The organism is Frondihabitans sp. PhB161 (assembly GCF_003814635.1).
Taxonomy (GTDB): Bacteria; Actinomycetota; Actinomycetes; order Actinomycetales; family Microbacteriaceae; genus Frondihabitans.
On record NZ_RKQW01000003.1, the window covers coordinates 516,520 to 574,190 of the forward strand.

Sequence of the window (57,671 nt, forward strand, 5' to 3'; positions counted from 1 at the left end):
CGTGTCGAGCGTGCGGTTGATGTCGTGCGGCTCGATCATGGCGAGGCTCGCGCGGCGCATGGCGATGTAGTCGTCGTCGCTCTTCGTGAGCACGTCGGTAAGCTTCGCGGCGAGGTCGTCGGCGTCGCCAGGGGTGAACAGATAGCCGTTCGAGCCGTGGTCGACGAGGTGCGGAAGCGCCATGGCGTCGGCGACGACGATGGGGAGGCCCGACGCCATCGCCTCGAGGCTCGCGATGCTCTGCAGCTCGGCGGTCGAAGGCATCGCGAAGACGGTCGCGTCGGTGAGGGTGCGCCGCAGCTCGTCGTCGGAAAGGTAGCCGGCGAACGTGACCCGTTCGGCGAGGCCGAGGTCGGCCGCCATCTGGGTCAGCTTCGCGAGGAGGTCGCCGCCTCCGACGATGGTGAGGGTCGCGCCGAGAGCGGCGGGCAGCTTCGTCATCGCGGTGAGCAGCACGTCGATGTGCTTCTCGCCCGTGACGCGGCCGACGAAGACGATCCGGTTGGTCGACGGACGGTCGGGCCGTGCCGTGTAGTGCGAAGCGTCGATGCCGCACGAGATCGGAATGACGCCGGTGATGTCGGTCGCCTCCTCAAGGAATCCGGCGGCCTTGCGCGTCGGCGTCGTGATCGCCTGGCAGTGCTGGTACGTGTTCGCGGCGTCTTGCCATGCCCGTCGGGTGATCCAGTCGAGCAGCTTGCGGGGCATCGGCGGTGTGTGCTCGATGAGGTTCTCGGGCATGAAGTGGTTCGTCGCGATCACACGAATGCCGCGCTCTTTCGCGATCGTGGTCAGCCCGCGGCCAATGATGATGTGCGACTGGATGTGCACCACGTCGGGCCGGAACGAGTCGACGATCGGCCTGGTGTTGTGCTTGACCGTCCACGGCGTCGCGAAGCGGAGCCAGTCGTGCAGCGGCCAGCGGGTCGAGTTGAGTCGGTGCACGGTGAGCGTCGCACCGGCATGCTGCTCTTCGAACGTGCCGTGGCGACGGGTCGGCGCAGGCGCGACCACGTGCACATCGTGACCCCGCTCGGCGAGGCCGACGGCGAGCCTCTCGGTGAAGTTCGCCGCGCCGTTGACGTCGGGCGGAAAGGTGTCTCCGGCGATCAGGATCCGAAGCGGCCTGGTATCGGAAGACCTCGCGGTCGTCTCATCGTGATGGTCGATCGTCACTTGTCGGTTGCGTCCTTGCCGTGGGCGGTGCGGCCGCGGAGTGGGCGGCCGGTGATCCGGGCGTCTTGTGCTGCGGCCCCCGTGTCGGGGCCGACACCAGTCAGGCTAGCTCAGCCCTTGGCCTGCGGATGGTATTTCGCCAGCTGGAACACGCCGTAGACGGCGATCGCCCCCGCGACGACGTAGAAGATGCCGGCCCACCAGGGCGCTTGCGAGGCCTCGCCGAGAACGAGGATGCCGATGCCGACCGCGACCAAGGGGTCGACGACGGTGAGGCCCGCGATCACGAGGTCGGGCGGGCCCGACGCATACGCGTTCTGCACGAAGTAGCCTCCGAGACCGCCCGCGGCCAGGAGGAACAGGATGCAGACGGCGGTGAGGATGTCGAAGTTGTGCGACTCGACGCGGTTGATGACGACCTTGGCGAGGGTGGCGACGAATCCGTAGAGGAACCCGGCGGCGATGATGTAGAACAACGCCCGGATCTTGCGCCGGAAGAGGGTGAACGCGGTCAGGAGCAGCGCGAAGACGATCGCGAGGATCACCAACACGGTGATGAGCTGCCCCTGGGTGATGACGGGCTCGGTTGCTGTCAGTGCGGCCACCAGCACGAACAGCGCGACGCCGCCGACGCAGAAGAGGATCGCGCGTTTCGACTGTCGATCGAGTCGCTGCCTGGTGGTCCGCGAGTTCAATACGGCGGTCACTACGAGGGCGACGGCGCCGAGCGGCTGCACCACGATGAGCGGAGCGAAGCTGAGGCTGGTGAGCTGGAAGACGATGGCGAGCGCGAGCATGAGGGTGCCGAGCACCCACGACGGCCGGCCGAGGAGTCGCAGCACCTGCCTGACATTGAGCCCCTTCGAGGCACCGCCGGAGGCACGCTCCACCTTCGTCACACCCCGGTGTTGCAGCTGCGCGCCCACCGAGAGGAAGATCGCGCCGATCAGCGCGAGCGGGATGCCGATCGCGGTCTGAGAGTCGAGTGTCACCGGCTCGGTGAGGACGTCGAGAGGCAGAGGCACGCTCTCACGGTACCGTGAGGCCCGGCGCCGGGCCCGCCGATAGGCTGAGTGAATGGCTGTCCGACCGATCACGATCACCGGCGAACCCGTCCTCCACGAGGTCGCCTCCCCCGTCACCGTCTTCGACGACGAGCTCCGCACTCTCGTCGCCGACATGTTCGAGACGATGGACGAAGCGCCGGGCGTCGGCCTGGCCGGCCCGCAGGTCGGGGTGGCCTTGCGCGTCTTCGTCTTCTCCTGGGCCGACGACGAGGGCGGGTCGTGGCGCGGTGTCGCGATCAACCCGGAGCTTTGGCAGAGCCCACTGACCCTCGACGACCTCGACGACGACGACGAGTCGGAGGGGTGCCTGTCGATTCCGGGCGAACGCTTCCCGCTGCGACGTGCCGACAGCGTGCTGCTCCGGGCCGTCGACCTCGAGGGCGAGCCCTTCGAGATCGAGGCGCACGGCTGGCTGGCCCGCATCTTTCAGCACGAATACGACCACCTCGACGGCATCCTCTACGCCGACCGCCTCGAGCACCCGTTCTCGAAGGCGGCCGCGAAGGCCGTCCGCAAGAACGGCTGGGGCGGCCCCGGCCACACCTGGACCCCGGGGCTCGACCACCCCGAAGGCTGAGGTGTACGTCGAGGGCCAAAACCTTTGCTAGAGTTGTGGTCGCTCGTTCAGCGCCAATCGAACGGGAGTTGTAATCCTCGATAGCTCAATTGGCAGAGCAGCCGGCTGTTAACCGGCAGGTTGTTGGTTCGAGTCCAACTCGGGGAGCGAAGGCCCTCACGGCTCCACCCGTGGGGGCCTTTTTAGTGCGCGCGGCGTGTCCTAACCCCGCTCCGCCTCCGAATTTGAAGGAAAAACGCCGCGACCCCAGCGGAAACATCAGGATCCACCGGGGTCGCGAGTCGAAATCTCCTTCAAATTTGCAAGGGGGGGGCGAAGAGCTCAGTAGCCGGCGGCAGGATCCACGACGCCGATGAATTCCCCGTCGCCTTCGAGCGCCCTCACGTTGTGCCGGATCCGCTCGGCCAGCAGCGGCGCGACCATGTCGGGCGTGTCGGCCTGATGCGGGGTGACCAGCGCTCGGTCGTTGGTCCACAGCGGGTGCCCCTCGGGCAACGGCTCCGGATCGGTCACGTCCAGCCCCGCACCCCACAGCGACCCGGAGTCGAGCGCATCGACCAGGGCGTCGGTGTCGACGAGTCCGCCGCGAGCGATGTTCACCAGCACGGCGGTGTCTTTCATGGCGGCGAACTGCGACGCGCCGAACATCTTGGCGGTGTCGTCGGTCATGGCCGCCGCGACGATCACGACGTCGGCGGTCGGCAGCACCTCGTCGAGCTGCGCGGCCGGCACCGTGCGCGCCGCACCGTCGACGGGGGAAGAACTGCGGCGGACGATGGTGATGCGCGTGTCGAATGGCGCGAGGAGGCGCATGATCTCGAGGGCGATTCCACCGGCGCCGACGATGACGACGTCGAGCCCGTACAGCGAGATGCCCCTCGGCTCGGTTGCCCAGGAACTGGCACGCACGCGCTCGGGGAACACCCGGAGCAGGGCCAGCGTGAGAGCCACTGCGTGCTCGGCGACCGGCTCGGAGTAGGCGCCCTTGGCGCTGGTCCAGAGCGGACGCGGCGACGACGCGTACTTCGCCATGATCGGGGCGAACATGTCGACCCCGGCCATGGGCAGCTGCACCCACTCGATGTTGGGGTAGGTCGTGAGTGCGTCGTCGAGCTCGTCGATCTTCGTGTGCGACAGCCACATCAGCCCTCGCGTCGACTCGTCGAGGGGGCCGAGGGTACCTCCGCCCGATTCGACGGCGTCGACGACGTGCTGCAGTGGCTTCGGCCCGATGGCGATGGGCCCGGGCGTGGGCCGGTGCTCGGCGGGCACGGTCGCGGACGGGGTCAGGACGGCACGGTGACCGCGGGCGGACGAGGAGGCGGGGGTGGCGGAAGACAAAGTGCTCCTAGCGGTGCTTCTTGGGGGTGCGGTCGGACGACGGGATGATGTCGATGGGCGACGTCTGCGAAAGGACCTTCACGTACGGGTCGACGGTCGTGGCGAGCACGTCGTCGATGGTCCCCAGGCCGACCAGGTGCCCCGAGCGGAGCACGGCGATGCGGTCGGCCACCGCGCGGGCCTCGTTCACCGACGAGGTGACGACGACGGCCGAGAACTGCCGCGTCTCATGGATGCCGCGGAGCAGCTCCAAGACCGACTGGCGCACGAGCACGTCGACCCCGCGGGCCGGTTCGTCGGCGATGAGAACGCTCGGCGAGAGCACGAGACTGCGGGCGAGCGCGATGCGCTGACGCTGACCCGAGCTGAGCTCCCACGTCTGCTTGAGCATGGTCGAAAGCGGCAGATGCACAGCGTCGACGAGGGTCGACACCAGCCGACCGGCCTCTTTGCGATCGAACTTCTTGTCACGCTCGTAGAGAGGCTCGGCTACAGCCTCCCCCACTGTGAGATCGGGGTTGAGGTTGTCGCCGTCCGACTGCGACAGATAGCCGACGGCCCCCGTGAGGCGGTCACGATGCCGTTTCGAGATCGTCTTGATCCGCTCGCCGAGCACGAACAGCTCGCCGCCCGCGATCGTCGCCGACCCCGCGGGGGGCCTCGAGGCGTAGGCCAGGCCGGCGAAGGCGCGGGCGAGCGTCGACTTGCCGGATCCTGCTTCTCCGAGCACCCCGAGGATCTCCCCCGGAGCCAGTTGGAGCGAGATACCGTCGACGGCGCGTACTTCCGGGCGCCCGGCGCGAGCCGGGTAGAGCAGCGAGAGATCGTCGGCGACGAGGACGGGTGCGTCGGTGTCGGCCATACCTAAGCTTGACGGGTCAGAGCTCTCAGCGCTTCGCGGCGCGCGGCCTGCTCGGAAGGATCGGGCACCGGCAGCGAGGCGAGCAGTCGCTTCGTGTAGTCGTGCTCGGGCGCGCCGAGCACCTGGTCGTTCGGCCCCGACTCGACCAGGTCGCCGTGAAAGAGCACGCCGATACGGTCGGCGAGCAGGTTCACTACCGCGAGGTCGTGGCTGATGAACAAAGCCGCGAATCCGAGGTCGCTCTGCAGCTCGGCGAAGAGCTCGAGCACCCGCGCCTGCACCGAGACGTCGAGCGCGCTGGTGGGCTCGTCGGCGATCAGGAGCGTAGGATCCAGCGCAAGCGATCTCGCGAGACTGGCCCTCTGGCGCTGGCCACCGCTCAGCTCGTGGGGGTAGCGGTCACCGAACGCCTTGGGCAGCTGGACGGCCTCCATCAGCTCGTCGACGCGCGCGCGTGCGGCTCGGGCGTCTCCGGCGCGGCCGTGCACGATGAGCGGCTCGGCGACGGCCTCGGCGATCGTCAGCAGCGGGTTGAACGACGAGGCCGGGTCTTGGAAGACGAACCCGATCTCGGCCCGCTTCGGCTTGAAGTCGCGCTCGTGCACGCCGTTCATCTCGACGCCGAGCACCTCGAGCGAGCCACCGGTGACCCGGGTGAGTCCCGCGATCGCGCGGCCGATGGTGGTCTTGCCCGAGCCGGACTCCCCCACCAACCCGAGCACCTGGCCCTTGGCGATCGTGAAGTCGACACCCTTCACCGCACGGAATCCCGCACGACCGAGACGGCCGGGGTACTCGATCTCGAGCCCGCGGGCGTTCACGACGATCTCGGCGTCGGCCGACGGGGCAGCCTGGTGGCCGCGGGCCTCGAGTCGAGGCACGCTGCCGAGGAGGCGCTTGGTGTAGTCGTCCTGCGGGTTGGCGAACAGCGTTTTCGCGTCGGCCTCTTCGACCACCTTGCCGAGGTACATGACGGCCACGCGATCGGCGAGGTCGGCGACGACGCCCATGTTGTGGGTGATCAGCACGATCGCGGCGCCGAATTCGTCGCGGCACCGGCGCAGCAGGTCGAGGATCTCGGCCTGCACCGTCACATCGAGCGCCGTGGTCGGCTCGTCGGCGACGATCACCGAAGGGTTCAGCACGAGCGCCATCGCGATGACCACACGCTGCTTCTGGCCGCCCGAGAACTGGTGCGGGTAGTAGTCGACGCGGGTCTCAGGATCCGGGATCCCGACCCTCGACAGGATGTCGATGGCCCTCTTCCGCGCCTCCTTCTTCGACACCTTGCCGTGGGCGCGGATGCCCTCGGCGATCTGCCACCCGACCGTGAAGACCGGGTTCAGCGCCGTCGAGGGCTCCTGGAAGACCATGGCGACGTCGGTGCCGCGGAGCTCGCGGACGCGCTTCGGCCCGACGGTCAGCACGTCCTCGCCGGTGAGGAGCACGGCGCCGGAGGCGACGGCGGTCTCGGGGAGGAGGCCGAGGATCGTCTTGGCGGTGACGGTCTTGCCCGATCCTGATTCTCCGACGATCGCGAGCACCTCACCCGACCGGACCGTCAGGCTGACGCCCTGCACGGCATTGACATCGCCGCCGTCGGTGGCGAAGGCGACCTCGAGGTTCTTGATGTCGACGGCCGTGTGACGGTCATCGCGGACGATGTCGCTCATGCGCGTCCTCCTTCGGGGGCGGTGGTGCTGCCGGGGGTCTTGTCGTCGCCGACGGCGGGGTCGCTGGAGGCGCTAGTTACGGCCTTCCGGCGCTTGGCCCGCCGGCGCGTGCGCAGGCGCGGGTCGGCGAGGTCGTTGAGGCTCTCGCCGACGAGCGTGACGCCGAGCACGAGCAGGACGATCGCGGCTCCCGGGAACACACCCGTCCACCAGATGCCACTGGCGGTGTCGGAGAGTGCCCGGTTGAGGTCGTAGCCCCACTCGGCCGCCGCCGTCGGCCCGATGCCGAAGCCGAGGAAGCCGAGCGACGCGAGCGTCAGGATCGCCTCGGACGCGTTGAGGGTCAGGATCAGCGGGAGACTGCGCGTGGCGTTGCGCAGCACGTGCTTGAACATGATGCGGGCGGTCGACGAGCCGACGACCTTCGACGACTCGACGAAGGCCTCGGACTTGAGGCGGACCGCCTCGGCGCGGACGACGCGGAAATACTGCGGCACGAACACCACGGTGATCGAGATGCCCGCGGCGACGATTCCGCCGACGAGGCTGGACTGGCCTCCCGAGATCACGATCGAGACGACGATCGCGAGCAGGAGCGACGGGAACGCGTAGACCGCGTCGGCGATGACGACGAGGATCCGGTCGAGCCATCCACCGAGGTAGCCCGACACGAGGCCGAGCGTCACGCCGATCAGAACCGACAGGATGACGGCCACGATCACGACGGCGATGGCGGTCTGCGCACCCCAGACGACACGACTGAAGACGTCGTAGCCGCCGACGGTCGTGCCCCAGATGTGGTCGGACGAGGGCGGGGCCTGGCGGGGGAAGGATCCGGCGTCGTCGCTCAGCTGACCGAACCCGTAGGGCGCGATGATCGGGGCGAAGATTGCACCGAGGAGGAACACCAGGCAGATGACGATGCCGGTGATGAGCATTCCGCGCTGGAGGCCGACGCTGCGTCGGAGCTGCGCGACGATGGGAAGGCGTGAGAACCAGGGGGCGCGCTGGTCTTTAGCGGCGGCGAGAGTGGTCGTCATGATCAATACCTCACGCGTGGGTCGATGAACGCCGCGACGATGTCGACGATGAAGTTGGTGACCGCCACGATGACGGCCAGCAGGGCCACGATGCCCTGGACGGCCACGAAGTCGCGGGCCGAGAGATACTGCTGCAGCTCGAAGCCGAGGCCTCGCCAGCCGAAGGTGGTCTCGGTGAGCACAGAACCACCGAGAAGCATCGCGATCTGCAGACCCATGACGGTGATGATCGGGATCAAAGCAGGCTTGAATGCGTGGGTGCGCACCAGGCGGACCTCGGAGACACCGCGCGAGCGGGCCGCGTCGACGTACTCCGAGCCCAGCGTGCCGATCACGTTCGTGCGGACCAGACGAAGGAAGATGCCACCGGTGATGAGGCCGAGGGCGAGGGCCGGCATGACCGCGTGCAGCAGCACGTCGCTGATGATGATCGAGTTGCCGGTGCGGAGGGCATCGATCAAGTAGATGCCGGTCGGGTTCGGCACGGTGCCGAGGGCGAGCTCGATGCGGGGGCTCGCCCTGCCGCCCAGGGGCAACCAGCCGAGCCAGACGGAGAAGACGAGCTTCAGGAGAAGCCCGGCGAAGAAGACGGGGGTGGCGTAGGTGAAGATCGCGAAGACGCGGAGGATCACGTCGGGCCAGCGGTCGCGGAAGTACGCGGCGAGCATTCCGAGCGGAATGCCGATGAGCAGAGCGATGATGAGCGCGTAGAAGACGAGCTCGACAGTGGCGCCACCGTAAGTCAGCAGGATGTCGCTGATCTTGCGGTGATCGGTCAGCGTCGTGCCGAAGTCACCGCGCAGCAGCTGCCCGAGGTACTCGCCGTACTGCACGATGATCGGACGGTCGTAACCGGCAGCGTGCAAGCGCTCCTGGAGCTGAGTCGGCGTGAGACGCCCGCCGACCGAGGCGGTGATCGGGTTGCCGACCACTCGCATGAGGAAGAACACCAGCGTGACCAGGATGAAGACGGTCGGGATGATGAGCAGGAACCGGATCAAGACGTAGCGGCCGAGGCCACCGCCCTTGGTCTTCCCCTGAGAGGGCCCCGGCACCGCGGGTGCGGTGGGCGAGGTGTCGTTCAGAACGGTCACGAGGTCGCGTTCCCTTTCGTTTGCTCTTCGGCGGGCGTCATCGCCCGACACGGTGGTGGGGTGCTCCCCCGGCCTTTCGGCCCGGCGGAGCACCCCACCTTCTGTTCGTAAGCTACAGCGACAACGTCGCGTAGCGGAACTTGAACGAGGCGTCGAGGGCGTCGTCGACACCCTTGACGTCCTTGCCCGAGACCGCGACCTGAGCGCCCTGGAGCAGCGGCAGGGTCGAGATGTCGCCGGCCTCGAGCGTCTGGATCTGCTCGATATCTTTGGTGCGGGCAGCAGTGTCGGTCTCGCTGCGCTGCGCCTCAATGAGGGCGTCGACCTTCGGGTTGTTGTAGTGGTTCAGCAGGAAGCCGCCGTCGAGGGGCTTGCCGTCGGCACCGGGCGAAGGCAGGAAGAACGGCGTCAGGTAGTTGTCGGCGTCGGAGTAGTCGGGGAACCATCCGAGCTGGTACAGCGGGTAGCTGTCTTTGGTGCGCTCGGTGCTGTACTCGTCGTAGATGGTCGACTGGATGTTGACCTTGAACAGCTTGGTGTCTTCGAGCTGCTTCTTGATCAGCGCGTACTCGTCGTCGGACGACGCACCGTAGTGGTCGGGCGTGAACTGCAGGTTGAGCGTGACGGGCGTCGTGACACCGGCCGCGGTCAGGGTCGACTTGGCCTTGTCGGCGTCGGGGCCACCGTCGCCGTCGCCGTAGAGCGACTTGAACGGGGTGATCGAGCCGGTGAGGCCGTCGGGCACGGGCGAGTACAGCGGCGTGTAGCTGCCCTTGTAGACGTCTTCGGAGAGGGCCTCGCGGTCGACCGAGTCGGCGACGGCCTTGCGGACGGCGAGGGCCTTGGCCGAGTCAGCCTCCGAAGTCTTGGCACCGTAGGGCATGGTGTCGAAGTTGAAGACGATGTAGCGGATCTCGCCGCCGGGGCCGTCGTGGACGGTCAGCTTGTCGTCTTTCTTGAGCGACGCGAGGTCGGTCGGGCTGAGCGAGCGGTAGGCGACGTTGACGTCGCCCTTCTGCACGGCCAGCTTGAGCGCCGTCTCGTCGGTGAAGTACTGAGCCGTGACGCTCTTCGTCTTGGGTGCGCCGAGGAGGCCCTTGTAGCCCGAGAAGGCGGCGTACTGGATCAGCTCTTTCGCCTTGTACTGCGAGATCGAGTACTGGCCGGCGAACGGCTTTCCCTTGACGATGTCGGCGTCGGAGGTCACCTTGGTGGCGCTGAAGACCTGCTCGTCGACGATCGGCCCGGCCGGGCTCGAGAGCACCTGCGGGAACGTCTGGTCGTTCTTCGACTTGAGGGTGAAGACGACCGTGCTGTCGTCGGGAGCAGCGGTGCTCTTGAGGTTCGAGAGCAGCGACGAGGGGCCGTTGGCATCGGCGATCGCGATCTGACGGTCGAAGCTGAACTTCACGTCGGACGAGGTGAGTGCGTCGCCGTTGGCGAACTTGAGGCCGGACTTGAGCTTCACGGTGTACTGCGTGGGGCTCGTGAACTCCGCGCTGGTGGCGATGTCGGGCTTGACGTCGGGCGAGCCGTACGGCGTGTTCATGAGGAACGGATAGACCTGGTTCATCACGGCGAACGAGCCGTTGTCGTACGAGCCGGCCGGGTCGAGCGAGGTGATGACGTCGGACGTGCCGATCACGACACCGTCGAGGGCGTCGGTGCTCGTGGAGCTGCTGTTGGCGCAGCCTGCGAGAACGAGAGTGGTGGCGACGGCGCCACCCACCCCGATCAACAGGCGTCGCCTCACGGAAGACGTGGAATTCACGGTGGTACCCCTTTGTGTCGGTGCATGGACCCGGGGTCGGAGCAGAGCTGTGATCGACTGCCGGGATTTCATTCTTAACACACGCCCGGTGCTGGGCTGAAATTCAGGCGGAAGTGTTTACAGGTTCGCAACGCGCCGCGCACTTTGTGTGCGCATCTCTCCTATTCGTTGCGCAGGATGCGGCGCGCCGCCTCGACTTCGACTAGCTTCTGCCCTATCTCGCGCCGCTTCTCGGGTTCGGCCCGCACATCGGTGCGGTGCATCTGGCCGAGCAGCTCCGCCTTTTGACGGAGCAGGTCGCGTTCGACGAGGGAGCCGAGAATCCCGGCGCAGTACAGCGCCACATCGGCGCCCTCGCGCTCTGGCAGGGGCCCCATTGCCAGCTCCCGCACCAGACCGGCGAACGGCCCGGGCGTCTGCTCCAACACCAGATCGACGAAGTTCGGAGCGTCGAGGTGATCGAGGCTGGCCGCAATCGCGTCGCGGACCACCCCCAGCGAGCCATTCACGAAGACCGAGAAGGCGGCTTGGATGGTGAGGTCGCGGGGGGCCGACGCCGGGTGCTGCAGGATCGCCATCAGCGCGTCGCGCTCCATGCGCGTGGAGAGGTCGTCGGGCAGGCGGAGGATGCTCGGGCCCTCGTCGACCGGCTCCGCCTCCGGGAGGCTGGTGATCGACTGCCGTGAGGGATCGCTCGAGGGGGCGAGACGTTCGACGGCCTTCGGCTGCGCGGCGACCGTGCGACGGGCCGCGTCGACCGCTGTGGCGACCTCGTCGGGGTCGAGGCCGAGCCAGCCGGCAAGTGACCGGACGTACCCCTGGGTGAGCGAGGCATCGCGGATGCCGGCAACGACCGGTGCCGACGAGCGGAGTGCGGCGACCCGCCCCTCCACCGTCTCGAGGTCGTGACCGTCGAGGGTGCGCTTGATCATGAACTCGAACATCGGCCGCTTGCCGTCGACCAGGCGTCGAACGGCGTCGTCGCCTCGATTGAGTCGGAGATCGCACGGGTCGAGCCCGTCGGGGGCGACCGCCACGAACGTCTGCGCCGCGAATCGCTGCTCTTCGGCGAAGGCCCGGCTGGCGGCCCGCTGACCGGCCTCGTCGGGGTCGAAGGTGAAGACGACCTCGCCGAGGCTCGAAGCATCGGCGCCCCGCACGTCGCCGAGCATCGGCCTGAGTACCTTGATGTGGTCGACGCCGAACGACGTGCCGCAGGTCGCGACCGCCGTGGTGACACCGGCGAGGTGGCAGGCCATGACGTCGGTGTAGCCCTCGACGATCACGACCCTCTTCGAGCGCGAGATGTCTTTGCGCGCCAGGTCGAGCCCGTACAGCACCTGAGACTTGTGATAGATCGGCGTCTCGGGGGTGTTCAGGTATTTCGGGCCGTTGTCGTCGTCGAGAAGTTTGCGGGCGCCGAAGCCGATCGTGGCGCCCGTGACGTCGCGAATCGGCCAGATGAGTCTCCCGCGGAAGCGGTCGTAGGCGTTGCGATCACCCTGGCTGAGGAGCCCGGAGGTGACCAGCTCCTCCTCAGAGAACCCTCGACCTTTGAGGTGCGAGCGGATCGCGTCGAACGACTTGGGTGCGAAGCCGACGCCGAACCGCTGCGCGGCCGCCGGATCGAATCCGCGCTGCCCCAGAAACCGTCGTGCCGGATCGGCGTCGGCGCCGGTGAGCTGCTCGACGTAGAACTCGCGAGCCGCTTCGTTCGCCGCCAGGAGTCTCGCGCGATTGCCGTGATCGCTCGCCTGACCGCCGTCTTCGTAGTGCAGGGTGAAGTTGATCCGCGCGGCCATCCGCTCGACGGCCTCTTGGAACGTCGTGTGGTCGGTCTTCTGGATGAAGCTGAAGACGTCGCCATCTTCGCCGCAGCCGAAGCAGTGGTAGCGACCGACCTGGGGGCGCACGTGAAAACTGGGGCTGCGCTCGTCGTGGAACGGGCAAAGGCCCTTGAGCGAGCCCACACCGGCGCCCTTGAGGGTGACGTAGTCGCCGACCACGTCGGCGATGTTGACGCGGCTGCGGACCTCGTCGATGTCGGCGCGTTTGATCAGACCTGGCACGCACCGCCCCCTTCGAATCGATCCAGTCTAGGCGGGGTCACGAGCGGACCAGCCGGTCGTGCCAGGCCATGGCGCTCTGGTCGGTGAGGGAGGCGACCTGGTCGACGATCACGCGCCGTCGGCCCGCGTCGTCGGACGCGTCGCGCCAGTCGGCGGCGAATCCCGGGTCGAGCTCGGTCGCGCCGCTGGCCCAGAGGGCATCGGCGAGCGTGGTCAGCACTTCGCGCTGTTGCACGTAGATGGGCTGGCGGGTGTTGCGGGTCATCACGAAGGCCGCGACGATTCCCTTGAGCGCGGCGATCTCGCCGATGATCTCGGCGGGGATCACGACGCTGGCGGCGAAACGGATGAGGCTGTCGAGCGGATAGTGCTCGTGTGTCGCGTCGATTGCCGAACCGGCGAATCGGCCGATGAGCTGACTCGTCAGGTTTTTCAGACGAGCCTGCGCGACCCGCCCGCCGTCGTAGTCGTGCAGCCAGAAGTCGAGGCCGCGAAGGCGGTTGAAGGCCTCGGTCAGCTCGTCTCGGCTGAGTTCGCCGCCGACCCAGGCGTGCATGGCGTCGATCAGCGAGTCGTGGCCGACCGGCGACGACAGCGCCGCGACATCGATGTAGCCGTTGACGACGGCGTCTTCGAAGTCGTGCACCGAGTAGGCGATGTCGTCACTGAGATCCATCACCTGGGCCTCGATGCACCGCTGGCGTCGTGGCGCGCCGATGCGGAGCCACTCGAAGGCCGGGGTGTCGTCGTCGTAGAACCCGAACTTCACTCGACCGCCGGGATCGGGGATGCCCTGGGCGGTCGGCCATGGGTATTTGCAGCTGGCGTCGAGGCTGGCGCGCGTCAGATTGAGACCGTAGCTCTGGCCGTCGGCGCCGATGACCTTGGGCTCGATGCGCGTGAGCAGTCGCAGCGTCTGCGCGTTGCCCTCGAAGCCGCCGATGTCGGTGCACCAGTCGTTGAGGGCCTTCTCGCCGTTGTGGCCGAAGGGCGGGTGACCGAGATCGTGAGCCAGACAGGCCGTGTCGACGACGTCGGGATCGAGGCCGAGGCTGGTTGCGAGCTCTCGCCCCACCTGGGCGACTTCGAGCGAGTGCGTGAGGCGGTTGCGGGCGAAATCGAGCCCCGCTGTCGGGCTGAGCACCTGCGTCTTCGCGGCCAGACGCCGGAGGGCACTCGAATGGAGCAGTCGTGCGCGATCGCGCGCGAAGTCGCTTCGCCGGCTGGAGTGCTCTTCGGGCAGCCACCGCTCTCCGTCGTGCTCGCTGTAGCCGGCGGAGCCGACCGAGCCGGGACCAGAGCGTGGGGTGCCCAGCAGATCGGCGTTGGCGGTAGGGGTGTTCTGGGTGGTCACGCGGGCCCTTCGGGCGGGAGGTGCGGGTAGGTCGGGAGCGCTCGTGTGCGGGGCGTCTCAGCCACCGCTGTGGTGGAGTTCGGCGGCGGCGAGCTCTTCGCGGAACGCCTCGTCGAGCTCGCGGCTCTCGAGCCACCGGTCGGGAAGCGATGGACGCTTGGGGCTGCCCGCGCGCCCGCGCGGACCCTCGGCGTCGATGCCGGGGTAGGCCTGAGTCCAATCCATCGTGCCTAGGAGGTCGTCGATCTCCGCCACGCTCGACGAGGCGGCCAGGCTGGCTCGCACGTCGCCGCCCACGGGATACCCCTTGAAGTACCAGGCCACGTGCTTGCGCATGTCGCGGCAGGCGCGCGCTTCGTCGCCCTCGTAGAACTCGATCAGGAGCTCGGCATGGCGTCGGAACGCTTGGGCCACTTCGCCGAGGGTGGGCTCCGCCTTGCGCTCTTCGCCGCGGAACGCCGCCGCGAGGTCGCCGAACAGCCATGGGCGGCCGAGGCAGCCGCGACCGACGACCACGCCGTCGCACCCGGTCTCGTCGACCATGCGGAGTGCGTCGGCCGCCGACCAGATGTCGCCGTTGCCGAGCACCGGCACCCCCGTGATGGCGTTCTTCAGGGTCGCGATGGCTGACCAGTCGGCCTGGCCGGAGTAGAAGTCGGCCGCGGTCCGTGCGTGAAGCGCGATCGAGGCGACCCCTGCCCCTTCAGCCGCTTTGCCGGCCTCGAGATAGGTGAGGTGATCGTCATCGATGCCCTTGCGCATCTTGATGGTGAGCGGGATGTCGCCGGCGGCCTTGACGGCGCCCTCGACGATGTCGCGGAACAACCCGAGCTTCCAGGGCAGGGCCGATCCGCCGCCCTTGCGGGTGACCTTGGGCACCGGACAGCCGAAGTTGAGGTCGATGTGGTCGGCACGATCTTCGGCCACCAGCATCGTGACGGCCTCGGCGACCGTCTTCGGCTCGACCCCGTAGAGCTGGATGCTCCGGGTGGTCTCGCTCTCGTGATGGGTGATGAGGCGCATCGACTCGGGCGTGCGCTCGACCAGTGCCCGACTGGTGATCATCTCGCTGACGTAGAGCCCGGCACCGTATTCGCGGCAGAGCCGGCGGTACGCGGTGTTGGTGATGCCGGCCATCGGCGCGAGCACGACCGGCGAAGCGACCTGGATGGGGCCGATAGCCAGCCCCGGGTGCGGAGCGGTCTGCCCCGGGTGCGGAGAAGTCTGCCCAGGCTGCGCGGAAGAATGCACGCCGGCTTCTGGTTGCGAAAGAGTGGTTGTCATCACCACTGATTATCCCAGACGGCCGCAAGCCCGATGAGGGATCGAGACGCCCCTGTGGAGAACTCGATGCCGCCCACCCCCTTGGAGAAGAAATGCCGAACATCAGCGGAACCGACCGAATGCTCGCCGATGCCGAAAGCCGAGGGCTGGCCGTCGAGGTGGTCGAGCGGCCGGCAGCGGACAGCCTCGCCGAGGCAGCAGGGCTGCTGGGGATCGAGCCCGGGGCCGTCGTGAAGAGTCTGGTGGTGAAGAGGCATGACGGATCCTTCGTTTTTGCTCTTGTTCCGGGCGGACGGTCGATCTCGTGGTCGAAGCTGCGCACCGTGGTCGGCGTGAACAAGCTGTCGATGCCCTCCCCCGAGATCGCTCTGGAGGCGACCGGTTACGAGCGAGGCACAATCACTCCCCTGGGATCGACGACGGCGTGGCCGGTGTTCGCCGACGAGAGGATCCGAGGATCCCGCGTCGCACTCGGTGCGGGCTCGCACGGACGCAGTGCGTTCGTGGAGGCCGATGCGCTTATCGAAGCGCTGGCCGCCACCGTCGCTGACATCACCGACCCCGAGGTCCCGCGCTCGTAGAGGAGTGGATACCCAGGGCATCGGTTACCTAGAGTGATGCGCCTTCGTCGAGGGCCGCAGTGACGGCCCGCGCCGAGGCGGCGGCGGCCTCGTCGGCCGTGGGCTCGATCTCGGGCATCGTGACGGTCTCAGTCAGGGCGCCGGGGATCAGGCAGCTGTCGCCCTCGCAGGCCGCTGCGTCGGCCGAGCCGAGCATCGTGAAGCTGTCCGGAGTCGGTGCGGAGCCGGTCACTCGGCCACCGCCGCATCGCGCTTCTCGGCGGCGACCGTCTCGAGGACGTTCTGGAACGCCGAGGCCTCTTGGGCTCCCGACACTCCGTACTTGCCCTCGATCACGAAGAACGGCACGCCGTTGATGCCGAACGCCTGGGCCTGGGCCTGGTCGGCACGGACGGCGTCGAGGTACTCGTCGCTCTCGAGCGACTGCAGCACCTCGGCGCGATCGAGCCCCGCCTCGGCGGCGATGTCGGCCAGCACGTCGAGTCGGCCGAGGTGGCGGCCGTCTTCGAAGTACGCGGCGAGGAGGCGCTCCTTCATGTCGAGCTGGAGCCCGCGGGCCTTGGCGAAGTGAATGAGCTGGTGCGCCTTGACGGTGTTGGTGTGGTGCATCGCGTCGAAGTCGTACTTCAGGCCGACCGACGCGGCGATGCCGCCGACGTTGTCGAGCATCTGGCGGGCCTGCTCGGGGGCGATGCCCTTGTGCGTCGACAGGAACTCGACCTCATCACCCTCGAAGTCGACCGGCGTATCGGGCGAGAGCTCGAACGAGTGGTACTCGATCTCGACCTCTCCGGCGAAACCGGCAGCTCCGGCCTCGAACTTGCGCTTGCCGATGAAGCACCACGGGCAGGCGATGTCTGACCAGATGTCGACTTTGATGGGGGCGGTTGCGGCGGCGTTCTCGATACTCACGGCGTCTGCAACCGTCGGTGTCGCTCGGGCATTCCCGCAGGCGCTACGCGCTTCCACTTGCATGCGTCCAGCGTGGAACGCCCGCGCTTAGTGCCGCTGCCGCTCTCCACACGTTCAAAAAACTGGCAAAACCGGCCCCAACAAGCCCCTTGAGGCCGGTTTAGAGCCGGTTTTGCCAGAGTTCTGAACCGCCAAGGCCCCGGGACGGAGCTAGACGCCGAGCAACCGCGCCCCGAGGTACGCCTCGAGCTCGTCGAGCGGCACGCGCTCCTGAGCCATCGTGTCGCGCTCGCGCACGGTCACGGCGTTGTCGTCGAGCGAGTCGAAGTCGACCGTGACGCAGAACGGCGTGCCGATCTCGTCTTGGCGGCGGTAGCGGCGGCCGATCGCTCCGGCGTCGTCGAAGTCGATGTTCCAGAGCTTGCGGAGCGTGGCCGCGACCCCGCGCGCGAGCGGCGAGAGGTTCTCGTTGCGCGACAGCGGCAGCACGGCGACCTTGACCGGCGCGAGGCGGCGGTCGAGCTTCAGCACGGTGCGCTTGTCGACACCGCCCTTCGCGTTCGGTGCTTCGTCTTCGTGGTACGCGTCGACGAGGAACGCCATGAGGGCTCGGGTCAGGCCGAACGCCGGCTCGATGACGAACGGGGTCCAGCGCTCGTTTTTCGCCTGGTCGAAGTACGACAGGTCGACGCCCGATGCCTCGCTGTGCGTCTTCAGGTCGAAGTCGGTGCGGTTCGCGACGCCCATGAGCTCGCCCCACTCCGATCCGGTGAAGCGGAACTTGTACTCAAGGTCGACGGTGCGCTTCGAGTAGTGCGACAGCTTCTCGGCCGGGTGCTCGTAGCGGCGGATGTTCTCCGGGGTCACGCCGAGGTCGAGGTACCAGGCCTCGCACGCGTCGATCCAATATTGGAACCACTCGTCGTCGGTGCCGGGCTCGACGAAGAACTCCATCTCCATCTGCTCGAACTCGCGGGTGCGGAAGATGAAGTTGCCGGGCGTGATCTCGTTGCGGAACGACTTGCCGACCTGCGCGATGCCGAAGGGCGGTTTCATACGCGAGGCGCTCATGACGTTGTTGAAGTTGACGAAGATGCCCTGCGCGGTCTCTGGGCGCAGGTAGACCATGCCCTGCTCGTTGTCGACGGGGCCGAGGTAGGTCTTGAGCAGGCCGGAGAAGTTCTGCGGCTCCGTCCACGAGCCCTCCTGACCGGTGTCGGGGTCGCGGATGTCGGCGAGGCCGTTGACCGGCGGGTGGCCGTGCTTGTTCTCGTAGGCCTCGAGCAGGTGATCGGCCCGGTAGCGCTTGTGGGTGTGGAGCGATTCGACGAGCGGGTCGGAGAAGACCTCGACGTGGCCGGAGGCCTCCCAGACGGTGCGCGGCAGGATCACCGAGGAGTCGAGCCCGACGATGTCGTCGCGGCCCTGCACCATGAACTTCCACCACTGCTGCTTGATGTTCTCTTTAAGGGCGGTGCCGAGGGGCCCGTAATCCCACGCCGAGCGGCTGCCCCCGTAGATCTCGCCCGCCTGAAAGACGAAGCCGCGGCGCTTGGCCAGGGCGATGACGGAATCGAGACGGTTCGGTGCTGCCACGTGGAGTACTCCCAGAAGTTAGTGATGCGACGCTCGCGCTGGATGCGCGAGGCTCCGGGCGAGTTTACCGGTGCGCCGAGCCGAGGGCGGCGGCTACGGCTGCCACGTCGGCCGGAGTGTTCCAGAGATGGAAGGCCACTCGGGCCCGGCCGGCGCGACCGGAGGCGGTGATCCCCGCGGCGCCGAGCAGGGCCAGATCAGACCCCTCAGGATCCGCCCACGTCACGATGGCCCGTCCCTGCCGAGGGATTTCGAGCGCGTCGCACAGCGCGTCGCCGAGTCCGCTCGCGTGCGCCCAGATCAGGGTCGTATCGACCTCGGCGAACTGTTCGAGCACGACGGCTGCGCCGACCACGGCCTGCCACGCGGGCGACACGTCGAACCGCCGGGCGTCTCTGGCGAGCTCGAACGCGGCTCCGTAGCACGACGCCCAGACGTCGGCTCCGGCGTACCAGCCGGCCTGGATGGGCCGAAGTGTCGGCTCGAATGCCTCCGACAGGGTCAAGAAGGCGACTCCGCGCGGTGAGCACAGCCACTTGTAGGCGTGGGTGACCGTCGCGTCGTAGCGGCCCGCGTCGACGGGAAGGACTCCTGCCGCCTGGGTGAGGTCGATGAGCGTCCGGGTGCCGTGGGCACGAGCCGCGGCGACGACGAGATCGTCGTCGGCGAGCTCACCGGTGGCCGACTGCACGAGCGAGTAGGCGACCAGCCAGGTGTCGCCGTTCACCGCCTCAGCGAGCGAGTCGAGAGGAACCTCGCGAAGGCGAACGCCCCGATGCGACTGGCTGGCGAATGGGGAGACGATCGAACTGAAGTCGCCTTCGACGCAGAGCACTTCCGCTCCGTCTGGAACAGCCGCGGCGATCACCGACACGAGCACGGAGGTCTGCGAGCCGAGCGCTACCCGATCCGCGCCGACTCCGACGATGCGAGCGAACGCGACACGGGCCCGCTCGGCGAACGCTCCGTAGGCGGTGGGCGACACGGTGCCACCCGACCAAGCGTCGAGGTCGGCACGCATCGCGGCCGTCGCCGTGCGGGTCGGCAGACCGCCGGTGCAGGCCGCCAGGTAGTTCGTTCCGCGCGGAAAGTCGGCGACGAGTCGATCGAATGCGGTCATGCGTCCAGCGTGGAACCGCGGCAGGCATCACACAACCGCCAGTTGTCGATCGAATGTATAACCATTCGTTATGCTGACGCGATGACCGACGATCTCGATCTCGCCGACCTGCGAGCCATCCGAGCGGTGGCCGAGACCGGCAGCATCACTGCTGCCGCCGCGCGGCTCGGCTACAGCCAGCCCGCGGTCACGCAGCGGCTGCGGCGGGCCGAAGAGCAGATCGGCCAGCCGTTGCTGCGGCGGTCCCGCCGCTCGGTCTCACTCACCGAGGCCGGCACGCGCCTGGCCCGTCACGCCGTCCACGTGGAGGCCGCCCTGGCCGCCGCTCGCGACGACCTGGCCGGGCTTCGCGGCGTCGAGTCGGGCTCCGTCCGCCTCGCCGGATTCCCGAGCGCCTCCTCCACCCTCGTTCCCGCGATCCTCTCCGCACTCGCTGTAGCCCACCCCGGGCTCACCACGACCTACATCGAGGTCGAACCACCCGAGGCCCTCGATCTCCTCCGCCGTGGTGAGGTCGACGTGGCGCTGACCTTCGGCTACCCGGGAGACGGACGAACCCCAGGATCCGACCCGGCCGAACCCGGCCCCCGCCCGGCCGGGTCTCAGCACGACGGCATCACCGAGCGGCCGCTCTTCCGAGACACGATGTTGGCTGTCGCGCCTACCGGCACCCTCGGATCCTCGTTGCCCGGCCCAGGCTCCCGCCTCGACGACCTCGCCGTCCTCGCGGGGTCGAGGTTCATCGGCGGCTGCCCGCGATGCCGAGGGCACCTTCTCGCCACCTGCCGCCGAGCGGGTTTCGAGCCCGAGATCATCCTCGAGACCGACAACGCTCTGGCCGTGCTCGGCCTGGTGGCGGCTGGGCTTGGCGTGGCACTTTTGCCCGCGCTCTCGCTCGTTCCGGCACCCGTGCCGCCGGGCGTCGAGACGGCGCGGCTGCCCGGGGCGAGTGACCGCGTGCTGTCGGTGGCGTATGCCAGCGGGGCGGAGCGGATACCCGCGATCGGGGTGGCGGTCGAGATCGTGCGAACGCTCGACCATGCCGCGTTCGGGCTCCGGCCCGTTTCCGTCTAGCCTCGGCCCGGCTCACGGCGCTGTCGGGGGCGCCGGTTAGGGTGACCGTGTGCCCAGACGACTGCTGAAAGCCCTGCTCGCGACCGCGGTGGTGCTCGCCGTCGCCGGATGCGCTCCCGCCGTGGGGTCGCTGACCCCGGTCGGCGACAACGGCACGTCGGGCTCGGGGCTCGGCGATGCAGGATCGGGCGGTTCGGGCTCTGGCGGTTCGACTTCGGCGCCCCAGCCGCAGGTCACTGGCGGCACCGGCTCGGGCGGCAGTGGTTCGTCGTCGAGCATCGATCCGAAGTCGCTCGCTCCGGGCGGCACCCTGCTCAACCAGGTCAACTACAAAGACCTCACGATCTACGTCTACCGGGTCGGCGAACTCACGACGACCGCGCCGTCGATCTACGCCCACCCGGGCGGCAACGACCCCTACCCGGCCGGCACCAAGGTCGAGGTGACCGCGTACGTGCTGGTCAACGACTCCGGCCGACGGCTCGACCTCACCGACCTGAGTGCCGATTACTCGTCGTACGGCAACGCCCTTGCAACGCAAGACACGTTCGCTGGCGCCGACCTGCTCAAGAAAGACGGGTACAGCTCCGACCTCGGCAGTCAGTTCCCCGCCGGGTCGTCGACGTGGTACCTGCTGCCCGGCAAGGCCGTCGTGTTCGGCAACGCGTGGTTCCACCGGGCCAGCGACGGTCCGCTCACGCTGCAGTTCCTCTGGCCGTCGGAGCGCATCTTCCTCGGCGCCAATGTGACGTTCTAGCCGATCGCGCCCGTCCCGCCCCGCCCCCGAATTCGAAGGAGATCCGGGTGCTCGACCCCGTCGGATCCTGATGTTTCTGCTCGCGGCCCGGCGTTTTTCCTTCGAATTTGCATCGGCCGCGCGACGGACCCGCCGGAGCGGCTCAGACCCGCGCCGTCGGCGAAAACAGCCCGGCTAGGACGCGGGCCTGTGCCGGTCGTGCGGGTTTGTGCCGATCGCTCGGGCCTGTGCCGAGCGTGCGGGTCTGTGCCGAGCGTGCGGGTCTGTGCCGACCGTGCGGGTCTAGGCGGGCTCCGCCGAAGCCCCGCCAGCAGCCGGCGCATCCACCGCGCCGCCGAACCGCCGCCCGCGATTCGTGTACTGGTCGATTGCACCCCACAGGTCACCGCGCGTGAAGTCGGGCCACAGCTGATCCAGGAACACCATCTCGGCGTACGCCGACTCCCACAGCTGGAAGTTCGATGTGCGCTGCTCCCCCGACGACCGCACGAACAGGTCGACGTCGGGCAGCTGCGACTGGTAGAGGTGCCGCTGAATGACCTTCTCGGTGATCCCCGACGGCTTGAGGCGCCCGGCCGCGACCTCGGCGGCGATCGACCGCATGGCGTCGGTGAGCTCGTTGCGGCCGCCGTAGTTGACGCACATGTTCAGGGTCATCGTGGTGTTGGTGCGCGTCGCCTCTTCGGCCACCTGCAACTCGTTGATGACAGATGCCCAGAGTTTCGGACGCCGACCCGACCATACGATCTTCACGCCCCACGCGTTGAGCTGCTCGCGCCGCCGGTGGAGCACCTCGCGGTTGAACCCCATCAAGAAGCGCACCTCTTCGGGCGAGCGCTTCCAGTTCTCGGTCGAGAAGACGTAGACGCTGAGGTGCTGCACTCCGGCCTGGATGGCACCCGCGACGACCTCGAGCAGGGCCGCCTCGCCTGCCTTGTGGCCTTCGATGCGGGGCAGGCCGCGAGCATTGGCCCAGCGGCCGTTGCCGTCCATGACGACGGCGACGTGCTTGGGCGCCGCGCCCGGCTCATAGACCGGAGGCGTGCCGCCCTGCCAATCGAGGGGCAGGTATTCCATGTCGACGGCGTCCATGTGCTTCGGGACGGCGCGTCGACCGAACAGCCCGCGCTTCTCAGAACCGGCGGAGGGGGTAGAGCTCACAGAACTTCTCCTGTTCGGGCATTGACGCGAGGGGCGTTGACGCGAGGGGCGTTGACGACAGCGGCATTGACGCCAGCGGCACCGGCGCCAGCGGCACTGACGGCGGGGGTGCGATCGACGTGTTGCAGCGACCGGAGCCCGCGCTCGAGGTGCCACTGCGTGTAGGCGGCGACCACGCCGCTCGCCTGATTGCGGGTGCTCTCGCCCATCGCCTCGGCGGTGGCCCAGTCTCCGCTGAGCAGGGCCCCGAGCAGGGCGAGAGTCTGAGGATCCAGGCGCGGCGCCCCGGGGGGTGCCGCCTCATCGGCCACGACGCCGCCGAGCTGCACCACGAAGGCGGAGTGCGGGCCGGGGGCACCGGTGACGGCGCAGTCACCGAAGCTCGGGGCCCAGCCGGCGATGGACAGGGCGCGGAGGAGATACGAGTCGAGGATCAGCTGAGGGTCGTGAGCGCGCTGCGCGAGCGACCGCAGGGCGCCGACGAGCAGCAGGTACTGCTGGAGACCTGCCTCGGCGTCGGTGAGCTTGTCGGCGGTCTCGACGAGCACGCTGGCGGCGGTGTAGCTCGCGTAGTCGGAGACGATCGCGGCGCCGTACGACCCGATCGACTCGGCCTGGGTGACGATGTCGAGGCTGCGGCCCCCGTAGAGCTGCAGGTCGGCCACCATGAACGGCTCGAGCCGCGCGCCGAACTTCGACGCGGTGCGGCGGACGCCCTTCGCGACGGCGCGGATCTTGCCGTGTGAGCGCGAGAGCATCGTCAGGATCCGGTCTGCCTCACCCAACTTGTGGGTGCGCAGAATTACGCATTCATCTCGATAGACCGGCACCCGTCCAGTATCCCCCGCGTGGCAGAATCACTGGGTGTCCGCCACAGCCTTCTCCATCCCCCTCTGGGCTGATCTTCTGGCGGTGGCCATCGGCAGCCTCCAGGGTGCCCTCTTCGCGAGCCAGTTCCGGGAGCGTCGGGTCGATCTGCTCGGGGTCGCCATCATTGGCACGGCAACGGGGCTGGGCGGCGGGATCCTTCGTGATGTGCTCATCGGCGAGGTGCCGAGAGCGATGCAGAGCAACTGGTATCTCATGACCGCGGTGCTTGCCGCGCTGCTCGGAATGCTGCTGCAGCGGTTGTTCAACCGGCTGGCGGGGTTCATCACGATCCTCGACGCGTTGACCATCGGCCTGTTCGGAGCGATCGGAGCGACCAAGGCGCTGGCGCTCGGCCTGCCCGAGATCCCGGCGGTCTTCGTCGGGGTCGTCTCGGCGGTCGGCGGCTCGGTCGTCCGTGACCTGCTGATGAACCTGACGATCGCCATGATGCACGTCGGCTCGCTCTACGCCGTGGCCGCCGGGGCGGGTGCGGCCCTGCTCGTCGCCCTCGTCGTCTTCGGGGTGCCGACCCCGCTGGCCGGCCTCATCGGAACCGCGACGACGTTCTCGATCCGCCTGCTGGCGGTGCGGTTCGGATGGAGCCTACCCGAGCAACGCGCGCTGTCACGGCTGCCGCGCTGGCGTCGCCCTCGCTAGGCGAGGCCCGCCGCAGGCACGAACGACACCGCCTTCCGGAGAAGACACCCGCGATGGGCGGTGTCTTCCCCGAAAGGCGGTGTCGCCGTGTCGCAGTGTCGCCGGGCCGCTAGGGCGCGAGCGGGCTAGGCCGTCGCCAACTCGGCGTCGACGTCGGCCCGGGTGCGCAGCGCGCGGTTGACGGCCGAGACGATGGCCTTCAGGCTCGCCGTCGAGATGTCGGCGTCGATTCCGACTCCCCAGAGGCGCGTGCCGTCGACGTCGAGTTCGACGTAGGCCGCGGCCTGAGCGTCGCCCGAGGCGCTGAGGGTGTGCTCGACGTAGTCGTACAGCTTCACCTGCACGCCCTGATCGGCCAGCACGGCGATGAATGCGGCGATCGGGCCGCTGCCGACGCCCTCGGTCGAGACGACCGACGAACCGGCCCGGAGGTCGACCGAGAGGTGAGTCTCACCGCTCATGTCGCTGCGGGTGCCGGTGCGGGTGAGCTCGAAGTGGCCCCACTTGGCATCGTCGACCTGGGCGGGCAGGTATTCGTCTTGGAAGATCTCCCAGATCTGCTCGCTCGTCACCTCGCCGCCCTCGGAGTCGGTCTTCGACTGCACGACACCCGAGAAATCGATCTGCAGTTTGCGCGGCAGATCGAGCGAGTGGTCGGTCTTCAGCAGGTAGGCGACGCCGCCCTTGCCCGACTGCGAGTTGACGCGGATGACGGCTTCGTACGAGCGACCCAGGTCTTTCGGGTCGACCGGCAGGTACGGCACGGCCCAGGCGATGTCGTCGACGGACTTGCCCTGAGACGCCGCCGACGCGGCCATCGCCTCGAAGCCCTTCTTGATGGCGTCCTGGTGCGAGCCCGAGAAAGCCGTGTAGACGAGGTCACCGGCCCACGGGCTGCGCTCGGGCACGGGCAGCTGGTTGCAGTATTCGGCCGTGCGCTTGACCTCGTCGAGATCGGAGAAGTCGATCTCGGGGTCGATGCCCTGGGTGAACAGGTTGATGCCGAGGGCGACCAGGTCGACGTTGCCGGTGCGCTCGCCATTGCCGAAGAGGCAGCCTTCGATGCGGTCTGCACCGGCCAGGTAGCCGAGTTCGGCCGCGGCGATAGCGGTGCCGCGATCGTTGTGCGGGTGCAGCGACAGGATCACGTTCTCGCGGTGAGCGAGGTTGCGGCTCATCCACTCGATGGCGTCGGCGTAGACGTTCGGCGAGGCCATCTCGACGGTGGCAGGCAGGTTGACGATGACCTGGCGTTCCGGGGTGGGCTCGAACACCTCGACGACGGCGTTGCAGATGTCGCGGGCGAATTCGAGCTCGGTGCCGGTGAACGACTCGGGGCTGTATTCGTAGTAGACGATCGTCTCGGGGACGGTGGCCTCGGCGATCTTGCAGAGGCGGGCGCCCTCGAGGGCGATGTCGATGATGCCCTGCTTATCGGTGCGGAACACGACGTCGCGCTGCAGGATGCTGGTGGAGTTGTAGAGGTGGACGATCGCCTGCTTGGCGCCCTTGATCGACTCATAGGTGCGGTTGATGAGATGTTCGCGCGCCTGGGTCAGCACCTGGATGGTGACGTCGTCGGGGATCGCGTTCTCTTCGATGAGGCTGCGCACGAAGTCGAAATCGGTCTGCGAGGCCGAGGGGAAACCGACCTCGATCTCTTTGTAGCCCATGTTCACGAGCAGATCGAACATGATCCGCTTGCGCTCAGGGCTCATCGGATCGATGAGGGCCTGGTTGCCGTCACGGAGGTCGACCGCGCACCAGCGAGGGGCCTTCGTCGTTCGCTTCGTCGGCCAGGTTCGATCGGGCAGGTCGACTGCGATCTGCTCGTGGAACGGGACGTACTTGTGGATCGGCATCCCGGAGGGCTGCTGCGAGTTCTTCATGGTCTCTACCTTGCGTCGTGAAAGTGGTCAGCCAGTTGCGTGGAGAAGCAACGCGAACACCGCGACGAGGGAGGCCTTAGGAGGAGGTCTCGTCGCGGCAACTAAGAAGGAGCAGGCCGAACAGCACAAAATGACCCTAGCACCGGGCTCCCGTCAGAGGCCACCGCGCGACGGATCGGGGGCGGTGCGTCAGACGATGAGCCCGTGCTCGTAGGCGTAGACCACCAGCTGGACACGATCGCGAAGCGAGAGCTTCGCGAGGATCCTCGAGATATGGGTCTTGACGGTCGCCTCGCTGAGGTACTCGAGCTGCGCGATCTCGGAGTTCGACAGCCCGCGAGCGGCCGACTGGAAGATGTCGCGCTCTCTCGTGGTCAGTGCGCCGAACGCCTCGGGCGCCACCTTGGATCCTTGGTTTCCGCCGTCGAAGTGCTCGAAGAGCTCGCGCGTCGCCGACGCGGCGATGACGCTCGTGCCCGCGTGCACGGTGCGAATCGCGGCGAGCAGAAACTCGGGATCGCTGTCTTTCAACACGAAGCCGCTGGCTCCGCTGCGGATCGCGCGAGTCGCCGCCTCGTCGAGATCGAAGGTCGTCAAGACGAGGATCCGGGGCGCGGGCCTCTTTTCGCGGTCCGCCTGTTCGAGAATGGCTGCGGTGGCAGCTATGCCGTCCATGTTCGGCATGCGGATGTCCATGAGCACGACGTCCGGTCGCGTCCGCGCCGCGACCTCGACGCCCTCGGCTCCGTCGCCTGCCTCCCCCACGAACTCCAGATCGCGCTGCGACGAGACCACCATGCGGATGCCCGCCCGGAACAGCGCCTGGTCGTCGACGAGGAGCACCCGAATGCGCGAGGCGGTCGGGGCGTCGGTGGGGCTGGTGGTTGTCATCGAAGTCGGACCTCCTGGGTCAGCGCGGCGGTGGGGATCGTGGCTCGCACGATGAAGCTGCCCCCGGCCTGGTGGGTGGTGAGGGTGCCGCCGGCGAGAATCGCGCGCTCGCGCATGCCGACGATGCCGTGGCCCCGCCGCTCATCGGGGCGGAACTGCCCGCTCGACGTCAGGGCGTTCGGATCGATCGGTGCCGCAGGCTGCATGGTCGACGCGACGACGATGATCAGGTCGTCGGGACGCCAGTCGAAGAGCACCTCGACGGTGGACGTCCGGTCGCCGTGGCGCAGGACGTTCGTGAGGGACTCCTGCACGATCCGGTAGATGGCGAGTTGGCGGTTGCTACCGAGCTGGCCCGGGGTGCCGCTCGAGCGCAGATCGATCGAGAGGCCGGCTGCCGTCATCTGGTCCACGAGCTTCTCGAGGTCGCCGAGAACCGGCTGCGGTGCCGCCCCCTGGCTGTGCCGGAGCTGGCCGAGGAGCACACGCACCTCGACCAGCGATTCGCGGGCGGTCGCCGCGATGGTGCTCAGCGACTGCTCAACCGAGGTCGGGTCAGCCTGATAGGCGTAGCGGGCACCGTCGGCCTGCGCGATGACGACGGCGAGCGAGTGAGCGACGACGTCGTGCATGTCGCGCGCGATCCGTGATCGCTCCTGCTCGACGGCGATGTCGCGCTCGGCCCGAGCCGCCTCGCGGGCGGCACGGGCTGCATCGTTCTCGGCGCGGAGAGCTTCGCGCTCGGCGATGAGCTGCGCGTCGCGGCTCTCCCTCGCGGCGAGTCGCGTGCGGACGAGCTGACCTCCCACCCAGGGCAACCCGAGAAGCGCCAGGAATCCGAGGAACGTCACGCCGATTTGGAGCAGCAACTGGACGAGGTCGGTCGCGTTGGTGACGTCGTGCGGCACCCCGAACAGGGCCAGCCGGGCGAAAGTCACGTAGAACATGCCGAGCGCTGCGCCGATGCCGACGGAGCCGAGGCCGAGCCACTTGACGCGGGAGCTGCCATACGCCGCGGTTGCGTACAGCACCGCACAGATCGCGAGGTTCGACACCTGCGGGGTCGAGAGCGTCAGCATCTCGAAGGCGGCGGTCGCCCAGGCGAGAGACAATGCCGCCGCGGGCGAGATGCGGCGGAACGCCAGCGCGACGACCATGCCGCCGGTGATGATCAGCGAGAACGCGTTGGCCCGGTAGTCGAACGGCAGCGTGACCAGCGTCGTGACGACGGCCACCGCCACATCGAACGCCAGTTGGCGCGAGGTGAGGCGTCGGAAGATCACGCCCTCCACCGTAGGGGGTCTGTCGCCGCCCGCCCCGCTCGGGAGGCGGAGTCGCGACCTTCGGCGACCGGAATCACTCTCGCGATGTACTGGCTAGAAGCCGAGGCGCCCGAGCTGCTTCGGGTCGCGCTGCCAGTCTTTCGCGACCTTCACCCGGATCGAGAGGAAGACCTGCTTGCCGACCAACGGTTCGATCTGAGCACGGGCTCGCTCGCCGACCTCGCGGAGGCGCGCTCCCTTGTGGCCGATGATGATGCCCTTCTGGCTGTCGCGCTCGACGAAGAGGTTGGCGTAGATCTCGATCAGCTCTTTGTCGTCGCGCTCGACGATGTCGTCGATGGTGACGGCGAGCGAGTGCGGAAGCTCGTCTTGGACGCCCTCGAGCGCGGCTTCGCGGATGAACTCGCTGACGCGGTCTTCGACGAGCTCCTCGGTGACGATGTCGCTCGGGTAGAGCTGCGGCGACACCGGCAGGAGTCGGATCAGCTCGGAGACCACCGTGTCGAGCTGGATCTTCGAGACCGCGGAGAGCGGGATGATCGTCTCCCAGTCGCGCAGGCCGCTGACGGCGAGGAGCTGCTCTGCCACAGCGGCGCGGGAGGACGCGTCGACCTTCGTGACCAGCGCGACCTTCTTGGCGCGAGGAAACTGGTCGAGCTGCTCGTTGATGAAGCGGTCGCCGGGGCCGAGCTTCTCGTCGGCGGGAACGCAGAAGCAGATCACGTCGACCTCGCCCAGCGTGTCTTGCACGACCGAGTTGAGCCGCTCGCCGAGAAGGGTGCGGGGGCGATGCATGCCGGGGGTGTCGACGAGCACGAGCTGGCCGCTGGGTGCGTGCACGATGCCGCGGATGGCGCGACGGGTGGTCTGCGGCTTCGACGAGGTGATCGCGACCTTCTCGCCCACCAGAGCATTGGTGAGGGTCGATTTGCCCACGTTCGGTCGACCGACGAACGAGACGAAGCCGGCGCGGTATTCGGGGGAAGGGGTCATCGTGCTGTCCGCTCGTTGGAGGTGCTGGTGCTGCCGGGGGAATTCGGTCGGATCGGGGTGGTGGAGCCGGCGTGAGCTGCGAAGGCGGCCTGGCTGGCGATGAGGGCCGGGTCGCGACGCACCAGGACGGTCTGCAGGTCGCGCCGGCGGCCCTCCGTGCGATTCGCGGTGAGGATGAGCCCGGAGACCGTGGCCTCGGATCCTCGTTCGGGAAGTCGTCCGAGCGCCTTCGTCAGGAGCCCGCCCACCGAATCGACGTCGTCGTCGTCGAGCTCGATGCCGAACAGGTCGCCGAGCTCGTCGACCGGCAAGCGGGCGCTGACGAGGTACACGCCGTCCGAGACCTCGCGGTGCGACGACACGGCCTGGTCGTATTCGTCGCTGATGTCGCCGACGAGCTCTTCGATGAGGTCTTCGAGAGTGACGAGGCCGGCGATTCCGCCGTATTCGTCGACGATCATCGCGAGGTGGTTCTTGCCCGCCTGCATCTGGCGCAGAGTCTCGTCGGCTCGCTTGGATTCGGGCACGAAGACCGCGGGCTTGGCGAGGTCAGACGCGTAACGGAGCGACGCACCACGACCCTCGTGGAGGAAGCGGGCCGTGTCGCGCAGATAGACGATGCCGAGGATGTCGTCGCTGTCGCGCCCGACGACCGGCACACGGGAGACGCCCTTGCCGAGGAACACGCCCATGGTCGTCTCGATCGTGGCGTCGGCGTCGACGGTGACCATGTCGGTGCGCGGCACCATCACCTCGCGGACCACGGTCTCACTGAACTCGAAGATGGAGTGGATGAGAGTGCGGTCGTCTTCGTCGAGCACCTCCATCTCGGTGGCCTCGTCGACCATGCTGAGCAACTGCTCTTCGGAGGAGAACGAGGTGGCGCTGTTGCGGCCCGGGGTCACCCGGTCGCCGAGCGCGACCAGTAGGGCTGCGACGGGGCCGAGCACGAGCCGGATCGCCCGGACGAGCGAGGCGTCGAAGCCGATCAGAGCGCGAGCGTGAGCCCGCCCGACGCTGCGAGGGCTGGAGCCGACCAGCACGAACGAGACCAGGGTCATGATGAGGGCGGACAGGAGCAACGCCCACCACCACTCGGCGATCGTGTAGGCGAAGGCGAGCGAGACCAGCACGGCGGCGGCCGTCTCGGCGAGGATCCGCACGAAGTTGACGGCATTGACGTGCGCGCCGATGTCGTCGGCGATCGCTACCAGGGCGCTGCCACCTCGGCGCCGCTTCTCGGCCAGCTCGAGCAGGTCGGCACGGCTCAACACGGTCAGAGCCGAGTCGGTCGCTGCGAGCACACCGCCGAACACGACGAGGAGGACGGCCGCGGTGACGAAGATCGCGATCATCATCGGTCGCTACCTCGCGGAATCGAGCTCGGCGAAGGCCGAGAGGATCTGCCCCTGGATGCCGAACATCTCGGCCTTCTCGTCGGGTTCGGCGTGGTCGAATCCGAGCAGGTGCAGGACGCCGTGGCAGGTGAGCAGCAGCATCTCGTCGAGCGTCGAGTGGCCCGCCGTGACAGCCTGGGCGGCGGCGACCTGCGGGCAGACCACGATGTCGCCGAGGAGACCGGCGGGCGTGGGCTCGTCTTCGGTGCCGGGCCGGAGTTCGTCCATCGGAAAGCTCAGCACGTCGGTGGGGCCGGGTTCGTCCATCCACTGCACGTGGAGCTGCTCCATCGCTGCCTCGTCGACGAGCACGATCGCGAGCTCGGCCTCGGGATGGACGTGCATCTGATCGAGCGCGAAGGTCGCGAGGCGAAGAATGGTCGCCTCGTCGCCCTCCAGCCCGTCGATGCCGGATTCGTTGTTGATCTCGATGCTCACTGGGCTTCTTTCGCGTGGAGTCGGGCGAGCTTCTCAGCGTCGAACTTCGTGTAGGCGTCGACGATCTTGGCGACGAGGGTGTGGCGCACCACGTCGTCGCTGGTGAGACGAGCGAAGTGGATGTCGTCGATCTCGCCGAGCACCCTCGTGACGAGCTGCAGCCCGCTGGAGCCGGTCGGGAGGTCGACCTGGGTGATGTCGCCGGTGACCACCATCTTGGAGCCGAACCCGAGACGCGTGAGGAACATCTTCATCTGCTCGGGCGTGGTGTTCTGCGCCTCGTCGAGCACGACGAACGCGTCGTTGAGCGTGCGGCCGCGCATGTACGCGAGCGGAGCCACCTCGATGGTGCCCGCTGCCAGAAGCTTCGGCACGATCTCGGGATCCATCATCTCGCCGAGCGCGTCGTAGAGAGGGCGGAGGTAGGGATCGATCTTGTCGGTGAGGGTGCCTGGCAGGAAGCCGAGCCGCTCACCGGCCTCGACGGCGGGCCGCGTGAGGATGATGCGCGAGACTTCGCGCCGCTGCAGCGCCTGGACGGCCTTGGCCATCGCGAGGTAGGTCTTGCCGGTGCCGGCCGGGCCGATGCCGAAGACGATCGTGTTGTCGTCGATGGCGTCGACGTAGTCTTTCTGGCCGAGCGTCTTCACCCGGATGCTCTTACCCTTGTTCGTCAGGATCGTGGTGCCGAACAGCTCGGCGGGGTGACCCTTGCCGCTGTCGAGGATCTCGCCCGTGGTCGCGACCTCGGCGGGGCCGAGCTCGTGCCCCGACCGCACCATCGTCACCAGTTCGTCGACGAGGTCGCGCGCACGGCGGACGTCGTCTGCGGGGCCCTCGAGTGAGACCTCGTTGCCCCGGACCAGCACTCGCACCGACGGATACCGCTGTTCGACGGTTCGCAGCAGGCGATCCTGCGGGCCGAGGAGCTGCACCATGGCCACGCCATCGATGGTGAGGTCGTCGCGAACGGTGGAACCGGTGCCGCCGGCACCGGTGGGGCTTTCGGAGCTATTAGGCAAGTGAGCCTTCCTGGAGGGTGCCCGCCATGACGTGGGCGTGAACGTGGAAAACGGTCTGACCGGCTGCTTCGCCGGTATTGAAGATCAAGCGGAACTCACCCGGCGTGAATTCCCGGATGACGGCGGGATCCGTCACCAACCGCGATGCGACATCGACGATCTCGGCGAGCAGCCCGGGATCGCCTGCGGCCAACTCGACGACATTCGCGTAGGCGGCGGTCTTCGGTACGACGAGGAGGTGCACGGGTGCTTTCGGCGCGATGTCTTCGAAGGCGATCACCGAATCGCTCTCGAAAACGATCGTCGCCGGGATCTCTCGACGCACGATTCGCTCGAAGATCGTCGGCTCGGCTGCGGAGGTGCTCATGCCCCCATCGTAACGAAGGCGACCGACACCGGACCGGGCGGAGAAAGCGGGTCGCACGAGCCGCAGTGCACCGTCACCAGCGCCCGAGTCGCAGACTCAGCGCGGCCAGCGCGGCCGGGCCCGCTGTCGAGGTGCGGAGCACCGAGTCGCCGAGGCGCACAGCGATGGCGCCAGCCGCCTCGAGCGCCTCGATCTCGTGCGGCGTTACGCCGCCCTCCGGGCCGACGACGATGACGACGTCGCGAGTGTCGGCCTCGTCGCCCAGATCGACGGTCGAGAGCGCAACGGTCGCCGTGGGTTCGAGCACCAGCACTCGTGACGTTGCCGCCCGGGCCACGAGCTGGGCCGTCGTCGCGACCTCGGACACCGTCGGCTGCCACGCACGAATCGACTGCTTGGTCGCTTCGCGCACGATGGCGCGCCAGCGTGCCAGGCCCTTGGCCACCTTCGGCCCCTCCCAGCGCGAGATGCTGCGCCCCGCCGCCCAGGGCACGACCTCGTCGACCCCGAGTTCAGTGGCCGCCTGCACGGCGAGCTCGTCGCGATCGCCTTTCGCAAGCGCCTGCGCGAGCACGACACGGCGAAGCGGACCAGGATCCGCAACCACCGTCTCGACGCGAAGCACGAGTCGGTCTCCGCTCGCCTCCTGCACGGTTCCCCCGACGACGAGCCCTCGCCCGTTGCCGACTCGCAGTGCGTCGCCGACCCGAACCCGGCTCACCGTGACGGCATGTCGGGCTTCGGCGCCGGTCAGCACCACGTCGGAGCCGGCGGAGGTCTCGGTCAGCTCGTCGGCGAGGTAGAAGTGCGCCACGATCAGAAGTTCAGAAACCGGTCGCGGAGCTTGCCGAAGAGACCCTGCTGAAACTGCGAGAGCTGCGGCGAATCGTGCTTGCGGCCGGAGGCGAACTTCTCGACCAGCTCGCGCTCCTTGTGGCTGAGTTTGGTCGGGGTGACCACCTGGATGCCGATCTTGAGGTCGCCGCGACCCGTGCCGCGAAGTCGCGTGACGCCGCGGTCTTTGATGGTGACGACGTCGGCGCTCTGCGTGCCCGGCTTGACCTCGACCGAGATGTCGCCGTCGAGGGCCTTGACCGTGGTCGTCGTGCCGAGGATCGCGTCGGCCATCTGCACCTCGAGTGTTGCCAGGAGGTCGTCGCCGTTGCGGCTGTAGACGTCGTGGTGCTTCACCTTGACCTCGAGGTAGAGGTCGCCGTTCGGGCCGCCGGCGGGGCCGACCTCGCCCTGGCCGGGCATCTGCAGGCGGATGCCGGTGTCGACGCCCGCGGGTACGTCTACGGGGATCGTACGGCGGGCTCGGACGCGACCCTGGGCCTGGCAGGTCGGGCAGGGGTTCGGGATGACCGTGCCGTAGCCGCGGCAGGTGCCGCAGGGGCTCGAGGTCATCACGTTGCCGAGGAGCGAGCGCACCTGGCGGTTGATCGAACCGGTGCCATGGCAGATGTCGCAGGTCTGCGGGCTGGTGCCCGGAGCGCAGCATGAGCCGTTGCAGGTCTCGCACAGCACGGCCGTGTCGACCTCGATGTCGCGCTGAACACCGAAGATGATGTCTTCGAGGTCGACCTCGAGGCGCAGGAGGGCGTCTTGCCCACGCTCGCGGCGTGACCTGGGGCCCTGGCGCTGCTGGTTGCCGCCGAAGAACGCGTCGAAGATGTCACCGAAACCGGCGCCGCCGCCGCCACCGCCCCCGAAGCCCGGCTGCGGGCCGAGGTCGTAGCGCTCCCGCTGCTGCGGGTCGCTCAGGACGTCGTAGGCGTGCGTGACGTCTTTGAAGCGGTCCGATGCCTCGGGGCTCGGGTTGACGTCGGGGTGGAGCTCGCGTGCGAGCTTCCGGTACGCCTTCTTGATCTGTTCCGGGGTCGCGCTGCGCTCGACTCCGAGGACGTCATAGTGATCTGCCACTGGTCTCCGTCGTGCTTTCGTAAGGGGATTCGGTGAGTCTTGGGGAGGGATCCTGAAGCTCAGGATCCGACGGGAAAGGGTGCGAAATCGTCTCAGTCGTTGCCGAGAAGGCCACTCAGGTAGCGTGCCACCGCGCGGACGGCCGCCATGTTGCTCGAGTAGTCCATGCGGGTGGGGCCGAGGACGCCCAGCCGGGCCACCTCGCCACCCGACGCCGTGTAGCCGCTGGCGAGAACCGACGTCTGGCCGAGGCCGAACGAGTCGTTCTCACGGCCGATTCGCGCGATGACGTCGGCGTCGCCCGCCGGGCCGTCGCGCATCTCGCCGAAGAGTCGAAGCAGGGTGACCTGCTCTTCGATGGCTTCGAGGACGGGAAAGAGGTTGCCCGAGAAGTCGTCTTCGGTGAGCACGAGGTTCGCCGTGCCGGCCATGACCAGGCGTTCTTGCCGGCCTGCCGTCGCCTCGTCGACGAGGGCGGTGCAGACGGCCGCCACGAAGGCGGCGCGCTCGGGGCGGAACTCGGTCGGCAGCGCGGTCAGCACGGCGGCTGCCTCGGCGAGCGTCTTGCCGCCGACACGGGTGTTGAGTTTCGCGCGGAGCTCGCCGACGAAGGCCTCGTCGACCGCGATCGCCGTCTCGATGCTTCGTTGCTCGACGTGGCCGGAGTCGGTGATGAGCACCGTCATCAGGCGGGTCTCGCTGAGACGAACGAGCTCGACGTGACGAACCGTGGCTCGGGAGAACGTGGGGTATTGGACGAGCGCAACCTGGTTGGTGAGCTGCGACAGCAGCCGCACCGTGCGCGAGAGCACCTCGTCGAGATCGGACGAGTTGCCGAGGAACGTCTCGATGGCTGTGCGCTGGGCGACAGTCAGCGGCCGCAGGTCGGCAAGCTGGTTCACGAACAGGCGATACCCCTTGTCGGTGGGCACTCGACCCGACGACGTATGGGGCGCGGCGATCAGCTCTTCTTCTTCGAGCAGAGCCATGTCGTTGCGGATCGTGGCCGCGGAGACACCGAACTGGTGGCGCTCGACGATCGACTTCGAACCGACGGGCTCGCGCGACTCGACGTAGTCGTGGACGATGACGCGGAGAACCTCGAGACCTCGCTCGCTGACCACGGTCGCCTCCCTCCACGAATTCGGAACGTCGCACGGCTGGCACTCGCTCCGTGAGACTGCCAATGGTACTCCACGCCCCCGACAAGCCCTGGTCGTGGGGCGGGGCGTGCCGCTAGGCTCGCTGACCGACGACGATTGGCGAGACATGACCGGCACACCTCCCCCTCCGCCCCCGACCGACGGCCCGTACGGCGGAAATCAGCCTCCCTACGGCGGCAACCAGCCGCAGCAGCCGCTCCGGCCCGAAGACGAGAAGCTCTGGGCCACGCTGATTCACGTGGGCGGCATCTTCTACTTCCTGCCATCGTTGATCGGCTACCTTCTGCTGCGCGATCGCGGGCCCTTCATCCGCGAGCACACTCGCGTCGCCCTCAACTTCCAGCTGACGATGCTGATCGCTAGCTTCATCGGCGGCCTTCTCTCGATCGTCGGCATCGGCCTGCTGATCGTGGGCGCCGTCTGGATCGTCAACATCGTCTTCTCGATCATCGCCGCGCTGGCGGCCAATCGCGGCGAGTACTACCGCTACCCGCTGAGCATCGAGTTCATCAAGGCCTGAGGCGCCCTGCGAGTCTCCTCGCGGGCCGCCGCGCGACGGTAGAGCCCCGAGTGCCGCCAAATGCCGGCAGGGGTCTCGCCGAGCGCGCATTGGGCGGCACTCGGCAGAAAATGCTCGGCCTGCCGCTGGCCGGGCACTGGCTGAAGCCCCGAGTGCCGCCAAATGCCGGCTGAGGCCTGGCCGAGCGAGCATTAGGCGGCACTCGGCGAAAGCGACGTCTGGATCGCGGCCGGGCGGGGAGCGGGCGAGCTCAGTCGCCGAGCAGACGGCGCACGACGGCGTCGGCCAGCAGCCGACCGCGAAGCGTCAACCGGATCGTGCCCGCAAGCGCCCGCCTGCCGTCGACCAACTCGTCGGCGATGAGCCCGGCCACGGCCTTTCTGCCGGTCTCGTCGAGCTCGGCGACGAGCAGGCCGTCTCGGATCCTAGTCTTCAAAAGGACGTTCTCGACCGCACGGGTCTCGGCGTCGAGGGTCTCTCGACCGGCCGCGGGCGAGACGCCCGAGAGCACACGCTCGGCGTAGGCGGCAGGGTGCTTGACGTTCCACCAACGGACTCCCCCGACATGGCTGTGAGCGCCGGGGCCGACTCCCCACCAGTCGTGGCCGCGCCAGTACGACAGGTTGTGCCGGCTCGAGTGCTCGTCGCCCCGCGCCCAGTTGCTGACCTCGTACCACTCGTAGCCCGCCGAGGCGAGGCGCGCGTCGGCCAACTCGTACATGTCGGCGGCCGTGTCGTCGTCGGGCTGAGCGACCTCGCCACGCCGGATCTGCCGGGCGAGCTTCGTCCCGTCTTCGACGATGAGCGAGTACGCCGACAGATGATCGGGCTCCTGGGCCAGGGCCTGGTCGAGCGAGCGCTCCCAGTCGCCGAGCGTCTCGCCGGGCGTGCCGTAGATGAGATCGAGGCTGACGTCGAGCCCCGCGTCTCGGGCCCATTCGACGACGAGCGGGATCCTCGCCGGGTCGTGCGTGCGCTCCAGAGTTGCCAGCACGCTCGGAACGGCCGACTGCATGCCGAAGCTGACGCGCGTGAACCCGCTCTCTTTGAGCGCCCGGAGGTACTCGGCGTCGACCGAATCGGGATTCGCCTCGGTGGTGACCTCTGCCCCGTCTTCGAGCGACCAGGTATCGCGGACCGCTGCGAGCATCGCCGAGAGATCGCTCGACGGCAGCATCGTCGGGGTGCCTCCGCCGAAGAAGACGGTCGACACGACTCGGTCGGGAAGACCGGCAGAGCGAAGGATCCGCCCGGCCCCCTCGATCTCACTCACCGCCTGCCCGGCGTAATCGCTCCTCTTCACCCCGCGGAGCTCGTCGCCCGTGTAGGTGTTGAAGTCGCAGTACCCGCACCGCACGCGGCAGAACGGCACGTGCAGGTAGACGCCGAAGTCGCGAGCGTCGGCCCCCTCGACGACGGATGCCGGAAGGGCGCCGTCGGCGGGCGCGGGGTCGCCGAGAGGAAGAGTGCTGGGCACGCCTAGTCGCCGACCAGCACGCGGAGGTAGCGCTGGGTGAACTTGTTCTGCTGCGCGCGGAGGAACGGGGCAACGAGGCGCCACTTCCAGTTGGCGGGACGCGAGAACGCGCGAATGGTGAGCCAGACGGAGCCGTCGTCGGTCTGGTCGATGACCCACGACTCTTCGCCGCTCTCGGGGTGACCCTCGAGGGTGCCGTAGGCGAAGCCCTTGCGGGTCGGCTCGTCGATCACGTAGACCACACGCACCGGCGCGCGGTTGGTGCGGCCGTAGGCCTTGATCGAAAGCGTGGCGGTTGTTCCGGCAGTGAGGAACGGCTCCCCTTCGGGCGAGAAGTGGGACTCTCCGTCAGAGGGCGAGTAGTCGGCACCCTCGAGCGGGTTGCCCTCGTCGTCGAAGGTGACGGGCGTGTACGCGCCCTCCTCGACGGTCGGCACGGAATCGACGTGGACGTCGATGCCGCTGCGCTCCTGCACCTTCCAGGTCATGATGGCCGACCAGGCCGCCTCGAAGCGGGCGTCGCCGTGGCCGATGCGGGTGCGGTACTCGACGGGGCGGAAGCCCTTCGGCGGGTACTGCATCAGGTCGGGGGCCTGCGTTGCCCCGACCTGCCCGTAGGTGGTCTGGGTGTCGGTGTGGGTCGCGCGGCGCATCCGTCGAGTCTAACGCCGGGCCCTGGGCTGCTCGCGCGAGAGGCCGAGTGCCGCCATTTGCCGGTTTGAGCTCGTGTGCGTCGGCATTAGGCGGCACTCGGTGACCGGTGCGATCGAAGGCCGCCGAGTGCCGCCGAATGCGTGCCGCACGACGCCGAGTGTGCGAAAACCGCCCCTCGCGAGAGTCGCGGGGGCGGTTTTCGTGCACTCGATGGGGCCGGGCCCCAGCGCTTATGTGGTCAGCGCTTGCCGGTGACAGCCCGGACGATCCAGCCGATCACACCGATCGCGACCACGATGAGACCGATGATCAGCAGGAACTTGACGGCGGCGCCGATGAAGCTCAGTCCGAAGAGGACGATTCCGACGATGATGAGGATGATAAACAGAGCAGGCATGCCCTAAGCATGCCCGCTCTCGTCGTCGGCCGCGTGCTACTTCTTCTCTTTTTTCTCCACGTCGCCCGAAAGCGCGGCGATGAACGCCTCCTGAGGAACGTCGACGCGACCGATGGTCTTCATGCGCTTCTTGCCCTCTTTCTGCTTCTCGAGCAGCTTGCGCTTGCGGCTGATGTCGCCGCCGTAGCACTTGGCGAGAACGTCTTTGCGCATGGCGCGGATCGACTCGCGAGCGATGATGCGGGCGCCGATGGCGGCCTGGATCGGCACCTCGAACTGCTGTCGCGGGATGAGCTCGCGAAGGCGGCCCGTCATCAGCACGCCGTAGGCATACGCCTTGTCGCGGTGCACGATCGTCGAGAAGGCGTCGACCTGTTCGCCCTGGAGAAGGATGTCGACCTTGACGAGGTCGGCCTCCTGCTCGCCGCTCGGCTCGTAGTCGAGTGAGGCGTAGCCCTGGGTCTTGCTCTTCAGCGAGTCGAAGAAGTCGAAGACGATCTCGCCGAGCGGCATGTTGTAGCGCAGCTCGACCCGGTCTTCACCGAGGTACTCCATGCCGAGCAGGGTGCCGCGACGCGACTGGCAGAGCTCCATGATCACGCCGACGTAGTCTTTCGGCGCCAGGATCGCGGCCTTGACCATCGGCTCGGCGACCGACGAGATCTTGCCGTCGGGGAACTCCGACGGGTTGGTGACCGTGACCGTGTTTTTGTCTTCGGTGGTGACCTCGTAGACCACGCTCGGCGCGGTGGTGATGAGGTCGAGGTTGAACTCGCGCTCGAGGCGCTCCGTGATGATCTCGAGGTGCAGCAGGCCGAGGAACCCGCAGCGGAAGCCGAACCCGAGCGCAACAGACGTCTCGGGCTCGTAGACGAGGGCGGCGTCGGAGAGCTTGAGCTTGTCAAGCGCCTCTCGGAGCACCGGGTAGTCGCTGCCGTCGATCGGGTAGAGACCGGAGAACACCATCGGCAGGGGCTCGGTGTACCCGGCAAGGGCCTCGGTCGCGGGCTTCGCAGCGGTGGTGACCGTGTCGCCGACCTTCGACTGGCGAACGTCTTTCACGCCGGTGATCAGATAGCCGACCTCTCCCACGCTGAGGCCCTGCGACGAGATGGGCTCGGGCGACGAGACACCGATCTCGAGGATGTCGTGCACAGCACGGGTCGACATCATCTGGATCTTCTCGCGCGGCGACAGGGTGCCGTCGATCATGCGCACGTAGGTGATGACGCCGCGGTAGCTGTCGTAGACCGAGTCGAAGATCATGGCGCGGGCCGGAGCGTCTTTGACACCCTTCGGCGCGGGGATGCGATTGACCACGACGTCGAGGAGCTCTTCGACGCCGACACCGGTCTTGCCGCTCACGCGCAGCACGTCTTTCGGGTCGCCGCCGATCAGCTGCGCCAACTCGGCCGCGTACTTGTCGGGGTCGGCGGCCGGCAGGTCGATCTTGTTGAGCACCGGGATGATCTCGAGGTCGTTCTCGAGAGCGAGGTACAGGTTGGCGAGCGTCTGGGCTTCGATGCCCTGAGCAGCGTCGACGAGCAGGATCGCGCCCTCGCAGGCGGCGAGCGACCGGGAGACCTCGTAGCTGAAGTCGACGTGCCCCGGAGTGTCGATCATGTTGAGCGCGTACGTCTTGCCGTCGAGGGCCCATGGCATGCGCACGGCCTGACTCTTGATCGTGATGCCGCGCTCTCGCTCGATGTCCATCCGGTCGAGGTACTGAGCGCGCATGGCACGGTCTTCGACGACGCCCGTGATGCCGAGCATGCGGTCGGCGAGAGTCGACTTGCCATGGTCGATGTGCGCGATGATGCAGAAGTTGCGGATCGCGTCGGGCGCGGTCGACTTCGGCTCGAGGGCGGTGACGGCTTTGGGGCTCACGGAGACTCTCTGATTGCAGACGGGAGTGCGGTCCGTCGATTCTCCCACGGACCGGCGACGGTGCGGTTCGTCGGCGCCGGGTCGGATCCTTTGGTTCTGTTCTGTGGGGCCGAAGAAGAGCGTCAGGGCGCGGGAAGCGCCGAGAGGCCGCGAGTGAGAGCCTCGGCGGGAGAGGCGAGGCTGATGCGGATCCAGCCCTCCCCCGTGCGGCCGAACGCGCTACCCGGTGCGACGGCGACGCGGTGACTCAGCAGGAAGTCCTCGGCCCAGGTCGCGACGTCGCCGCGCGAGGCGTGGGAGACGTCGATCCAGAGGTAGAAGGCGCCCTCCGGGTCGAGATAGGTGAGGCCGCGCTCGTCGAGAAGGGCGCGGGCGAGGTCGAGGCTCTCTCGGTAGTGCTCGCGAGCGTCGGCCACCGGCTGGTTGTCGCCGGTCACGGCGGCGAGGGCGGCGTACTGGTCCGGCTCGGCGACGCAGCTGATCTGGGCCTCCTGCACCGTGCGCATCGTGTCGGCGAGACCCTTCGGCGTGACGAGATACCCCACGCGCACGCCCGTCATCGCGTACGTCTTACTGAGAGAGAACACGCTGAAGACACGATCGTCGTCATCCAAGGCCGCGAGACTGACGTGCTTCGGCCCGTAGGTGAAGTACTCGTAGACCTCGTCGCTGATCACCCAGAGGTCGTGGCGTTTCGCAAAATCAAGGATCCGTCGGAGCGTCGCTTCACCGAACACCACCCCGAGCGGATTCGACGGGGAATTGACGATGATCGCCCGCGTTCGATCGGTCACGAGGTGCTCGAGCGCCTCCAGGTCGGGCTGGAACTCCGCCTCGGGAGCGAGCTGGTAGGGCACGGCGCGGGCGTCGAGCATGTGGGCGTTCATGGTGAAGGTCGTGTAGCCGGGATCGGGGACGAGGATCTCGGATCCTGGGCTGAGGACGAGCCCCATCGCCTGGTGCAGCGCCTGCGTCGCACCCACCGTCACCCACACCTGCTCGACATCGGCCTGAATCTGGTTCTCCCGTGCGAGCTTCGCCACGAGGGCCTCGCGAAGGGGCGTGATGCCGCCGTTCGGCGTGTAACCCGTGCGGTCTTCGGCCCAGGCGCGGCGGGCGGCGTCGATGATGTGGCGGGCCACCGGGACGTCGGGCTCGCCGACCACGAGCATCGTGACGTCGTCGAGCTTCATCGCGATCTCGAAGACGCGACGGATTCCGGAGCCCGGCACGGACTCGATGTGCGGAGCGAGGGAAGGCATGCTGGGACGCTACTACGCGGATGTTTCCTGCTTGCTTCGTGCGTCTTGGTGCCTAATCCGTCGGCAACACGCGCCTCTGCCCTGCATTGTGGGCGGAGGGACCCCCTGGTAGTGTTGATTTTTGGCTTCCGCTGCCGCTTCCCCGCTGCGCAGCGAATCGCAGCCACCGTTCATCTGGTCAGTGTCTTTCGACATCGTGCCGGGCGGACATCGCGCTACCGCGAGCAGAACTTCCCTCTAAAGGTCTGGTCGGCTGCGTACAACAACTACAACTCACTCAGACGAAGGGTCACCACCGTGGCAAACATCAAGTCGCAGATCAAGCGCATCGGCACCAACAAGAAGGCCCAGGAGCGCAACAAGGCCGTCAAGAGCGGCCTCAAGACCGCCCTCCGCTCCACGCACACCGCCATCGCCGCCGGCGACAAGGCTGCTGCGACCGCTGCTCTCGTCGTCGCGTCGAAGAAGCTCGACAAGGCCGTCAGCAAGGGTGTCATCCACCAGAACCAGGCCGCGAACCGCAAGTCGGCCATCGCCAAGCAGGTCAGCGCGCTCTAAGCTGCGTCTTCTGGGCGGCTCTCGCCCGGCGCTTCGTGCTCGTACGAAGGCCCCGCTCTCCCCTCCGGGAGGCGGGGCCTTCGTCGTGTGCGCCGTGGTCGGGTGCTCGTCGCGCGCGAGATGGCCTGATCTACGCCGCTGTGGGGCGTTTCGACGTCGATTCGGCCATCTCGCGCCGCGGCCGCGCGGCCCTGCCCCGGCCCCGGCGAGATCGCACTCGTGGTCGGGTGCACCCGACCACAACTGCGATCCCGGCGATCGGCAGGCTCACGTAGCCCGCGGCCGTCGCCGAATCGGCGCGAGCCTCAGCGCAGGTCGCCGCGCCGGCTGATCACACTGACCATGCGTTCGAGCGCATAGACGGCATCGCGTTCGGCGCCCTTGACCGCGGCGTCGGTCGTGGCCAGGAGGTCGATGGCGTTGCCGAGCCCCTCGTCAGACCAGGAGCTGACGTCGCGCTGTGCCTTCTGCACCTGCCACGGAGCCATGCCGAAGCGCGAGGCGAGCTCGCCGGACGACGCGCGACTACCGCTCACCTTCGCCATCGTGCGCAGCTTGTTGGCGAACGCGGCCACGATCGGCACCGGATCTTGGCCGGACGCGAGGGCGTGACGGAGCAGGATCAGGGCCTCGCCGTGCCGGCCCGCGATCGCCGAGTCGGCGACCTTGAACGCGGTGGTCTCGACCCGGCCCGCGTAGTACTTCTCGACGGTGGCCTCGGTGATCTGCGCGTCGCCGTCGGCGAGTAGCTGTTGGCATGCGGCGGCCAGCTCGGCGAGGTCGTCTTGGAAGGCCTGCACGAGGGCCCGGAGTGCGCCCGCGCTGACCCTGCGGCCCTCGGCGGCGAACTCGGCGGCGGCGAAGTCGAGCTTCTCGGTGTCTTTCTTCAATTCGAGGCAGATGACCTCGATCGCTCCCCCGGCTCCTCCGCGAAGCGCGTCGAGCAGTTTCTTGCCCCGGACGCCCCCGCCGTGTCGCAGCACGAGGTAGGTGTCGTCGGCGGGGTTCTCGATGTAGTCGAGCGTTTCGAGCAGAAAGGCGTCGGTGCATTTCTCGACGTTCGAGACGCGGATGAGGCGGGGCTCGGCGAACAGCGACGGGCTCGCCACCGTGAGCAGCTGCCCGGGTGCGTAGTGGTCGGCCTCGATGTCGCTGATCTCGAGCCGCGGGTCTTCGGCCACGAGCTGGTCGCGGAGCTGCCTGATCGACCGGTCGGCCAAGAACTGCTCGGGCCCCGAGACGAGGATCACTCGCGCGGGCCGGATTCCGTGCCACGGCAACTGCTCGATCTTGGCCTTCGCGGTGGTGGCCTTGCCCGTCGCGCGCGCCATTTTCGTCCTTCGCTCAGCCCCGCCGCCCCGACCGGGCTCGGCTCGTCGTCAAGCCTAGAGGCACCCGCCGACGCCGGGCGCGCCCCGCTCTGCCAGAGCGAGATACGGCCATCGGCGGTTCCCGTCAGGGCCACCGTCCCGTCGCGGTCTGACCGGACGACCCTTGCCCCGGTTCGCTCGAGAAGGCGAACCGTCGCGGGTACGGGGTGCCCGTAGGTGTTGCCGGCTCCGACCCCGATGAGCGCGACCCGAGCGCCGAGGGATCGATACAGCTCGGGGCTCTGGTCGCGCGATCCGTGATGCGACACCTTCACGACGTCGACCGGACCGACGCCGAGACCGCGCCCGAGCAGGCGACGCTGGGCGGTCTCGTCGAGGTCGCCGAGGAGAACGGCAGACAGGCAGGATCCGGCACACCCGACCCGGGGCTCCACCCGCAGGGCCACACTGGCCCCGTTGCCTGCCTCCGTCTTCTCGGGTGGCCAGAGCACCTCGAGCGACAGATCGCCCAGGTCGAGCGACTCCCCCGGCCGGGCGTCGATCACGGTTGCCCCGCCGCGGCGAAGAGTTGCAACGAGCCGTTCATCACGCGGCCCCTCACCCGGGCCGACGAGTAGAGACTGGACCCGGCCGGTGAGCGACGGGGCGGCCCCGACGTGGTCGGCGTCGAAGTGCGTGAGGACGAGCAGATCCAACCGCTTGATCGCGAGGAGGTCGAGACACGACCGCAGAAGCGTGGCGTCGTCGCCGGTGTCGACCAGCGCGACGCGCCCCGCCGACCGAAGCAGCACCGCGTCGCCCTGACCGACGTCGCACTGTGCAATCTGCCAGTCGGGAGACAGGGTGGCGCGTCGCCCGAGTGTGCCGCCGACCGCGACGGCGCCGAGCGGCAGCAGGAGGCCCGCCAGCACGAGCGTGGTGACGAGCCGGCTCCGACGGTGCGACGGCAGCAGAATCGCCACACCCGCGAGTGCGGTCGCTACGACACAGACCCCGATGGCGAGGAGCGAACCGTCGGTCTCCAGCCTCATCGACGGGAGTGCGGCGGCGCCGCGGGCGACGAGTGCGATCCACGAGGCGGGGGCCCATGCGGCCGCGGCAGCGACGCCCGCGCCAAACGGCCACACCGGCCCCAGCAGGCAGGCCATCAGGCCGAGCACGGTGGCGAGCGGTGCCGCAGGATCCGCGAGCACGTTCGCCGGCACCCCCAAAACGGCGATGCCCGGGTCGAGGCTCAGCAGCAGCGGCTGCACCGCGGCCTGCGCAGCAACCGGCACCGCGAGCGCAAGGGCGAGCGGCTCGGGCATCACGCGGGCGAGGAGCGCAACGAGCGGCCTCGTGAGCACGACGAGCCCGACGGTGGCGAGAACGGAAAGCGCGAAGGCGTACGACCGCGCCAGCCACGGGTCGGTGACGAGGAGGATGACGACGGCGAGCGAGACGAGTGGCAGACCGCGCACGGGGCGACCCGCGGCCTGGGCCACCAGGGCGAGAACGGCCATCACGGCGGCGCGGACGACGCTGGGCTCGGGGGTGACCAGCACGACGAAGCCGGCGAGGACGACGATGGCGAGTGACGACACCAGGATCCTTGGCGCTCTGAGAAGGGCCCCGATCGCAAGGATCAGCGCGACGAGCACGGCGCAGTTCGCTCCGCTGACGGCGGTGAGGTGTGCCAGCGACGAGGCTTTCATCGCGGCGTCAAGGCCTTCGTCGACGCGGGAGGTGTCGCCGATCGTGAGGCCCGGCAGCAGGTCTCCGCCGTCGCCGGGGAGGCCCTGGGATGTGCGAGTGAACGACTCCCGCAGGGTGGCCGCGACGGCGTGGACGCCGGAGGCGCGTGACACGACCTCGATGTCGCCGGCGGGTCGAAGCAGAAAGGCGATGCTGCCGCCCGGATCGGCCACGCCGAGACGCCCGGTGAGTAACACGCGGTCGTCCGCGCCGGGTAACCGTTCGGCCGCCAGCCCCAGCACGAGCATCGGCACGTTCGCTCCCGACACGACCGGCACACCCCGTGCGCGCACGTCGGTGACCGCTAGCGCAACGCGGTCTGCGGTCGGCACTCCGACGACACGGCCGGTCATCTCGACCGTGGCCGACCGGTCGGCCAGTGCGACCAGTCGTTCCGGGGCACGGGCAGGTGCCTGCAGCACAGCGATCGCCGTCAGCAGGGCGACGACCAACAGCGCCAGCGACAGAGACGCCATCGTGGAACGCCACCGCCGGGCGACCAGAGCGCAGGATCCGAGCGCCGCCACCCCGACTCCCCCACAGACCGCTGCAGTAGGCCCGAGTGCGCCCGGCTGAGGGAGCACTCCCGCCAGGGCCGCCCAGCCCAGCGCTGCCGGGGCGCCCAATCGCACGTCGATCACGGCTCGGCCCTGCTGCAGCCGCAGGCAGCGGAGGGTGTGCTACGTCGGGCGGAGCAGTCGCGTGCAGAGGGCATGCCTCGACGGTAGAGAAGGCGACGACGACTGCGACGGGCCCGCGAGCTCTATGTGGATAAGTCGTTGTCGGGTCGGCCTGTGGAGACCGTGGCGGCGATTCTTAGAGCGCGTGCCCCTGCTCGTCGAGGTAGTCACGCCATGACCGGGTGGGATTCCAGCCGAGGAGTCGGCGGGCTTTGGCGATCGAGATACCGGAGGCGTCGACTCGGTCGAGGGGGCGCAGCTCGATCTGGTCTCCGTAATGCTCGCGGAGAAGCGCGGCGAAATCGTGCCCGCCCGCATTGTCGGGAGAGGCGATGTAGAACACCTCATGGCCCGGAAGATCAGACTCGCCTGACAGCACGAGGGCGTCGGCGAGGTCGTAGACGTCTATGTAGCTCCACAGATTCGCGCTGAGGTTCGAGGGGTCTCGCACCTGCTTGCCGAGGTTCTCCTCGTAGTTGTCTTCGTTGTGCACCGTGCTCGGCCGGATCGAGATCGCCCGAATGTCGGAGCGGCGCACTGCAGCATCAATGAGCTGCTCACCGAACGACTTCGACAGAGCATAAGGATCCTGCGGGTACAGCGGGTGGTCTTCGTCGACGGGCGCATAGTCGGGCAGGAAGGGCCGCTCCGGAAAGAAGTTGCCGACGATGCTCTCGCTCGACACGTTGACGAAACGCGTGACACCGAAGCGGACGGCCGCCTCGATCAGGTTGAACGTCGACATGAGGTTGGTCTGGAACACGACATGCGGCGGGTTGCCGGTCGGCTGCGGGATGGCCGCGACGTGGACGACCACATCGGCCCCGGCGACGACCGCGTACGCGGAGCCGGCATCGGTGAGGTCGGCCATCATGTACCGACCCGGTACGGTGACGCCGGCGTCGAACACCGGACGCACCAGATCGACGCCGAGCACATCGTGACCGGCGGCCACGAACGCCTCGACCGCGGCCCGACCGACTTTGCCGCGGGATCCTGTGATGACGACCTTCATAGTGTTCTCCCTCGAACCGGCATCCGGCACTTCGATCGAATCCGAGCGACACGACATAGACGAACTTACTCAGGGTCGGGTGAAAGCGCCGTCACCGCACCACCACCCCATCGCGAAGCTTCTGGAGTTTCTTCTCGCCGATGCCCGTGACGTCGAGGAGGTCGTCGACCGACTCGAAGCGGCCGTGCTCGTCGCGCCAGGCGATTATCGCGGCCGCGGTCGCTGGACCCACCCCGGTGAGGGTCTCGAGGGCGGCCTCATCGGCCGCGTTCAGGTCGACGGGCGCGGTGCCGGGGTCGGAAGCCGAGCTGTCGGATCCTGCGGGAGGAAGAGGAGGCGGTGACTCGCCCACCCGCGGAACGACGATCTGCTCGCCGTCGGTGACGGTGCGGGCGAGGTTCAGAGCGGCCTGGTCGGCGTCGTTCTGAAAGCCGCCGGCAGCGGCGACAACGTCGACGGCCCGCGCCGTGCCGGCTACCTCGTAGAGCCCGGGTTTGCGGACTCGGCCGAGGATGTGAACGAAGACGGTCGGCCCGGCCGAAGCGGAGGCGGAGGCGGTGGGGCGGCTCGTGGCGGGGGTCGAGCCGGATGTGAGGGGGACGTCGGAGACAGCCGCGCCGCCCGACCTCAGTGCCGACACGACCACGAGCACTCCGAAGAGGACGAGGGCTGCGACGACCGCGGCACCGACGCCGATTCGCCAGCGCGGTGCGGAGCCGGGCTCGCGGAAGTCCGGTGGGCGGGGCTCAGATGTGCGGAGCTGAGTGGTCATCCCTCGACGCTAGGGAAGCCCCCGTGCTGCAGATCCCGTGGCTGCCAACCCTGTAGACAAGCCGCCCCTAGCCCCTCCTGGGGAGACCTGGTTCGACCGGTGAGTGTCCACGATCTGCTGATCGGAGACCTCCCAAATCAGCAGATCCTGGACACTCACCCGCCGAGGCCGGAGGGCCGGCGCCGGAGGGCCGAGGCCGGCCGGGGGTCGAGCCCCGAGACAACGACAGTCAGCGAACGGCGATATTCACCACGCGCGGCGCACGGACGATCACGTTCACGATCTCCTTGTCGCCGACGGCACGAATGACGGCCTCAGAAGCCCGGGCGAGCTTCTCGAGCTCGTCGGAGGCGATCTTCGGCGACACCTCGATGCGGTCGCGCACTTTGCCGTTGACCTGGATGATCGCGGTGATGCTCGTCTCGACCAGGAGTGTGGGGTCGGCCTTGCGCCAGCCGTAGGTGGCGACGTCGGAGTCGTAGCCGAGCATCTCCCACATCTCGGACGCCACGAACGGCGAGAAGAGCGACAGGGCGAGCGCCACGGTCTCGGTGGCCTCGCGGACAGCCGGGTCGGCTGCCCCCGCGCCGGAGTCCACGACCTTGCGTATCGCGTTGACGAGCTCCATCAGTCGCGCGACGACGACGTTGAACTTGAAGGCCTCGACGAGACCGGGCGACTCCGAGAGGAAGCGGTGTGTCACCCGGCGGAGGTTCTGATCGCCCTCGGACCACACGGCGTCCGGAGCCGAGGTCACGTCTTTCGCGAGACGGTAGGCGCGCGCCAGGAACTTCGCGGCACCGGCCGGCGAGACGTCTTCCCAGTTGATGTCGTCTTCGGGCGGGCCAGCAAAGGCCATCGTCAGCCGGATCGCGTCGACGCCGTGGAGAGCGAGTTCGTCGGAGAGGTTGACCCCGCCCTTCGACTTCGACATCTTTGCGCCGCCCGACAGCACCATGCCCTGGTTCAGCAGGGCGCTGAACGGCTCGGTGAATCCGACGTAGCCGAGGTCGAACAGGACCTTGGTGATGAAACGCGCGTAGAGCAGGTGCAGAATCGCGTGCTCGACTCCACCGACGTACTGGTCGACGGGGGCCCACTTGTCGGCCTCCTTCGGGTCGAACGCCTTGTCGGGGTCGTTCGGGTTCAGGTAGCGCAGGTAGTACCACGACGAGTCGACGAAGGTGTCCATCGTGTCGGGGTCTCGGAGGGCGTCGGAGCCGTCGCGGGGATCTTTCACGGAGACCCACTCGGTGGCGGCGCCCAGGGGTGACTGGCCCTTCGGCTTCAGGTCGAGACCCTCGGTGGACGGCAGCTCGACGGGGAGCTGGTCGTACGGCACCGGCACCTCGGTGCCGTCGGCACCGTGGATGATCGGGATGGGGGTGCCCCAGAAGCGCTGGCGCGAGATGAGCCAGTCGCGCAGCCGGTACGTCTTGGCGGCGCGGCCGTCTCCCGACGTCTCGAGCGCCTCGATGATCTTCTTGATTCCGGTCGACTTCGACAGGCCGGTGAACACACCCGAGTTGAGCAGGCGGCCCTCGCCGGTCAGCGCCTCGCCGGTCTCGGCCGGGTTGGACGGCTCGAGGTCGTCGGGCAGGATCGCCAGACCGTTCTCATCGAGCTCGAGAGCCGGGATCACACCGGTGACGGGCGCGTTCACGTCGACGACCACCCGAACGGGCAGGTCGTACTTGAGCGCGAAGTCGAGGTCGCGCTGATCGTGCGCGGGCACGGCCATGACGGCGCCGTGACCGTAGTCGGGCAGCACGTAGTCGGCGGCCCAGACGGGGATCCGCTCCCCCGTGATCGGATTCTTCGCGTAGCGACCGAGGAACACACCGTTCTTGGGGCGGTCGGCGGTCATCCGCTCGATCTCGCTGGACTTCTGCACCTCGGTGAGGAAGTCCTGGAACACCGCGCGAATCTGCGCGTCGTCTTGCCCCGCTACGAGTTCGGCGGCGAGGTCGGACTCGGGGGCGACCACCATGAACGTCACGCCGAACAGGGTGTCGGGGCGCGTCGTGAAGACCGTGATCTTCTCAGAGCGACCCTCGACGACGAAGTCGACGTCGGCGCCGGTCGAGCGGCCGATCCAGTTGCGCTGCATGGCCAGGACTTTCGACGGCCAGCGGCCCTCGAGCTGGTTGAGGTCGTCGAGCAGACGGTCGGCGTAGTCGGTGATCTTGAAGTACCACTGGGTCAGCTTCTTCTTGACCACGACGGCACCCGAGCGGTCGGAGGTGCCGTCGGCCAGCACCTGCTCGTTCGCGAGAACTGTCTGGTCGACCGGATCCCAGTTGACCCAGCTGTCTTTGCGGTAGGCGAGGCCCTTCTCGTACATCTTGAGGAACAGCCACTGGTTCCACTTGTAGTACTCGGGGTCGGAGGTGTGGATCTCGCGGGTCCAGTCGACCGAGACGCCGTAGGCCTTCATGGCGGCGCGCTGCTGGTCGATGTTCGAGTAGGTCCACTCGCGCGGGTCGGTGCCGCGCTTGATGGCGGCGTTCTCGGCGGGGAGCCCGAAGGAATCCCAGCCGACGGGGTGCAGCACCTGGAAGCCCTGCTGCCACCAGTAGCGGGCGACCACGTCGCCGAACGCGAACGCCTCGGCGTGACCCATGTGCAGGTCGCCGGAGGGGTACGAGAACATGTCCATCACGTACTTGCGCGGGCGCTTGTCGCTGGCGTCGCTGACCGTGAAGGGTTGGCGTTCCTCCCAGATGGCCTGCCACTTCGTCTGAAGGCTCGCGAAGTCGTAGCCGCCCACTCCGAACTGGTCGTCGTGGGGTGCGCTGTTCTGGTCGTGCTCGTGTGCCACTGAGGTTCTCGCTTCACGTCTTGGGGGCAGGGCTGCAAGGCGGTTGCAGGCCCGACGATCTAGATTAGCGACTCGCCGCGCCGAGCACCTGCAGCAGCGGGGCAGCCTTGGCGTGCACCTCGGTCAGCTCGTCGGTCGGCACCGATCCCTCGGTGATGCCGGCCCCGACGCCGACGCGCGCGGTGCCCGAGGCGAGATCGAGCGCGATCGAGCGGATCACGACGGCGAGATCGGTCGTGCCGTCATAGCCGAACCGGCCCACGACGCCCGAATACACCCCGCGGGGATGCCCCTCGAACGACTGCAGCAGCGCCACCGAGCTGTGCTTCGGAGCGCCGGTCATCGATCCTGGCGGGAACGTCGCGCGCAGCACATCCACTCCGCTCAGCCCACGACGCACGCGGCCGGTGACCGTGCTGACCAGCTGGTGCACGTGCTCGTACGAATGCACCGCGAACAGCTCCGGCACCTCGACCGACCCCGCCTCGCACACTCGCCCGAGGTCGTTCCGCATCAGGTCGACGATCATCAGGTTCTCGGCGCGCTCCTTCGCGTTGCCACGGAGCTCTGCCGCGCTCTCGGCATCGACCTCGGGGTCGGAGTCGCGGATCCTCGTCCCCTTGATCGGCGACGTCGACACTCGCCCGTCAGTGTCGATTTGCAGGAACGACTCCGGGCTCGCCCCGATCAGCGCGAGCTCGCCGATGCGCACGAACGATGCTCGTGGTGCCGGTGAGTGCCGCCGCAGACGTGCGTAGAGATCGAGGTCGACCGCCGAGGTCGGCACCGAGACGGCGGTCGTCAGGCAGAGCACGAACGCCTCACCCTCGTGAATCGCAGCCCGACACCGCTCCACCAGCTCGACGAACCCGGCGTCGTCGTCGCGCCACTCCGGGTCAGCGGCTGAGACCGTCTCGAAAGACCCGAGCGCAGGATCCGCGGCTGCCGCCACCGGGCCACCATTCCACCAGCCGATCAGCGCTTCGACCCAGTCGGCGTGATCGCCCCGGGTCACCAGCTCCACGGTGCCCCGCACGTGGTCGAAGACGAGGGCCCGATCGACTTCGAGCAGCCCGAGATCGGGGTGGGTGTCGTCGGCCAGGGCCGCCGCCCACGCCGGGTCTCCCGGCGCCAAGAGCTCGGCCGCTACTCCGTAGCCGACGAGGCCCCACCAGCCGAGGGGCGCTTCCGCTTCGCTGGCCCCCGCGGCGAGGGCGGTGTCGAGGTCGCGGAGGGCGCCCGCGATGGCGCCCTGTGTAGAGGCGTGGGCGAGGATCCTGCGGTCTCCCCAGCCGACCAGCGTCGTCGTCGGATGTCCGGCCAGAGGCCGGCCACCTGCCAGGTCGCTCGCGGCTCCGGCGTCGAGCCACACGACGTCGCCGGCGTCGCCGAAGCGCCTGACCACCGTCTCGGCGGCGATCCAGCCGGGAAGCAACTGCCGCATAGGGTTGATTGTATGAAACCCGGCGCGGCGCAAACTCTGGTGGTCGACTCGTTCCTCGTCGACGGGGGGCGGATCCTTGCCGCCGCAGCCCACCGGTCGCGGTTCGTCACGTCCGTGGCCGAGCACGATGCCGATCTCGCCGAGGAGGCGGGTTCGTTCTGGGATGCCTCGGTCGCCGATGTGCCGTCGGACGGTCGCTGGTTTCCGCGCATCTCGTGGGCCCTGCCGGAGGGGAGCTCGACACCGACCTTCAAGGTGTCACCGCGCCCGGCGCCCACCGGGTCGGAGTCGCTCGTGCTCGCGACCGCGTCCGGCGACCCACGCACGACGCCGCTCGTGAAGGGGCCCGACCTCGCACGCTTAGACGCCCTCCGATCGGCAGCCGCCCGGGCTGGTGCAGACGAGGCGGTGATCCTCTCCCCCGACGGGCTGGTCGTCGAGGGCAACTACTCGTCGATCGTCTGGTGGCGCGGCGATTCGCTCTGCATCGTCGACGAGTCGCTCGCACGCCTGCCGAGCATCACCGAGAGCGCCCTGGTGACCCTGGCGACAGCACTCGGGGTCGAGATCGTTCCCGAGCTGGTCGAGCCCTCCGACCTGGAGGGCCACGAGGTTTGGTCGCTCGGGTCGCTGCACGGGCCGCGGATCGCGACGAAGTGGGTGGGCGGCCCGGCGCTGGCCGCCCAGCCCGGGCGGCTGCGGGCGTGGCGTGCCCGGCTGGACACGCTGAGGCGTCCGGTGGGTTAGCGGCCGCGCGGTGCTGAGTGCCGCCCTATGCCGTGCGGAACGCCCTCGGGGCAGCATTCGGCGCCACTCGCGGTAGGTGGCTCGCGGCGCCCGGTCAGGTTCAGTCGCCGAGTGCCGCTAAATGCCGCTCGGGCACCGGTCGGGCATGTATTCGGCGGCACTCGCCGCAGGTGGCTCGCGGCGCCCAGTCAGTGAGAGGCGCCCAGTCAGCACGAGGCGCCCAGTCAGTGCGAGTCGCCGAGTGCCGCCAAATGCCGCTCAGGCACCGGTCGGGCATGCATTTGGCGGCACTCGAAGCCCGCGGCGCCGCACTCCCGAACGGAGCAACTACGCCAAGCGACCGTCAGCTAACCGCACCCGCCGCGTCACGAGAGACGCCGCCACCGGCACGTGCGAGATCAGGATCACCGTGGTGCCGTCGGCAGCCGCGGCCGTCAGAAGGTCGCGCAGGAGCTCGTCGGCGACAGCGGGGTCGACCCCCGCCGCGGGCTCGTCGAGCACCAGGATCGGGAAACCGCGCAGCAGGGCCCTGGCCAGGGAGATCCGCTGGGCCTGACCGCCCGAGACCAGTTCGCCCCGTTCGCCGAGTCGCGCCGTCAACCCGCCGCGCTCTCGAAGCCACTCGCCGAGCCCCACCCGCTCGAGCACCCCGGTGAGCTCGTCGTCGGTTGCCGTGTCGCACGCGAACAGGAGATTCTGCCGGATGTTCTCATCGAAGAGGTACGGCGTCTGCTCGACGAGCCCGACGGTCGCACGGACATCAGCGGGGCGGAGTTCGGCGTCGGCCACTCCCCCGATTCGGTACGAGCCCGAGTGGTCGAGAAAGCGCACCAGCACCTGCGCGAGCGTCGTCTTACCGGCGCCGCTCGGCCCTTCGATGAGCACGCGATCACCCACCGCCACCTCGAGAGTGACGTCGGAGAGAGCCGGCGACGACGACGCACCGCCGTCGGGTTCAGGCCAGGCCGCCCCCAATCCCGCAAGCGCCAGCGCCGGCGATCCCACGGGCCCGAGCTCCAGGGCCACGCCGGCGGGAGCGTCGTCGGGCTCGTCGTCGATCACGACACCGACCGGGGAGCTCGACGGGGCGGCCTCGTCGACCCGGCGGGCGCTTGCGGCGACCTTCCGCCAGGCGAGCACGGCGACGGGAACGGCTCCGACGACCTCGAAGACGGCCAGCGGCACGAGTGCGACGAGAGCGAATTCGGGGCCGGTGAGACCGTGGCCGAGCGAGGGCGCGGCGGCGAGGATCGAGAACAACACCGTGGCACCCGAGACGAGGGCGATCAGCCCGGCGACGATGCCTGCGCTCGAAGCCCGTCGCAACGACGCGCTGCGAAGATCGACGTCCAGGGCGTCGACCCGATCGAGCTGACCGTCGATTGCCCCGAACGCGACCAAGACATCGAGGTTCTGGACGGTGTCGAGCACAGCCGCCGACAGGGCACCGCGACGCTCGGCCAGATCCATCTCCGACGTTCGCGCCAGCCGGGAGGCGAGAAGGCAGCCCACGACGAACGCCACGAGGAGGCCGACGAGTAGCACGAGCCCCGCCCGCGGTGCGACGATGAACACCGCGACGACAGCCGCGAGCGCCGAGACACCCGAGATGACGAGGGGCTGCACGACCCGCAACGGTAGATCTTGCAGCGCGTCGACGTCGCTCACGACCCGGCTGAGCAGATCACCGCGATCCGTCCGGCCGAGACCGGCGGGGGCGATTCGCACGAGTCGCCGGTAGAGGCCCGTCCGCACCACGGCGAGTTGGCGGAACGCGGCGTCGTGGCTCGCCACTCGCTCGAGGTAGCGGAAGACCGCTCGAGTCAGCGCGAAGAGCCGCACCGACACGATGGCGATCGACAGGTACAGGATCGGGGGCTGTTCGGCGGCGCGGGTGATGAGGTAGGCACTCATCGCGAGGAGCGCGACACCGCTCAGCGCGCTCAGCACCCCCGCGGCGAGTCCCGGCCAGCTGCGGCGGAGCGACGGCTGTGCGGTTCGAAGGATCGAATTCGTCATGCCGAGACCTCCCGAGCAGACGGAGAGACAGACTTGGCACCGGCGACGAGGCCCGAGGGCGTCAGCGTGAGGGCGACATCGGCGGCCTCGGCGACCGCGGGGCGGTGGGTCACGACGAGCACGGCCACGCCGGTCGCTGCAATGGCCCGCAGCCCGTTGACGAGCACGGCCTCGGAGTCGGCGTCGAGGGCCGATGTCGGTTCGTCGACGAGCAGCAACCGGCACCCGCGGCGGCGCACCCGATAGATGGCTCGAGCGAGCGCGACCCGCTGGGACTGGCCGCCCGAGAGTCCTGTTCCGCCGGCCCCGAGGAGCGATTCGGCCTCGACGTCGCCCACTCCGGCGGTCGCAAGAGCTTCTCTGACCGCGAGAAGGTCGACTCGGTCGCCGAGCGCGACGTTCGAGGCGATCGTGCCGGCCGACAGCGCCGGACGCTGACCCGACCACGCGATGTCGGTCGCGAGCGGTGCACGGTCGGCCGTGTGCCAGCGCACCGTACCCTCGTGCGGCGCTGTTCCGAGGAGGGCGGCGAGCAGTGTCGACTTGCCGACCCCGCTGGATCCTGAGATCGACGTCACGAGACCGACCGGAAGGTCGAGATCGACCGGGTCGAAGACGCGCCGCCCGTCGAAGGCCACGCTGAGCCCCCGTACCTCTAACACGTCGGCGTGCCCGACCGATTCAGAAGACGAAGGATCCGCGGAGCCGCCCGAAGCTCTCGCCGGAGCCGCACCGACCTGCTGGTCGAGCACCCCGAACACCTCGTCGGCAGCGGCCACACCGTCGGCGGCAGCGTGGTAGTTCGCCCCGACCTGGCGCAGCGGCAGATAGGCCTCGGGGGTGAGGAGCAGCAGGAACAGGCCGACCGGCAGCTCGATCGACCCGGAGACGAGCCGGAGCCCGATGGCGACCGCGACCAGAGCGACCGAGAGCGAGGCGGCCATCTCGAGGGCGAACCCGGAGAGGAACGACACCCGCAAGACCTTCATCGTCTCGGTGCGGTACTCGTCGGTGATGGCGCCGATCCGTCGCACCTGTCTCCGGTCGCGACCGAAGACCTTCAGGGTCGAGAGGCCCCCGACCGCGTCGAGGAACGCCGTGGCGAGGCCGGCCAGGCGCTCCCACTGGCGGGCCTGAGCGGAGCGGGTCGTCCAGCCGATCAGGATCATGAAGACCGGGATCAGCGGCAGAGTCACGACGACGATGATGCCGGTGAGGGCGTCCTGGGTGAAGAGGACGACCACGAGCAGCGGGGTCGCCAGCGCCGTCAGGATCAGCTGCGGCAGATATTTGGCGAAATACTCGTCGAGTGCGTCGAGACCCGGCCCCACCAGGGTGGCGAGTCGAGCCGAACCGTGAGCGGCCACCCACGCGCGACCCTGACCGGCGATTGCCCCGACGAGCCGCGACCGCAGCTGGCTCTTGACGCGAACGGCCGTTCGCGCAGACAGTGCCTCCAGCCCCCACAGCAGCGCCGAACGAACGACGAGGGTCGCCCCGAGCCCGAGGAGAAGCGGCGGCAGCTCCCCCGAACGCCCCGCAACGACCGCGACGACCGCCTGCGAGACGAACCAGGCGAAGGCGACCGTCGCGGCCGTCTGCACCACGCCGAGGGCCGCACCTGCTACCAGGAACGACCGGACGGACGAGGCGTAGCGCAGCAGGCGCGGATCGAGGGGCTTCACGGCGCGACCGTCAGTGCGCCGACGCGGTGATGAGCGAACGGGTGACGCGCTTGCGGAAGATCCAGTACGTGAACCCCTGGTAGCCGAGGATCAGCGGCACGAAGATCAAAGAGATCCAGCTCATGATCGACAGGGTGTATTCGCCGCTCGACGAGTTCAGGATCGTCATCGTGTTGGCCGGGTCGTTCGTCGCCACGAGCACGTTCGGAACGAGGGCGGCGAACAGGCTCGCCACCGTCACCGCGATCGTCGCCGCCATGAAGGCGAACGAGACCCCTTCGCGACCGCGGAGGTTCGAGACGAACGAGGTGACGAGGGTGACGACCGCGACACCGGAGAGGGCGATTGAAAGCGGGCGACCGTGAGCGAGGCTGGTGGCGAGGAGGAACCCGCCGGCCACGACGATGGTGGCGACACCGACGCGGGTGGCCAGATGGCGCGCCCGGATCCTGATCTCACCATCGGTCTTGAGCGACACGAAGATGAGCCCGTGCGTGAAGAAGAGCAGCAGGGTGGCCAGGCCGCCGACGACCGAGTACCAGTTGAAGAGGTCGGCGAAGGATCCGATGTAGTCGAAGTTCGCATCGAGCGCGAGGCCGCGAACGATGTTGGCGAAGACGACACCCCAGAGGAAAGCCGGCACCACGGAGCCGATGAAGATCATCCGGTCGAAGTTGCGCTTCCACTTGTGGTCGGGCCGCTGGTGCCGATACTCGAACGAGACTCCGCGGAGGATCAGCGCGAGCAGGATCATCAGCATGATCAGGTAGAAGCCGCTGAACACGGTCGCGTACCACTCCGGGAACGCCGCGAAGAGGGCGGCGCCGGCGACGATCACCCAGGTCTCGTTGAGATCCCAGACGGGGCCGATGGTGTTGATGAGCACGCGGCGGTCGGTGTCGTCGCGGCCGAGGAACGGCAGCGACATTCCCACACCGAAGTCGAAGCCGTCGAGCACGAAGTACCCCGTGAAGAACAGGCCGATCAGCAGGAACCAGATATCGGGGAGACTCATCAATAGACCGTCGCTTCGTGCATCAGCTTGCCGGTGGTCTCGTCGACCTTGGTTGGGGCGTCGGGCCCCTTCTGCGCGGCCTTCAGGATCAACCGGAACTCGACGACCATGAGCGTCCCGTAGATCGCGGTGAAGGCGAGCAGCGAGATGAGCACCTCGACGCCGGTGGTGCCGGGCGAGACGCCGTCGCTCGTCTTGAGCAGCCCGAAGACGAGCCAGGGCTGTCGACCCATCTCGGTGAAGATCCAGCC

Annotated in this window: 51 protein-coding genes and 1 tRNA gene (2 of these 52 only partly in view); 9 read left to right on the top strand and 43 right to left on the bottom strand. The window is 68.3% G+C overall.

What is annotated here, in order from left to right; translation table 11 throughout:
- Positions 1-1,170, bottom strand: the 5' portion of a protein-coding gene (locus EDF39_RS14360; RefSeq protein ID WP_233573148.1) for a glycosyltransferase. 132 nt of this gene lie to the left of the window's left edge; 1,170 of the gene's 1,302 nt are visible here — the first part of the coding sequence; it begins with the start codon at positions 1,168-1,170; the stop codon falls past the left edge of the window.
- 116 nt (positions 1,171-1,286) lie between these two features.
- Positions 1,287-2,201 (bottom strand): DMT family transporter, encoded by a 915-nt coding sequence (locus EDF39_RS14365; protein ID WP_370275191.1) that lies wholly within the window; start codon positions 2,199-2,201, stop codon positions 1,287-1,289.
- A gap of 52 nt (positions 2,202-2,253) precedes the next feature.
- Here EDF39_RS14365 and def point away from each other — a divergent pair, with 52 nt between their 5' ends.
- Positions 2,254-2,820: a peptide deformylase gene (gene def, locus EDF39_RS14370; protein WP_055958281.1), complete on the top strand. Its 567-nt coding sequence runs from the start codon at positions 2,254-2,256 to the stop codon at positions 2,818-2,820.
- Positions 2,821-2,894: 74 nt separating this feature from the next.
- Positions 2,895-2,967: transfer RNA gene (locus EDF39_RS14375), tRNA-Asn, on the top strand.
- A 174-nt stretch (positions 2,968-3,141) separates the two neighbouring features.
- Here EDF39_RS14375 and EDF39_RS14380 read toward each other — a convergent pair.
- The 9 genes from EDF39_RS14380 to dusB all read right to left on the bottom strand — a co-directional run bounded on the left by EDF39_RS14380 (position 3,142) and on the right by dusB (position 15,308).
- The gene (locus tag EDF39_RS14380; RefSeq protein ID WP_123944097.1) at positions 3,142-4,161 is read right to left on the bottom strand and encodes a D-isomer specific 2-hydroxyacid dehydrogenase family protein; all 1,020 of its coding nucleotides are present in this window, start codon (positions 4,159-4,161) and stop codon (positions 3,142-3,144) included.
- 7 nt (positions 4,162-4,168) lie between these two features.
- Positions 4,169-5,023 carry an ATP-binding cassette domain-containing protein gene (locus EDF39_RS14385; RefSeq protein ID WP_123944099.1) on the bottom strand — a complete coding sequence of 285 codons (855 nt, stop codon included), beginning with the start codon at positions 5,021-5,023 and terminating at the stop codon, positions 4,169-4,171.
- Positions 5,024-5,025: 2 nt separating this feature from the next.
- On the bottom strand, positions 5,026-6,696 hold the full coding sequence (locus EDF39_RS14390) for an ABC transporter ATP-binding protein (RefSeq protein ID WP_123944101.1): 1,671 nt from the start codon (positions 6,694-6,696) through the stop codon (positions 5,026-5,028).
- On the bottom strand, positions 6,693-7,736 hold the full coding sequence (locus tag EDF39_RS14395) for an ABC transporter permease (RefSeq protein WP_123944103.1): 1,044 nt from the start codon (positions 7,734-7,736) through the stop codon (positions 6,693-6,695). Before EDF39_RS14395 ends, EDF39_RS14390 begins: the two co-directional genes overlap by 4 nt.
- Before the next feature lie 2 nt (positions 7,737-7,738).
- On the bottom strand, positions 7,739-8,821 hold the full coding sequence (locus EDF39_RS14400) for an ABC transporter permease (RefSeq protein ID WP_233573149.1): 1,083 nt from the start codon (positions 8,819-8,821) through the stop codon (positions 7,739-7,741).
- Positions 8,822-8,942: 121 nt separating this feature from the next.
- Complete coding sequence (locus EDF39_RS14405) at positions 8,943-10,601, bottom strand: ABC transporter substrate-binding protein (protein WP_233573138.1); 1,659 nt, start codon at positions 10,599-10,601, stop codon at positions 8,943-8,945.
- 161 nt (positions 10,602-10,762) lie between these two features.
- Positions 10,763-12,670 carry a DNA primase gene (gene dnaG, locus EDF39_RS14410; protein WP_123944109.1) on the bottom strand — a complete coding sequence of 636 codons (1,908 nt, stop codon included), beginning with the start codon at positions 12,668-12,670 and terminating at the stop codon, positions 10,763-10,765.
- Positions 12,671-12,707: 37 nt separating this feature from the next.
- Positions 12,708-13,985, bottom strand: a complete 1,278-nt coding sequence (locus EDF39_RS14415; protein ID WP_199726222.1) for a deoxyguanosinetriphosphate triphosphohydrolase — start codon at positions 13,983-13,985, stop codon at positions 12,708-12,710.
- A 96-nt stretch (positions 13,986-14,081) separates the two neighbouring features.
- The gene (gene dusB / locus EDF39_RS14420) at positions 14,082-15,308 is read right to left on the bottom strand and encodes a tRNA dihydrouridine synthase DusB (protein ID WP_123944111.1); all 1,227 of its coding nucleotides are present in this window, start codon (positions 15,306-15,308) and stop codon (positions 14,082-14,084) included.
- A 92-nt stretch (positions 15,309-15,400) separates the two neighbouring features.
- On the opposite strand from dusB, the gene EDF39_RS14425 reads away from it, so the two are divergent.
- Positions 15,401-15,889 carry an aminoacyl-tRNA deacylase gene (locus tag EDF39_RS14425; protein WP_055958304.1) on the top strand — a complete coding sequence of 163 codons (489 nt, stop codon included), beginning with the start codon at positions 15,401-15,403 and terminating at the stop codon, positions 15,887-15,889.
- A gap of 28 nt (positions 15,890-15,917) precedes the next feature.
- On the opposite strand, the gene EDF39_RS14430 is transcribed toward EDF39_RS14425, so the two are convergent.
- From EDF39_RS14430 to EDF39_RS14445, 4 genes are all read right to left on the bottom strand, one after another.
- A complete protein-coding gene (locus EDF39_RS14430; protein WP_123944113.1) occupies positions 15,918-16,121 on the bottom strand; it encodes a hypothetical protein in 204 nt (67 codons plus the stop codon).
- Positions 16,118-16,801 carry a DsbA family protein gene (locus EDF39_RS14435; protein ID WP_233573139.1) on the bottom strand — a complete coding sequence of 228 codons (684 nt, stop codon included), beginning with the start codon at positions 16,799-16,801 and terminating at the stop codon, positions 16,118-16,120. Before EDF39_RS14435 ends, EDF39_RS14430 begins: the two co-directional genes overlap by 4 nt.
- 210 nt (positions 16,802-17,011) lie before the next feature.
- Entirely contained in the window at positions 17,012-18,397 is a 1,386-nt protein-coding gene (locus EDF39_RS14440) for a glycine--tRNA ligase (RefSeq protein WP_055958311.1), read from the bottom strand.
- A gap of 64 nt (positions 18,398-18,461) precedes the next feature.
- A complete protein-coding gene (locus tag EDF39_RS14445) occupies positions 18,462-19,517 on the bottom strand; it encodes an aminotransferase class V-fold PLP-dependent enzyme (protein ID WP_123944117.1) in 1,056 nt (351 codons plus the stop codon).
- 81 nt (positions 19,518-19,598) lie between these two features.
- Here EDF39_RS14445 and EDF39_RS14450 point away from each other — a divergent pair, with 81 nt between their 5' ends.
- Both EDF39_RS14450 and EDF39_RS17535 read left to right on the top strand, forming a co-directional pair.
- On the top strand, positions 19,599-20,591 hold the full coding sequence (locus tag EDF39_RS14450; RefSeq protein WP_123944119.1) for a LysR family transcriptional regulator: 993 nt from the start codon (positions 19,599-19,601) through the stop codon (positions 20,589-20,591).
- Between the two features lie 49 nt (positions 20,592-20,640).
- Positions 20,641-21,348 (top strand): hypothetical protein, encoded by a 708-nt coding sequence (locus tag EDF39_RS17535; protein ID WP_158613237.1) that lies wholly within the window; start codon positions 20,641-20,643, stop codon positions 21,346-21,348.
- Positions 21,349-21,630: 282 nt separating this feature from the next.
- Here the strand turns inward: EDF39_RS17535 and EDF39_RS14465 are convergent, their stop codons facing one another.
- Both EDF39_RS14465 and recO read right to left on the bottom strand, forming a co-directional pair.
- Entirely contained in the window at positions 21,631-22,440 is an 810-nt protein-coding gene (locus EDF39_RS14465; protein WP_055958322.1) for an isoprenyl transferase, read from the bottom strand.
- A 65-nt stretch (positions 22,441-22,505) separates the two neighbouring features.
- Positions 22,506-23,339, bottom strand: coding sequence for a DNA repair protein RecO (recO, locus tag EDF39_RS14470; protein ID WP_123944125.1), 834 nt, complete (start codon positions 23,337-23,339; stop codon positions 22,506-22,508).
- A gap of 34 nt (positions 23,340-23,373) precedes the next feature.
- Between recO and EDF39_RS14475 the strand changes: the two genes are divergently transcribed.
- Positions 23,374-24,036 (top strand): trimeric intracellular cation channel family protein, encoded by a 663-nt coding sequence (locus EDF39_RS14475; protein WP_055958325.1) that lies wholly within the window; start codon positions 23,374-23,376, stop codon positions 24,034-24,036.
- Positions 24,037-24,161: 125 nt separating this feature from the next.
- Here EDF39_RS14475 and leuA read toward each other — a convergent pair whose 3' ends face one another.
- The 11 genes from leuA to hrcA form a co-directional block, all read right to left on the bottom strand.
- A complete protein-coding gene (leuA, locus tag EDF39_RS14480) occupies positions 24,162-25,925 on the bottom strand; it encodes a 2-isopropylmalate synthase (protein ID WP_123944127.1) in 1,764 nt (587 codons plus the stop codon).
- A 189-nt stretch (positions 25,926-26,114) separates the two neighbouring features.
- On the bottom strand, positions 26,115-26,816 hold the full coding sequence (locus EDF39_RS14485; RefSeq protein ID WP_055958331.1) for a response regulator transcription factor: 702 nt from the start codon (positions 26,814-26,816) through the stop codon (positions 26,115-26,117).
- Positions 26,813-28,099: a sensor histidine kinase gene (locus EDF39_RS14490; RefSeq protein ID WP_233573140.1), complete on the bottom strand. Its 1,287-nt coding sequence runs from the start codon at positions 28,097-28,099 to the stop codon at positions 26,813-26,815. The genes EDF39_RS14485 and EDF39_RS14490 overlap by 4 nt, the downstream gene beginning before the upstream one ends.
- A gap of 93 nt (positions 28,100-28,192) precedes the next feature.
- Positions 28,193-29,092, bottom strand: a complete 900-nt coding sequence (gene era / locus EDF39_RS14495; protein ID WP_055958337.1) for a GTPase Era — start codon at positions 29,090-29,092, stop codon at positions 28,193-28,195.
- Positions 29,089-30,450 carry a hemolysin family protein gene (locus tag EDF39_RS14500; RefSeq protein ID WP_123944129.1) on the bottom strand — a complete coding sequence of 454 codons (1,362 nt, stop codon included), beginning with the start codon at positions 30,448-30,450 and terminating at the stop codon, positions 29,089-29,091. Before EDF39_RS14500 ends, era begins: the two co-directional genes overlap by 4 nt.
- Positions 30,451-30,456: 6 nt before the next feature.
- Positions 30,457-30,927 carry an rRNA maturation RNase YbeY gene (gene ybeY / locus EDF39_RS14505; RefSeq protein ID WP_123944131.1) on the bottom strand — a complete coding sequence of 157 codons (471 nt, stop codon included), beginning with the start codon at positions 30,925-30,927 and terminating at the stop codon, positions 30,457-30,459.
- Positions 30,924-31,949 carry a PhoH family protein gene (locus EDF39_RS14510; RefSeq protein ID WP_370275192.1) on the bottom strand — a complete coding sequence of 342 codons (1,026 nt, stop codon included), beginning with the start codon at positions 31,947-31,949 and terminating at the stop codon, positions 30,924-30,926. Before EDF39_RS14510 ends, ybeY begins: the two co-directional genes overlap by 4 nt.
- Positions 31,942-32,316: an HIT domain-containing protein gene (locus EDF39_RS14515; protein ID WP_123944133.1), complete on the bottom strand. Its 375-nt coding sequence runs from the start codon at positions 32,314-32,316 to the stop codon at positions 31,942-31,944. Before EDF39_RS14515 ends, EDF39_RS14510 begins: the two co-directional genes overlap by 8 nt.
- Before the next feature lie 73 nt (positions 32,317-32,389).
- On the bottom strand, positions 32,390-33,130 hold the full coding sequence (locus EDF39_RS14520; protein ID WP_123944135.1) for a 16S rRNA (uracil(1498)-N(3))-methyltransferase: 741 nt from the start codon (positions 33,128-33,130) through the stop codon (positions 32,390-32,392).
- Between the two features lie 2 nt (positions 33,131-33,132).
- Positions 33,133-34,239 (bottom strand): molecular chaperone DnaJ, encoded by a 1,107-nt coding sequence (gene dnaJ / locus EDF39_RS14525; protein ID WP_055958350.1) that lies wholly within the window; start codon positions 34,237-34,239, stop codon positions 33,133-33,135.
- Positions 34,240-34,331: 92 nt separating this feature from the next.
- Positions 34,332-35,363: a heat-inducible transcriptional repressor HrcA gene (hrcA, locus tag EDF39_RS14530; RefSeq protein WP_123944137.1), complete on the bottom strand. Its 1,032-nt coding sequence runs from the start codon at positions 35,361-35,363 to the stop codon at positions 34,332-34,334.
- 145 nt (positions 35,364-35,508) lie between these two features.
- On the opposite strand from hrcA, the gene EDF39_RS14535 reads away from it, so the two are divergent.
- Positions 35,509-35,922, top strand: a complete 414-nt coding sequence (locus EDF39_RS14535) for a DUF4870 domain-containing protein (RefSeq protein WP_123944139.1) — start codon at positions 35,509-35,511, stop codon at positions 35,920-35,922.
- A gap of 250 nt (positions 35,923-36,172) precedes the next feature.
- Here the strand turns inward: EDF39_RS14535 and hemW are convergent, their stop codons facing one another.
- From hemW to EDF39_RS14555, 5 genes are all read right to left on the bottom strand, one after another.
- Positions 36,173-37,399 (bottom strand): radical SAM family heme chaperone HemW, encoded by a 1,227-nt coding sequence (gene hemW, locus EDF39_RS14540; RefSeq protein ID WP_123944141.1) that lies wholly within the window; start codon positions 37,397-37,399, stop codon positions 36,173-36,175.
- A 2-nt stretch (positions 37,400-37,401) separates the two neighbouring features.
- Positions 37,402-38,052, bottom strand: a complete 651-nt coding sequence (locus tag EDF39_RS14545; RefSeq protein ID WP_055958361.1) for a DUF1990 family protein — start codon at positions 38,050-38,052, stop codon at positions 37,402-37,404.
- Between the two features lie 239 nt (positions 38,053-38,291).
- Positions 38,292-38,450 (bottom strand): hypothetical protein, encoded by a 159-nt coding sequence (locus EDF39_RS17640; protein WP_199726216.1) that lies wholly within the window; start codon positions 38,448-38,450, stop codon positions 38,292-38,294.
- Positions 38,451-38,486: 36 nt separating this feature from the next.
- Entirely contained in the window at positions 38,487-40,337 is a 1,851-nt protein-coding gene (gene lepA / locus EDF39_RS14550; protein WP_055958365.1) for a translation elongation factor 4, read from the bottom strand.
- Between the two features lie 122 nt (positions 40,338-40,459).
- Positions 40,460-41,599 (bottom strand): pyridoxal phosphate-dependent aminotransferase, encoded by a 1,140-nt coding sequence (locus EDF39_RS14555; RefSeq protein ID WP_123944143.1) that lies wholly within the window; start codon positions 41,597-41,599, stop codon positions 40,460-40,462.
- Positions 41,600-41,896: 297 nt separating this feature from the next.
- On the opposite strand from EDF39_RS14555, the gene rpsT reads away from it, so the two are divergent.
- Complete coding sequence (gene rpsT / locus EDF39_RS14560) at positions 41,897-42,157, top strand: 30S ribosomal protein S20 (protein ID WP_055958372.1); 261 nt, start codon at positions 41,897-41,899, stop codon at positions 42,155-42,157.
- Positions 42,158-42,462: 305 nt separating this feature from the next.
- Here the strand turns inward: rpsT and holA are convergent, their stop codons facing one another.
- From holA to EDF39_RS14590, 6 genes are all read right to left on the bottom strand, one after another.
- Positions 42,463-43,488 (bottom strand): DNA polymerase III subunit delta, encoded by a 1,026-nt coding sequence (gene holA, locus EDF39_RS14565; RefSeq protein WP_123944145.1) that lies wholly within the window; start codon positions 43,486-43,488, stop codon positions 42,463-42,465.
- The gene (locus tag EDF39_RS14570) at positions 43,404-45,863 is read right to left on the bottom strand and encodes a ComEC/Rec2 family competence protein (RefSeq protein ID WP_123944147.1); all 2,460 of its coding nucleotides are present in this window, start codon (positions 45,861-45,863) and stop codon (positions 43,404-43,406) included. The genes holA and EDF39_RS14570 overlap by 85 nt, the downstream gene beginning before the upstream one ends.
- Before the next feature lie 175 nt (positions 45,864-46,038).
- Complete coding sequence (locus tag EDF39_RS14575) at positions 46,039-46,917, bottom strand: NAD(P)-dependent oxidoreductase (protein ID WP_123944149.1); 879 nt, start codon at positions 46,915-46,917, stop codon at positions 46,039-46,041.
- A gap of 91 nt (positions 46,918-47,008) precedes the next feature.
- Positions 47,009-47,689, bottom strand: a complete 681-nt coding sequence (locus EDF39_RS14580; protein WP_123944151.1) for a helix-hairpin-helix domain-containing protein — start codon at positions 47,687-47,689, stop codon at positions 47,009-47,011.
- A gap of 229 nt (positions 47,690-47,918) precedes the next feature.
- Positions 47,919-50,459, bottom strand: a complete 2,541-nt coding sequence (gene leuS, locus EDF39_RS14585) for a leucine--tRNA ligase (protein WP_199726223.1) — start codon at positions 50,457-50,459, stop codon at positions 47,919-47,921.
- Positions 50,460-50,574: 115 nt separating this feature from the next.
- On the bottom strand, positions 50,575-51,954 hold the full coding sequence (locus EDF39_RS14590) for an anthranilate synthase component I family protein (RefSeq protein ID WP_123944155.1): 1,380 nt from the start codon (positions 51,952-51,954) through the stop codon (positions 50,575-50,577).
- A gap of 12 nt (positions 51,955-51,966) precedes the next feature.
- Here EDF39_RS14590 and EDF39_RS14595 point away from each other — a divergent pair, with 12 nt between their 5' ends.
- The gene (locus EDF39_RS14595; RefSeq protein WP_158613238.1) at positions 51,967-52,701 is read left to right on the top strand and encodes an aminotransferase class IV; all 735 of its coding nucleotides are present in this window, start codon (positions 51,967-51,969) and stop codon (positions 52,699-52,701) included.
- Between the two features lie 327 nt (positions 52,702-53,028).
- On the opposite strand, the gene cydC is transcribed toward EDF39_RS14595, so the two are convergent.
- The 4 genes in view from cydC to EDF39_RS14615 are tightly spaced (at most 10 nt apart) and all read right to left on the bottom strand, a layout consistent with a single transcriptional unit that may run on beyond the window.
- On the bottom strand, positions 53,029-54,720 hold the full coding sequence (cydC, locus tag EDF39_RS14600) for a thiol reductant ABC exporter subunit CydC (protein ID WP_123944159.1): 1,692 nt from the start codon (positions 54,718-54,720) through the stop codon (positions 53,029-53,031).
- Entirely contained in the window at positions 54,717-56,405 is a 1,689-nt protein-coding gene (gene cydD / locus EDF39_RS14605; protein WP_123944162.1) for a thiol reductant ABC exporter subunit CydD, read from the bottom strand. The genes cydC and cydD overlap by 4 nt, the downstream gene beginning before the upstream one ends.
- 10 nt (positions 56,406-56,415) lie before the next feature.
- Positions 56,416-57,420 carry a cytochrome d ubiquinol oxidase subunit II gene (cydB, locus tag EDF39_RS14610; protein ID WP_123944164.1) on the bottom strand — a complete coding sequence of 335 codons (1,005 nt, stop codon included), beginning with the start codon at positions 57,418-57,420 and terminating at the stop codon, positions 56,416-56,418.
- Positions 57,420-57,671: the end of a cytochrome ubiquinol oxidase subunit I gene (locus tag EDF39_RS14615; RefSeq protein ID WP_123944166.1), read on the bottom strand. The gene runs 1,161 nt beyond the window's last position; the window shows 252 of its 1,413 coding nt (coding positions 1,162-1,413); its start codon lies beyond the right edge, outside the window; the stop codon is at positions 57,420-57,422. The genes cydB and EDF39_RS14615 overlap by 1 nt, the downstream gene beginning before the upstream one ends.

Excerpts from the sequence above, each read along its gene's own strand:
- EDF39_RS14500 (WP_123944129.1), bottom strand. The coding sequence starts at position 30,450 with ATGATGATCGCGATCTTCGTCACCGCGGCCGTCCTCCTCGTCGTGTTC.
- EDF39_RS14545 (WP_055958361.1), bottom strand. The coding sequence starts at position 38,052 with ATGCGCCGCGCGACCCACACCGACACCCAGACCACCTACGGGCAGGTC.
- EDF39_RS14535 (WP_123944139.1), top strand. The coding sequence starts at position 35,509 with ATGACCGGCACACCTCCCCCTCCGCCCCCGACCGACGGCCCGTACGGC.
- def (WP_055958281.1), top strand. The coding sequence starts at position 2,254 with ATGGCTGTCCGACCGATCACGATCACCGGCGAACCCGTCCTCCACGAG.
- EDF39_RS14515 (WP_123944133.1), bottom strand. The coding sequence starts at position 32,316 with ATGAGCACCTCCGCAGCCGAGCCGACGATCTTCGAGCGAATCGTGCGT.
- dusB (WP_123944111.1), bottom strand. The coding sequence starts at position 15,308 with ATGACAACCACTCTTTCGCAACCAGAAGCCGGCGTGCATTCTTCCGCG.
- EDF39_RS14595 (WP_158613238.1), top strand. The coding sequence starts at position 51,967 with ATGAAACCCGGCGCGGCGCAAACTCTGGTGGTCGACTCGTTCCTCGTC.
- holA (WP_123944145.1), bottom strand. The coding sequence starts at position 43,488 with ATGGCGCGCGCGACGGGCAAGGCCACCACCGCGAAGGCCAAGATCGAG.
- EDF39_RS14395 (WP_123944103.1), bottom strand. The coding sequence starts at position 7,736 with ATGACGACCACTCTCGCCGCCGCTAAAGACCAGCGCGCCCCCTGGTTC.
- EDF39_RS14450 (WP_123944119.1), top strand. The coding sequence starts at position 19,599 with ATGACCGACGATCTCGATCTCGCCGACCTGCGAGCCATCCGAGCGGTG.
- EDF39_RS14485 (WP_055958331.1), bottom strand. The coding sequence starts at position 26,816 with ATGACAACCACCAGCCCCACCGACGCCCCGACCGCCTCGCGCATTCGG.
- EDF39_RS14580 (WP_123944151.1), bottom strand. The coding sequence starts at position 47,689 with ATGACCACTCAGCTCCGCACATCTGAGCCCCGCCCACCGGACTTCCGC.
- EDF39_RS14390 (WP_123944101.1), bottom strand. The coding sequence starts at position 6,696 with ATGAGCGACATCGTCCGCGATGACCGTCACACGGCCGTCGACATCAAG.
- EDF39_RS14590 (WP_123944155.1), bottom strand. The coding sequence starts at position 51,954 with ATGCGGCAGTTGCTTCCCGGCTGGATCGCCGCCGAGACGGTGGTCAGG.
- EDF39_RS14445 (WP_123944117.1), bottom strand. The coding sequence starts at position 19,517 with ATGACCGCATTCGATCGACTCGTCGCCGACTTTCCGCGCGGAACGAAC.
- EDF39_RS14575 (WP_123944149.1), bottom strand. The coding sequence starts at position 46,917 with ATGAAGGTCGTCATCACAGGATCCCGCGGCAAAGTCGGTCGGGCCGCG.
- cydB (WP_123944164.1), bottom strand. The coding sequence starts at position 57,420 with ATGAGTCTCCCCGATATCTGGTTCCTGCTGATCGGCCTGTTCTTCACG.
- EDF39_RS14385 (WP_123944099.1), bottom strand. The coding sequence starts at position 5,023 with ATGGCCGACACCGACGCACCCGTCCTCGTCGCCGACGATCTCTCGCTG.
- era (WP_055958337.1), bottom strand. The coding sequence starts at position 29,092 with ATGACCCCTTCCCCCGAATACCGCGCCGGCTTCGTCTCGTTCGTCGGT.
- EDF39_RS14555 (WP_123944143.1), bottom strand. The coding sequence starts at position 41,599 with ATGCCTTCCCTCGCTCCGCACATCGAGTCCGTGCCGGGCTCCGGAATC.
- leuA (WP_123944127.1), bottom strand. The coding sequence starts at position 25,925 with ATGAAGAACTCGCAGCAGCCCTCCGGGATGCCGATCCACAAGTACGTC.
- EDF39_RS14465 (WP_055958322.1), bottom strand. The coding sequence starts at position 22,440 with ATGGACGCCGTCGACATGGAATACCTGCCCCTCGATTGGCAGGGCGGC.
- cydC (WP_123944159.1), bottom strand. The coding sequence starts at position 54,720 with ATGACGAATTCGATCCTTCGAACCGCACAGCCGTCGCTCCGCCGCAGC.
- EDF39_RS14425 (WP_055958304.1), top strand. The coding sequence starts at position 15,401 with ATGCCGAACATCAGCGGAACCGACCGAATGCTCGCCGATGCCGAAAGC.
- EDF39_RS17640 (WP_199726216.1), bottom strand. The coding sequence starts at position 38,450 with ATGCCTGCTCTGTTTATCATCCTCATCATCGTCGGAATCGTCCTCTTC.